This is a genomic window from Actinophytocola xanthii, assembly GCF_001921205.1.
Classification (GTDB): Bacteria; Actinomycetota; Actinomycetes; order Mycobacteriales; family Pseudonocardiaceae; genus Actinophytocola; species Actinophytocola xanthii.
Genome location: NZ_MSIE01000024.1, coordinates 56,846 through 114,516, shown reverse-complemented (window position 1 = coordinate 114,516; position 57,671 = coordinate 56,846). Strand labels below are relative to the sequence as shown.

Here is a 57,671-nt window from a genome sequence, read left to right as displayed (position 1 = left end):
CTGGCGGAGCAGCCCGAGGCCGTTCTCCACGACCGCGAGCACCAGCCCACCGATGACCGCGTGGGCGACCTTGCCCCGCCCACCGAACAGCGACGTGCCGCCGATGACGGCGGCCCCCACCGCGAACAGCAGGGTGTTCAGGCCGCCGGCCTGCGGGTCGACCGAACCCGCCTTGGACGAGTACACGATCGCACCGATCGCCGCCGCGGAGGCGGAGACCACGAAGACACTCGCTCTGATCTTGCTCACATTGATCCCGGCGCGGCGCGCCGCCTCGGCGTTGCCGCCGACCGCGTAGATGTGCCGCCCGTAGCGGGTCCGGTTGAGCACGTAGGTCCCGACGACCAGCAGGGCCAGGATGATCGGCACGACGTAGGGCACGCCCTGGATAGTCACCAGGTTGGGGTTGGGCGAGCGGTTGATCGTGAGCGCCCAGGTGGCCAGGATCGCGATGGCCGCGACGGCACCCACCTTGAACAGCACGATCGGTGTCGGCCGGGTCACCAGGCCCTTGCGCAGCCGGCGGAAGTGCTCGCCGAGCACGACCGCGGCGTAGCCGCCGGCGGCGATGAGGCACAGCAGCCAGCTGCCGAACAGCGACAGGCTGCCGTTGGCGACGTTGAACAGGATCGGCGAGGTGCGGATGCCGAACACGCCGCCCTCGCCGATGAACTGGAGGATCACACCCTGCCAGGTGATGAACAGCGCCAGCGTCACGACGAACGAGGGCATACCGATCTTGGAGACCATGAAGCCGGTGATGCAGCCGATGGCGGCGCCGACGCAGACCGCGAGCAGCATCTCGATCCAGGCGTTGGGCGGCACGCCGAGCATCGCGATGGCCACGGCGATGAGGCTGAGCACCGCACCGGCCCAGATCCGCATCAGGATCGCGAGGCCGGCGGCCACGACCATGCCGAGCACGAAGACGTAGAAGACGGTGCTGCCCATGCCGCCGAGCAGGTTGCCGTCCCGGACGTAGTGCATCGCCATCACGGCCGCGCAGACGCCGGAGAGCGTGCCGGCGGACAGGTCGATCTCGCCCAGCAGCAGGACGTAGACCAGGCCCATCGCGATGATCATCTTGCCGGCGCCCTGGGCGATCAGGTTCGCCGTGTTGTTCAGGGTGAGGAAGTTGTCCGACAGGGCGGTGAACGCGATCACCAGGGCGGCGAGGCCCAGCAGCGCGGGCAGCGAACCCAGCTCGCCGCCGCGCAGCCTGGCGAAGTAGTTCCCGATGGCCTCGCGCGTGGACTGGGAGGTGGTGTCGATGCCGAAGTCGGAGATCGCGCCGCCGACCGGCGGCGGTGGGGTCTCGGTCTTGGCCGGTGAGTCGGTCATGAAGGGGGTCCTCGGGGGTATGGGGCTACAGGGTGACGTGCTCGGGCCGGGCCAGACCGAGCTCGCCCGACCGGCCGGCGGTGATCAGCTCGACGACCTGGCTGTGGGTGGTCTCCTTCGCCGGCAGGTCGGCGACCAGGCGGCCCAGGTAGAGGGTGCAGATGCGATCCGCGACCTCGAACACGTCGGCCATGTTGTGGCTGATCAGGACGACGCCGAGACCCTGCTCAGCGAGCCTGCGGACCAGGTCGAGGACCTGGCGGGTCTGCGCGACGCCGAGCGCGGCGGTCGGCTCGTCGAGCAGCACGACCTTGCTGTCCCACAGCACGGCCTTGGCGATCGCGACGGTCTGCCGCTGCCCACCGGACAGGGCCGAGACCGGCGTCCGGACCGACTTGACCGTGCGCACCGACAGCGAGGCGAGCGTCTCGCGCGCCGCGCGCTCCATGCTGAACTCGTCCATCAGCCACCCGGACCCGCGCTCACGGCCCAGGAACATGTTCTGCACGACGTCGAGGTTGTCGGCCAGCGCGAGGTCCTGGTACACGACCTCGATGCCGAGGTCGGCGGCGTCCTTGGGACTGTGGATGTGGACCGGTTCGCCGCGGAAGCGGACCTCGCCCGAGTCGGTGGGGTGGATCCCCGCCACGCACTTGATCAGCGTGGACTTGCCGGCACCGTTGTCGCCGACCAGCGCGGTGACCTCGCCGGCGCGAACGGTCAGGTTCACGTCGTGCAGCACGTGCACCGGGCCGAAGCTCTTGTTGATCCCGATCAGCTCGAGAAGGGGCTCAGTCATGGTTCCTCCTACTCCGGAAGGGGGCCCGCACCCAGGTCCGAGTGCGGGCCCCCTCGCGGATCGACACTGATCAGGAGATGTCGAGCTCGCTGCAGGCGGCGGTCAGGTCGCCGGTGCACACCTCGGCGGCCTTCACATAGCCCTCGTCGATGACCCGCTTGACGTCGGCGCGGGTGATCATGAACGGCTCCAGCAGCACCGACTTGACGTCCCGGTTGCCCTCGGGGTCGTTGAGGGTGTCGGTGGCGATGTCGTCGGCGGCGTCGGTGTCACCCTTGGCCAGCGCGGCGGCCAGCTTCGCGGTGGCCTCGGCCTCCTGCTTGATCGGCTTGAACACGGTCATGTACTGGTCCCCGGCGAGGATCGCCTTGAGGCCGTCCGCGGTCGCGTCCTGGCCGGTGACCGGGACCTTCCCGTTCAGACCGTTCTTCTTGAGGATGGTGATGATCGCACCGGCCAGGCCGTCGTTCGCCGCGACGACGCCGTCCACCTTGCCGCCGTTCGAGGTGAGGATCTGCTCGAACGTGGTGCCGCCCTTCTGGTTGTCCCAGTTGTCGATCTTCTGGGACTGCACCAGCTTGAGCTTGCCCGACTCGTACAGCGGGTCGAGAACCTTGCGCTGGCCCTGGTGGAACAGGGTGGCGTTGTTGTCGGTCGGGGCGCCCTCGATCTCGATGACCTGCGCGCCTTCCGGCTTGTCCTTCAGCGCGTCGGCCAGGCCCTGGCCCTGCAGCTCGCCGACCTTCACGTTGTCGAAGGACACGTAGTACTCGGAGCTGCCGCCGAGGTTGAGCCGGTCGTAGTCGATGGTCGGGATGCCCTGCGCGTTGGCCTTCTGCGCGACGGTCCCACCAAGCTCGCTGTTGATCGACGCGATGATCAGTACCTTGACGCCGTCGTTGATCATGCCGTCGGCCAGCGTGCTGAACTTCTGCACATCGCCCTGGGCGTTCTGGATGTCGGGGTCGAGACCCTCGGCCTTGAGCGCCGCCTCCAGCATGGGCTTGTCGAAGCCCTCCCAGCGCGCCGAGCTGGCAGTCTCGGGCAGGATGACCCCGACGGGGACACCGCCCGTGGACTCGTTCTCGGTCCCCTGGTCCCCGCCGCCCCCGCCCGGCGATTCCTCGTTGGCCCCACACGCCGAGAGCGCGAGGGTCAGACCCATCCCCGCGGCGAGCAGAGCAAGCCTTGTACTACGCATAAAACGGTCCCTTCACGGTCCTCAGGGCGAAATGTTGCGGTGCACAACATATGCCCGGACGGGCGGTGATGGAAGCCACGGACGAGCTTTTCGTGCCACGCAACCGACACAGTTTGGCAACGAACAGATAATCTCGGGGCAATGTCCGAGGGCTCGCTACCAGGAACGGAGAGTAGCGATCCGCTCCTCGAGCTGCTCGACGGAAGCCATCGCCGTGGGCGGGCCGGCGCATACTCTGCGCAACTCACTGTGGATCTTGGCGTGGGGTTTCCCCGTCCGGTGGTGATACATCGCCACTAACGTGTTCAGCTCCTTGCGGAGCGCGGTCAGCCGTTCGGCCACGGTCTGTGACCGAGCGGGCGGCGGTGGTGCCGTCTCGTCGGCGCCGCGCTCCTTGGCCCGGCGGGAACGCTCCGTGACCTGGTCGGCCTGACGCTGCCGCAACAGGGCGCGCACCTGCTCGGGCTCGAGCAGCCCCGGCAGCCCCAGGTACTCCTGTTCCTCCGCCGAACCGGCGAACGCCGCCGTCCCGAACGACGACCCGTCGTAAATCACCTGATCGAGCTCGGCCGAAGCACCGAGGGAGGTGAAAGCCTTCTCCTCCTCGCCCGGTTCGTCCTTGGTGCGGTTCGCGTCGGCCAGCAGCTCGTCGTCCCAGCCGTCCTTCTCCCGGTGGGGCTTGCCGAGCACGTGGTCGCGCTGCGCCTCGAGCTCGCTCGCGAGCTCCAACAGCACCGGCACGCTGGGCAGGAACACGCTCGCGGTCTCCCCCGGTCGCCGGGCCCGGACGAACCGGCCGACGGCCTGGGCGAAGAACAGCGGGGTCGAGGCACTGGTGGCGTAGACGCCGACGGCCAGCCGGGGCACGTCGACACCCTCGGAGACCATCCGCACGGCGACCAGCCACCGGTCGTCGGACTCGGCGAACTCGGCGATCCGGCCGGAGGCGCGGGGGTCGTCGGAGAGCACGACGACCGGCGGCACACCGGTGGTCCGCTCGAGGATCCTGGCGTAGGCCTTGGCCGACTCGTGGTCGGAGGCGATCACCAGGCCGCCCGCGTCCGGCACGCTCTGGCGAAGCTGCTGCAGGCGCAGGTCGGCGGCGCCGAGCACGGCCGGGATCCACTCGCCGGCCGGGTCGAGCGCCGTACGCCACGCCCGGGCGGTCTGCTCGGCGGTCATCGGCTCGCCCAGCCGGGCGGTGAACTCCTCGCCGGCGCTGGTCCGCCAGCTCGCCTCGCCGGAGTAGGCAAGGAAGATCACCGGGCGGACCACGCCGTCGGCCAGCGCCTCGGCGTAGCCGTAGGTGTGGTCGGCCCTGCTGCGCTGGAACCCGCCCTGGTCCGGCTCGTAGGTGACGAACGGGATCGGCGAGTCATCGCTGCGGAAGGGGGTACCGGTCAGGGCGAGCCGGCGCACGGCCGGGGTGAACGCCTCCCGGATCGCGTCGCCCCAGGACTTGGCGTCGCCGCCGTGGTGGATCTCGTCCAGGATGACCAGCGTCTTGCGGTTCTCGGTGCGGACCCGGTGCAGCATCGGGTGGGCGGCCACCTGGGCGTAGGTGATCGCGACCCCGCGGTAGTCCCGCGAGGTGGCTCCGGTGCCGTTGCGGAAGTTGGGGTCGACGGGGATGCCCGCGGCGGCCGCGGCGGCGGCCCACTGGTGCTTGAGGTGCTCGGTGGGGGTCACGATCGTGACCTGCTCGACGATGCGGTCGGCCAGCAGCTCGGCGGCCACCCGCAGCCCGAACACCGTCTTGCCCGCGCCGGGCGTGGCCACGGCGAGGAAGTCCTTCGGCCCCCCGGCCAGGTACTTGGTGATCGCCCTGCGCTGCCAGGCCCGCAACGGCCTGGCCGACGCTCGTTCTCCGGTCCCCTGCACGATCGGCTCGGCTGTCACCGGCTGGCCGCTCCTTCCCCCCGCACGCGCACCTGGCATGACGTCCTGGCGAACTCCGGACAAACCAAAGCCCTCAAGCGAGGAGATGCGGCTCCGTTGAGGGCGCCCCGACTCTACCCTCGGGCTCGGAGCGCCACCGGGGCGCGCCACGCGACACCTCCGTCACGATCTTCGCCCGCGTCGCGCCGAACTCGTTCCGATGGACCATGCTTGAACCCGAGATGAGCCCGCAACCACAGCATCCGGCCCGCAACGCGGCGCGCAAGACCGGCGCCCTGCTGCGGCGCGGCCCGCTGCGGTTGTTACGGCGCACCTGGGACAAGGCGTGGGAGGGCAACCTCTTCTCCGAGGCCGCGGAGGCGGCGTTCTGGCAGATCCTGTCGCTGCCGCCGCTACTGCTCGGCCTGCTGGGCAGCCTCGGCTACGTGGCCGAGTGGTTCGGCGAGGACGTGATCAAGTCCGTGCAGGACTCGATCATCGAGTGGTCCCGGACGGCGTTCTCGCCCAGTGTGGTCGACCAGATCATCCAGCCCACGGTGGACGACATCCTCAAGCACGGCCGGGGCGAGATCCTCACCGTCGGCTTCCTGATCTCGCTGTGGGCCGGCTCCTCGGCCATGTCCTCGTTCGTCGACGCGATCACGGTCGCGCACGACCAGTACGGCGTGCGCAACGAGGTCTGGCAGCGGATCTTCGCGCTGCTGCTGTACATGGCGTCGCTGGTGCTGCTGGTGATCGGCCTGCCGCTGCTGGCGCTGGGCCCCGAGCTCCTGCCCAACATCTTCCCGACCCCCTGGCGCCAGGAGATCTCGTTCTGGGTCGACACGTTCTACTATCCCGCGCTCGGGGTGCTGATCGTACTGGCGCTCGCGACGCTGTACAAGCTCGCGCTGCCGAGGAAGCTGCCCTGGCACCGCGGGCTGCCGGGCGCGGTGCTCGCGATGGCCGTGTTCCTGCTCTCCAGCATCGGGCTGCGGCTCTACATCGCCTGGATCACCACCACCGGCTACACCTACGGCGCGCTGGCCACCCCGATCGCCTTCCTGCTGTTCGCGTTCTTCATCGGGCTCGCGATCGTGATCGGCGCCTACTTCAACGCCGCCATCCAGGAGATGTGGCCGGCCCGGATGACCCGGCGCCAACGCCGGCGCTGGCGGCGGCTGGAGATGGGCCGCGCCCGCGAGGCCGGCGCCGCCGGCGAGGCCGGCGAGCACGCGCGGAACGACAAACCAGACGACAAACCAGACGACAAACCAGACGACAAACCAGACGACAAACCAGACGACGCGGCCGGCTCCCGCGGGTCCGAGCCGTCCCCCGAGTCCGTCCAGGACTCGGCGGCCCCCCGCCCCGGGCCGGCGGGCCCGCCGTCCAGGACGCCCGAGGCCCCGCGCCGCGACTGACCCGTTCCCTACTCTCCGGGGAGCTGCTCGTAGATCCGCTTGCACTCGGGGCACACCGGCGAGCCGGGCTTGGGCGAGCGCGTGACCGGGAAGACCTCACCGCACAGGGCGACCACCATCGTGCCGGTGACCGCGCTCTCGGCGATCTTGTCCTTGCGCACGTAGTGGAACATCTTCGGGGTGTCGTCACCCGTGGTGTCGGTGCCCTCGGGACGGGTGTCGACCTCGGGCAGCGTTTGCGTACTCACGCCTCCCATGATGCCGGAACCGACGTCGGCACCGCTCACGTGCTGGCAGGATGCGCACATGTTCCAGAAGGTGATGGCCAGCTTCGGCCAGGGCGGCGCCACGGTGGACGCCCGGCTGCTCGACCGGAGCGTGCGGCCCGGGGGCACCCTGCGCGGGGAGGTCCAGCTCGTCGGCGGGCAGGTCGACCAGGAGATCGAGTCGTTGGGGGTGACCCTGCTGGCCAGGGTCGAGCAGGGCGACGGCGAACAGCCGACCCTGGTGGACCTCCCGTTCCAGGAGGTGCGGCTCGCCGGCCGGGAGCTGGTCCGCGCCGGTGCCACGATCACCGTGCCGTTCGAGGTGCGGATGTCCTGGGAGACCCCGGTCACGACCGTGTTCGGCCGGTACCTCACCGGCATGGCGGTGGGCCTGCAGACCAACCTGAACATCTCCCGCACCGTGGTCGACCCCCAGGACGTGGACGCCGTCGCGATCGAACCGCTGCCCGCCCAGCACCGGCTGCTCGACGCGATGACCCGGCTGGGCTTCACGTTCCGCTCGGCCTCCCTGGTGAGGAACCGCCTCGACGGGGTCGACCAGCAGCTGCCGTTCTTCCAGGAGATCGACTTCGCGCCCTCGTCCTCGTTCGCCGGCGTCTTCAACGAGGTCGCCGTCACCTTCCTCGCCCGGCCGGGGGATGTACAGGTCGTACTCGACGTGAACAAGCGGGTCCGGGTGGCGAAGGGTGGCGGTCTGGGTGGACGCGGCCAGGCCATGCTCGGCATGTTCTCCGTGGACTACGCCGAGCTCGGGGGGACGAACTGGGAACAGCGCATCGAGGGCTGGCTGCGCGAGGTCGCCCGACCCCGGGGCATCTTCGACTGAGCCCCGGCCTAGCCTCGGCGGTCCGGCCCCCGCGCGAGGGCGCGGCGGGCGAGGACGGGTCGGAGGTCGGGCCGGTGCGCATCGGGCACGAGGAGGGCGAGCACATGCGGGTTGCCGAGGAGGTGGCGGACGCGCTCGCCGCCGGCGGCGCCGTGGTCGCGCTGGAGAGCACGATCCTCGCCCACGGTCTGCCCACCGGGCGCAACCGGGAGGTAGCCGACGAGGTCGAGCGGACCGTTCGCGCGGCCGGCGCCGTACCGGCCACGATCGCGGTGCTGGACGGCCGGCTCCGGGTCGGGCTGGACGGCTCGGGCCTGGACCGGGTGTGTGACCCCGCCGCGGGGATGGCGAAGCTGTCCGCACGCGACCTCGGGCCGGCGATCGCGCTCGGGCGGGACGGCGCGACCACGATCGCGAGCACGGCCCTGATCGCGCACGCGGCGGGCATCGGGGTGTTCGGCACGGGCGGGCTCGGCGGGGTGCACCTCCCGCCTCCGGGCACGCCGTCGTCCTGGGACGTGTCGGCGGACCTGGACGTGCTGGCCACGACGCCGGTCACGGTCGTCTGCTCGGGGGTGAAGTCGGTCCTCGACATCGCGGCGACGATCGAGGTGCTGGAGACTCGGTCGGTGCCCGTTGTGGGCTACCGCACCGACACGTTCCCGGCCTTCTACCGCCGCGAGTCCCGGTTCGCCGTGCCGTGGCGGGTGGACAGCGCGCGGGCGGCGGCCGCCGTGATCGCCGCGCACCGCGACCGCGGCCCCGGCTCGGGCGTGCTCGTGGTGAACCCGGTTCCGGCGGAGCACGAGCTCGATGCCGACCTGCACGACCGCCTGCTCGCGGAGGGCATGGCGCTGGTCGCCCGCTCGGAGGTGCGCGGCGGCGACGTGACGCCCGTGCTGCTCGAGCACTTCCACACCGCGAGCGCGGGTGCCTCGCTGGACACCAACGAGGCGCTGGTGCTGGACAACGTCCGCGTCGCGGCCGAGATCGCCGTCGCGCTGACCCGTCCGTGACCACTCCGCCCACCCGGGTGGTCGTGGTGGGGGACGTGGCGCTGGACGTGGTGGCCGCGCACTCCGGACCGATCGTGCACGGAGGCGACTCGCGGGCCCGGATCACCGTCACCACCGGCGGCGCCGGCGCGAACACGGCGGCGTGGCTCGCCTGGTGCGGCGTCGACGCGACGCTGGTGGCCCGGGTGGGCGAGGACCTGGCCGGCCGGCGGGCACGCGAGGAGCTGACCGCCGCCGGCGTCCGGTGCGCGTTCACCGTCGACCGCGCGAACCCGACCTGCTGCGTGGTCGTGCTGGTCGACGCCGCCGGCCAGCGCAGCATGCTGCCCGACCGGGGCGCCGGGGCCCGGGCCGTGCTCGCCGACCTCGACCCGGCACTGCTCGCCGAGGCCGACCACCTCCACCTGTCCGGGTACCTGCTGCTCGACGAGGGGACGGCCGACGTCGGCCTGGCCATGCTGGCCGCGGCCCGCTCGGCGGGCCTGACCACCTCGGTCGACCCGCAGTCGGCCGCGCTGATCACCGATCCCGCCCGCTTCGTCGAGCAGCTGCGCGGCACCGACCTGCTGCTGCCGAACCTCGACGAGCTGGCGGCGCTGACCGGGTCGCGCGACCCGGCGAGCGCGGCGGCGCTGCTGGACACGGTCGGCGCGGTCGCGGTGAGCACCGGCGCGGACGGCGCGAGCTGGGTCGGCCGCGGGCGGTGCGCCGCCGTGCCCGCCGCTCCCGGGTGCCTTGTCGACACGACCGGGGCCGGTGACGCCTTCGACGCCGGGGTGCTTGCCGCCTGGCTCGCCGGGGCCGACCCCGAGCAGAGCCTGCGCTCCGGGGTCCGCCTCGGCACGCTGGCCGTGGGCAGGGTGGGCGCCCAACCACCCCGGTCGGACCCGCGCCGGCCGGCGACGGACCCGGCGGGCCGGCCGGGCCTGCCGGTCAGCCCTCGATGACCGAGTGGCCGGGCCCCTCGATGGCGTTGGGGGTGCGCTGGTAGCGGTTGACCTGCTCCGCCTTGCGCGGTGGCCGGTCGTTGGCGATCAGCACCGCGGCCCACGGCAGCGGGATCGACAGCAGCACGAAGCCGAGCGCGAGCCACCAGGTGTCGTGGAACATCGCCGCGAGGACCAGACAGGGGAACCGCAGCAGCATCATGGTGACGTACTTGCGCTTGCGCGCGGCGAACTCTTCCTCGTACGACCGCGCTGCCTCGGTGATCAGAACCGGGGTGTCGTCCCGCTCGGACTTCACGACACCACCTCCCAACCCCCATGCTGCCACCTTCGGGGCGTGATTGGGCCATCCGGGTGGAGATGGATCGCCGCACGGAGGAAAGCCGGTATGAAGGTCCCATGACGTTGAGCGGGTTCGGGACCCGACTGGACCTGTTCCAGCAGCGTCCGCTGGAACGTCTGCGCTACACCGTCACCGAGGCCAACCTCGTACGGCACCTGGGGCCTGCGCCGCGGCAGGTCCTCGACGTCGCCGGGGGCAGTGGTGTGGAGGCGGTCCGGCTCGCCGCGCTCGGTCACGAGGTGACCGTGCTCGACCCGGCGGGCGCGATGCTGAGCACCGCCATCGCCACCGCGGACAGCTACGACGTGTTCGACCGGCTGCACGTGGTGCAGGCGGGTGCGCTGGACGCGCCGGAGGTGCTCGCCGGTCACGAGTTCGACCTCGTCCTGTGCCACAACCTGCTGCACTACGTGGACGAGCCGCGTGAGGTGCTGGCCGCGGTGACCGCGCCGCTGCGGCCCGGCGGGCTGCTGTCCGTGCTCGGCCCCAACCCCGACTTCGAGCCCGTGCACGCGGCGGTGCGCGAGCGGGAGCCCGGCCGGGCCGCGGTGGCCCTGTCCGCCGCCCGTGAGGCGCCGGTGGCCGAGCTGGTGGCCCTGCTCGTCCAGCTGGGCGTCGAGGAGGTCGTCCGCTACGGGGTGCGGTGCGTCGCGGACCTGGTGGACCCGGCCGCGGTCGCCGAGCCGGCGTTCCTGGCCGAGCTGGTGCGCCTGGAGCTGGCGATGGCCGACCGGATGCCCCAGCTGCTCACGGCCCGCTTCTTCCACCTCATCGCCCGCCGCTGAGCCCCGCCTGCCACCATGCACGCGTGCGTGCGGTGGTGGCCAGGGTGACCTCGGCGAGCGTCACGGTCGACGACGAGGTCGTCGGCGCGATCGACGAGCCCGGGCTGCTGGTGCTGCTGGGCGTCGCGAGCGCCGACACCGAGGCCCAGGCCGCCACGATGGCGCGCAAGCTCCACGAGCTCCGCGTCCTGCGTGACGAGGAGTCCTGCGCGACGGCCGGTGCGCCGCTGCTCGTGGTGAGCCAGTTCACCCTCTACGGAGACACGCGCAAGGGGCGGCGTCCGTCCTGGACCGCCGCCGCCCGGCCGGAGCACGCGCAGCCCTTGGTGGACGCGGTCGTGGCCGCGCTGCGCGAGCGCGGCGCCAGGGTGGAGACCGGCCGGTTCGGCGCGACGATGGCGGTCGCATCGGTCAACGACGGCCCGTTCACGGTCCTCGTCGAGGTCTGAGTCGCAGGCCCCGCAGGGCGTCTCTCAGGAAAACCTCAGCTTTGGTGGAGCAACCGGTGTGGCGCGGATGACGTCATCCAGGTTGAGAAGTCGGGAACGAATCCAGCAACACGGGCGTTTTCCACAGTGTCCAGCCATCGACGGCCAGCCGAACGGTCAGCGCCCGACCCGGGAGAACCGGTCGACGGCTCACCGGACGACCAGGTGCCCGTGTGTGACATGGAGCACTGTTACACGAAGCACTGTGACATGGAGCACACCGACCCACGAAGAGGGGGAGGGAGAGCATGACCGTCCCACAACAGCGCGAGCCGGAGCCCAGCGAGATCGACCTCGATGCGCAGAGCCCCGCGGCCGACCTGGTCCGCGTGTACCTCAATGGTATCGGACGTACGGCACTCTTGAGCGCGGCGGAGGAGGTCGAGCTCGCGAAGCGCATCGAGGCGGGTGTGTTCGCCCAGCACATGCTCGAGTCCGACGAGAGCCTCAAGGGCAAGACCCGAGCCGAGCTCGAGGCGCTCGTGCGTGACGGCCACCGGGCGAAGAACCACCTGCTCGAGGCGAACCTGCGGCTGGTCGTGTCGCTGGCCAAGCGCTACACGGGACGGGGGATGCCGCTGCTGGACCTGATCCAGGAGGGCAACCTGGGCCTGATCCGGGCCGTCGAGAAGTTCGACTACACCAAGGGCTTCAAGTTCTCCACCTACGCGACCTGGTGGATCCGCCAGGCCATCACCCGCGGCATGGCCGACCAGGGCCGCACCATCCGCCTGCCCGTCCACCTGGTCGAGCAGGTGAACAAGCTCTCCCGCATCAAGCGCGACCTGCACCAGCAGCTCGGCCGGGAGGCCACCCACGAGGAGCTCGCGCAGGAGGTGGGCCTCACGCCGGAGAAGGTGTCGGACCTGCTCGACCACGCGCGCGACCCGGTGAGCCTGGACATGCCGGTCGGCTCGGAGGAGGACGCCCCCCTCGGCGACTTCATCGAGGACGGCGAGGCGACCGACGCCGAGAGCGCGGTGATCTCGGGCCTGCTGCACGACGACCTCCGCCGGGTGCTGGCCACACTGGACGACCGGGAGCAGTCGGTGATCCGGCTGCGCTACGGCCTCGACGACGGGCAGCCGCACACCCTCGACCAGATCGGTAAGCGGTTCGGCCTGTCCCGCGAGCGGGTCCGGCAGATCGAGCGTGAGGTCATGTCGAAGCTGCGGCAGGGCGAGCGCGCCGAGCGGCTCCGCGCCTACGCGAGCTGAGCGCGGCCTCCGAGCAACCCCCGTCCGCACCGCTACGTCTTGCATACGGAGTCGCCCGAGGCATTGACATGTCTGCTCGGCGGGGGCACCGTCGATGCGACCAGACTACGCGGTGCGAACGATCGAACACCGTTCGTGATCGCGACCGACGGGAGGTCGGGACGGCCGGGGGCCGCCCCGGCCTTCCGGCTTTCTCGGCCCAGTGGTGTTGACCACCACGGGAACCAGTCCCTTCTCGTTGCCCGGTAACGTCACCGACCCCACCACGCGACAAGGGAGTCCTCACGGTGACCGCCTCCTTCGAGTACGTCGACCTGCTGCCGGTCGGGCCGGACAACCACACCGAGTACCGGTTGGTGTCCCCGGACGGCGTGTCGACGGTGACGGCCGCGGGACGGACCTTCCTCGAGATCGAGCCCGCGGCGCTCACCCTGCTCGCCCGGGAGGCGATCCGGGACATCCAGCACCTGCTGCGCCCCTCGCATCTCGCCCAGCTCCGCGCGATCGTCGACGACCCCGAGGCCAGTGGGAACGACCGCTTCGTGGCCATGGACCTGCTGCGCAACGCCTGCATCTCGGCCGGCGGCGTGCTGCCGATGTGCCAGGACACGGGGACGGCGATCGTGATGGGCAAGCGGACCGAGAACGTGCTCACCGGCGGCGGCGACGAGGCGGCGCTGTCGCGGGGGATCTTCGCGGCGTACCAGGAGCTGAACCTGCGGTACTCCCAGCTGGCTCCGGTGAGCTTCTGGGAGGAGCGCAACACCGGAACGAACCTGCCCGCGCAGATCGAGCTGTACCACAAGGACGGCGACAAGCCGGAGTACGAGTTCCTGTTCATGGCGAAGGGGGGCGGCAGTGCCAACAAGACGTTCCTCTACCAGGAGACCAAGGCGCTGCTGAACCCCAAGCGCCTCGCCGCGTTCCTGGACGAGAAGCTGCGTTCGCTGGGTACCGCCGCGTGCCCGCCGTACCACCTCGCGATCGTCGTGGGCGGCACGTCGGCCGAGCACAACCTCAAGGTGGCCAAGCTGGCGTCGGCGCGCTACCTGGACACGCTCCCCCTCGAGGGCTCGCCCGCCGGTCACGCCTTCCGCGACGTCGACCTCGAGCAGCAGGTGCTGGAGATGACCCGCCAGTTCGGCATCGGCGCCCAGTTCGGCGGCAAGTACTTCTGCCACGACGTGCGGGTCATCCGCCTCCCGCGCCACGGGGCGTCCTGCCCCGTCGGCGTGGCCGTCTCCTGCTCCGCCGACCGCCAGGCCAAGGCCAAGATCACCCCAGACGGCGTGTTCATCGAGCAGCTGGAGCGCGACCCCGCCCACTACCTTCCCGACGTCGGCGAGGAGGACCTGACCGACGAGGTCGTGCGGGTGGACCTCAACCAGCCGATGTCCGAGATCCGCGCCCTGCTCACCCAGCTTCCCGTGAAGACGAGGGTCTCCCTGACCGGCCCGCTGGTGGTGGCGAGGGACATAGCCCACGCCAAGATCAAGGAGCGCCTCGACGCCGGCGAACCCATGCCCGCGTACCTCCGCGACCACCCCGTGTACTACGCGGGCCCGGCGAAAACCCCCGAGGGCTACGCCTCAGGCTCCTTCGGCCCTACCACGGCGGGCCGCATGGACTCCTACGTAGCCCAGTTCCAGGCGGCGGGCGGCTCGCTGGTGATGCTCGCCAAGGGCAACCGCTCCCGCCAGGTCACCGACTCCTGCCACACCCACGGCGGCTTCTACCTCGGCTCCATCGGCGGCCCGGCGGCGCGCCTGGCCCAGGACTGCATCAAGCGGGTGGAGGTCCTCGAGTACCCCGAGTTGGGGATGGAGGCGGTCTGGCGCATCGAGGTGGAGAACTTCCCCGCCTTCATCGTCGTGGACGACAAGGGCAACGACTTCTTTGCCGGCACCTCCCAGCCGACCCTGCAGATCGCCTTCCGCCGCTGACGGTCGTCCTCGAGCCGCCGCCAGGGCCCCCTGCCGCACCCCTGCGTCCCGCCCGCGTGGTGCCCGGGCCTACCGCCCACCGGCGAGGAACACCCGCCGCTCCCCCAGCGGCGCGTCCAACGCCACGGTGACCGGTCGAGGCGTGATCACCGTCGTGCACACCGGGTCGTCGGGCGACCCGCCCTGTGGCGCCGGCAGCGCGCGCACAACGATCCGCACGGCCTCCGCCGACTGGTCCACCACCCTGGCCTCCACGCCCCCACAGCCACTGCTGGCCGCGGCGAACATCTGCAACGAGTACCCGCCGTCGTACACCCACACCTCGCCGCGGTGGTCGTAGTACTCAGGCACCGCACTCGCGTCGACCTGCGAGGACGGCACCTGCCGCACCCCCTCCGGCACCACCGGCCCGTCGGGCGACAGGCTCACCGGCGCCGACGGCGTCCCGCCGGGCGGGCGCGGCGGCTCCGTCTCCGTGGCCGACGGTTCCCGTGACGCCTCCTCGGTGACCGTCACCCCCGTGGACACCGTTCCCCCGCCGGGCTGGGACGCCCCCACGTCCTCTCCGCATCCGGCGAGCACCACCACCAGCGCGACCGTCACCGAGCTCAGCAATGCCCTCATACCCCCGGGACGGTAATCGCCACCCACCCGGTTGCACACCGCCGCAACACCGACCACGGCGCGCGCCGGCGGCGAGCACCGCCCGAGGACAGCAGGAGCACGGCGGCCCACCAGCCGCCGTGCTCCTGGGTAAGGGGCGGTGCCGACCGCGCGGGGGCAGGTGGGCGGCCGGCACCGGTGGGGGGGAGGAGGGTCAGCCCTTGCGCTGCTCGTTGCGCAGGACGACGGTGCGCTGGTCGAGCGGTTGCTCGAGCTCGGTCGTGAGCTTGGGGTAGCGCAGGTCCATGGTGCAGGGCCGCCCGTCGTCGGGCACGGTCTCGACCATCGTGATCACGACCTGCTCGGCGTCCTGGGTGGCCTCCAGGCTGGCCCGGCCGCAGCCGCCTTCCTGCGCCACCACCCCGACCGTGCGGCCGTCGTTCTCGGTCCACACCAGGACGGGGTACCGCTCGGGCAGGGCCGCGGTGTCGATCTGGCTGGCCGGGACCTTCTCCGCCCCCGACGGGGGCGTTCTGGCCGGTTGCCGGTCCGGTTCGGTGCTCGTCGGTGTCGACACCGTCGGTGTCGACACCTCGGTCGGGCGGGGGTCGCCCGCCGTGTTCTGGTTCTCCTGCGGGTTGCCGCAGGCGCCGACGAGGACGAGCAGCAGGGCGGCGCCGACAACGGTTCCCAGACGGTTCGTGTGCCGGTTCATGTGCGCAGGACGGGCCGGCCCGGAGGGCGCGTTGCACCGGGGGCGCTAAACCCTACTTTCGTAGGAAATCGACCGCAGCCGCCGCGGTCCGCTGTCCGGGTGCGACGGCGAGGGGCCCACCTTCACCCTCGCCCGCAGCACCGCGGCCCCCTGGGCAGTGGCGAGGATCGGCTCGAGCGCGAGCCAGCGCACCGCGGGCACGTCCTCGGCCAGCACCGCGACCCGGGTCAGCAGGTCGGCCAGGGCGTCGAGGTCGACCGGCTCGTCGCCGCGGTAGCCGGTGAGCAGCGGCGCCGCCTTCGGTGCGCGCACCAGCGCCGCTGCGTCGACGTCGGTCAGCGGCACGGCGCGGTAGGCACGGTCGCCGAGCAGGTCACTGACCACACCGGACAGTCCGAACGAGACAAGGGTGCCGAACGACGGGTCGTCCTGGAGACCGATCGCGCAGCCGGTTCCGCTGGGCGCCATGCGCTGCACGTACACCCGGGCGACGCCGGACAGCTCGGCCAGCTCGGCGAACGCGGCCCGCACCCCCTCGGCCGTCGCGACGTCGAGACGCACCCCGACCAGGTCCGCCCTGCGCCAGAACCGCTCACCGGTCGCCTTGACCGCCACCGGGAAACCCAGCTCCTCGGCCGCGGCCACCGCCTCCTCCGGCCCGGCCGCGACCCGGTAGCCGACCACGTCGATGCCGTAGCAGCGCAGCAGCGCGACGACGTCGTCGTCCCCGAGCTCCACGAGGTCGTGCCCGTCGGACAGCGCCGCGGCGGCGAGCGCCCTGGCCCGCTCGGGGTCGGTGCGCTCGGGGCGGACCAGCTCGCCCTGCGGGGCTGAGCGCCAGCGGGCGTAGCGGGTGGCCCGCGCGAGCGCGAGCACAGCGCGCTCCGGGCTCGGGTAGCTCGGGATCGACCCGCGCCCCGGTGCCCCACCCGGCCCGGGAACGGCGAGCTCGGCGGGGATGCCCTCGGTGGCCAGGAATGTCGACACGATGGGCTTGTGCTCGTCGAGGTCGGCCACGGCGTCGCGCAGCGCACGGGCGTAGGCGGCACCCGGCGTGGTCAGCGGCGGCACGAACACCACGACGAGCGCGTCCACCTCGGGTCGGCGCAGGGTCTCCCGCACGGCGTCGGCGAGCATCTCGGGGCTGGCCGCGGCGCCGACGTCGACCGGCGCGTCGGCGAGCTCGAGGTCACGGGCGAGCGCGGCATCGGCCGCGAGCACCCCGATGGCGGAGGAGTTGCCCACCACGGCCACCCGGCCCCCACGAGGCAGCGGTTGGTGGGCGAGCAGCAGCGCGGCGTCGAACAGCTGCGCGAGCGACTCGACGCGGATCACGCCGGCCTGCTCGAACAGCGCCGCCACGCTCGCCTCGTCGACCCGGACCGAGGTGGCGGCGAGCGCGGGGAGCACGGCGTTGCGTCCCGACTTCACCGCGACGACGGGCTTGACCCGGCCGAGGCGGCGGGCGAGGCGGGCGAACTTGCGCGGGTTGCCGAACGACTCCAGGTAGAGCAGGACGACGTCGGTGGCCGGGTCGGTCTCCCAGTACTGGAGCAGGTCGTTGCCGGAGACGTCGGCCCGGTTGCCGGCCGAGACGAATGTCGACAGTCCCAGGCCGCGGGCGGCGGCGTCGGCGAGGATCGCCGTGCCCAGCGCGCCGGACTGGCAGAAGAAGCCCGCGCGACCCTGGCCGGGCAGCGCGGGGGCGAGGGTCGCGTTGAGCCGGATCGCCGGATCGGTGTTGATCACGCCGAGCGCGTTGGGACCGACGACCCGCATGCCGTGGGCGCGGGCCTCGGTGACCAGGCGCCGCTCGGCACCGCGGCCGTCGGGGCCGGTCTCGCCGAACCCGGAGGAGATGACGACGAGCGCCTTGACTCCCTTGGCGAGGCAGGCGTCCATCACCTCGTCGATCCCGGCGGCCGGGACCGCGACCACGGCGAGGTCGACCGGACCGGGGATGTCGAGCACGCTCGGGTAGGCCCGAACCCCGCGGACCGAGGCGCGGTCGGCGTTGACCGGGTAGACCGGGCCGGTGAAGTCGGCGTGCAGCAGGTTGCCCAGGACGGCGTAGCCGATCTTGTCGGGGTCGGCGGAGGCGCCGATGAGGGCCACCGAGCGGGGGTGGAGCAGGTTGTGCACGCTGCGCGCCTCGGCGGCCTGCTCCCGCGAGCGGGCGACGGCGACCGACTCCTCGGTGGGGTCGATGGCGAACTCGAGGTGGTAGACGCCCTCCTCCATGGCGCGGGAGAGCTGGTAGCCGGCCGCGCGGAACACGCCGAGCATGGCGGAGTTCTCGGCGAGCACCTCGGCGACGAACGTGCGGATGTCGCTCTCCCTGGCCGCGGCGGCGAGGTGCTCGAGCAGGATCGGGCCGAGACCGCGGCTCTGGTGGGCGTCCTCGACGACGAAGGCGACCTCGGCGGAGGGGGCGGAGCCGAGGCGCTCGTAGCGGGCGACCGCCACGATGTCGTCGCCGAGCTTCGCGATGAACGCGACCCGGTCGTGGTGGTCGACGGTGGTGAACCGCTCGAGGTCGCGCGGCGGGATCTGCGGGTAGGCGCCGAAGTAGCGCAGGTAGCGGGTGCGCGCCGACATGCGGCCGTGGAAGGCCAACAGGGCGTCGGCATCACTGGGGACAATTGGTCTCAAGTGGACGGTTCCCCCGTCGGACAGGACGACGTCCGCCTCCCACTGGCGGGGGTAGTCGAACGGGTCCACGGCGTCAGTCCCTGGGGTCGTCGGGGTCGAGGCCGTGCAGGGGGAACACGGCCCGCCGGGCGTCGCGGACGGCGACGTCGACGGGGTGCTCGACGGTGCCGTCCCACGGATCGTGGTCGGTGTCCCTGCCGTCACCCATGGCGGTCGGGAGCTCGGCGTTGGGCGCGATCCGGTCGATGAGGCCGGTCCACTCGTGCGGGAGCGTGACGCCGGGGTCGAGGTCCCGGTCGAGCAGGGTGGCGAGGAGGTGGGTCCAGGACCGGGGGACGACGCGGATCAGTTGGTAGCCCCCGCCGCCGGCGGCGAGCCACCTGCCGCCGGCGAAGCGCTCCGCGAGGTCGCGCACGTTCTGGTAGATGCGCCGGTGACCGTCGACGGACAGCGACAGGGAGGCCAGCGGGTCCTCGTCGTGGGTGTCCACACCGCACTGGCTGACCAGCAGCTGGGGCTGGAAGGCCTCGAGCAGCGAGGGGACGACGGCGTGGAAGGCACGCAGCCACCCGCGGTCGTCGGTGAGGGGCGGCAGCGGGATGTTGACCGAGGTGCCCTGGGCGTTCGGTCCTCCGGTCTCGTCGGCGAAGCCGGTGCCCGGGAAGAGGGTGAGGGGGTTCTGGTGGAGGGAGATCGTGAGGACGCGAGGGTCGTCGTAGAAGGCGGCCTGCACCCCGTCGCCGTGGTGGACGTCGGTGTCGAGGTAGGCGATGCGCTCGAAACCGTTGTCCAGCAACCAGGAGATGGCGACGGCGGTGTCGTTGTAGACGCAGAAACCGGCGGCCCGGTCACGCATCGCGTGGTGCAGGCCGCCCGCGATGCTCACCGCGCGCTTGGTGGCCCCCGACGCGATCTGCCCGGCGGCGACCAGCGAGCTCCCGACGACCATGGCGGACGCCTCGTGCATCTGCTCGAAGATGGGGTTGTCCGGGGTGCCGAGCCCGTGGCCGACGTCCCACCCCGCCATCGGCGCCTCCCGCACGGCGGCGATGTACCCGGCGTCGTGGACGCGCTGGATCTCCTCCTCGGAGGCGGACTCGGGCACGAGCAGCTCGACCCCGTCGAGCACCCCGAGCGCGGCGGCCAACCGGACGGTCAGCTCGAGCCGGATGGGGTTCAGCGGGTGTTCGCCGCCGAGGTCGTAACCGAGCAACGCCGAGTCCCAGACAACCGCCGCTGGCATCACCATGCCGCCACCCTAACCGGGCGGAGGCGCCGGAGCCCGCTGCCGACGAGGCCACGAGCCGTCACCCTGTTCCGCGAGACCGTGAAACTCCCCCGAACACCGGGCGCTCTGTCCGTCCCTACGCCAGACCCTCCCCTCGCCGAGCAGTGGTCTCCAACCGTTCCCGCTCGCCGGGCCGCCACTGAGGGCGTGTCCGTTGTCCGGCCCGGCTCTCAGCCGAACAGTGCACGCAGCGCCAGGTCGGCCACGTGCCGCAGTTCGTCGCGGCCTCGCCCGCTGACCGCCTGGACGGCGATGCCGTCGGTGATGGTGTGGACCAGTCGGGCCAGGGTGTCCGGTTGGTACCCGGGCGGCAGGTCGGTCGCCTGCTCCAGTCGTCTGCGTAGGGCTACCTCTGCTGCCTTCCGGTGCGCGACCGCCTTGTGCCGCACCGGGGTGGAGTCGGGTCCGCAGGCGTGCACGCTGTTCACGGCCAGGCAGCCGTGTGGTGTGTCGTCTCCCGTGGTGAGCTCGACGGCGCCGCGGATCAGGCGCTCGACGACCTCGCGGCCCGTGGACGCCTCGAGTGCCTCGCCGGCGTGGGCGGCTGGCCCGTCGGCGTAGCGGGCCAGGGCCTTGCCGAACAGTTCTTCCTTGTTGCCGAAGGTGGCGTAGAGACTGGGCCTGTTGATCCTCATCGCGGCGGTCAGGTCCGACAGCGAGGTGCCTTCGTAGCCCTGCCGCCAGAACACCTCCAGGGCGCGATCGAGCGCGGCATCCGCGTCGAACGATCGCGGTCGGCCGCCGGGCATGCCGGACTCCCTCCACAGTTTTGTACCTATCGGTAGGTTACCCCTTGCCCTCGGGCTGTCGCCAACCTAGTTTTGTACCGGAAGGTATAAAATCGAGGAGGCGGACATGATCAAAGTCGGAGTCGTGGGAGCGAGCGGGTGGGCGATGTCCTCGCACCTGCCCGCACTCGCCGGGCTGGCCGAGTTCGAGGTGACGGCGGTCGCGACCACCAGCCAGGCGAGCGCGGATCGCGTGGCCGCGGTCCACGGCGTTCCGCACGCCTTCGCCGACGCGGGGACCCTCGTCGCCCATCCCGATGTCGACCTGGTCGTCGTCTCGGTGAAGGCGCCCGAGCACGCCACGGTGATCAGGGCCGCGCTTGGGTCGGGCAAGCACGTCCTGTCCGAGTGGCCCCTCGGTGTGGACGTCGAGGAGGCGCGAGAGCTGACCGAGGCCGCCACCGTCGCGGGGGTGCGCCATGCGGTCGTCCTGCAGGGCCACCACTCCCCCGATGCCCGCTTCGTCGCGGACCTGCTCGCCGAGGGCAGGATCGGCACGGTCGAGTCGGCCGTACTGGTCGCGGCCGGTGATCCGTTGGGCGGCAGCCAGATCCCGCCGGAACTGGCCTGGAGTCTCGACCCCGCCGCGGGAACCTCGGTCCTGACGATCGCGGCAGGTCATTTCCTGGCGACGCTCGACCGGGTCATGGGCCCGTTCTCCGAGGTCTCCGCGAGGTTGCCCCACCCGCACGACCGTGTGCTGGTCGCGGGGAGCGGCCAGGGCGTGGCCAGCGGGGTGCCCAGCCACGTGCTGCTGCACGGCCTGCTGGAGAGCGGCGCCACCGCCTCGGTGACCGTGCACGGCGGCAACCGGCGCAGCCCTGACGGGTTCCTGCTCGGGTTGGCGGGCAGCAAGGGAACGCTGACCGCGACCCCCACCCGGCCCGGGAACTACATGCACTGGACCGACTGGGAGATCAGGCTGGGCGACGAGACCCTGGCCGTCCCCGAGTTCTACCGAACCATCCCCGCCGACATTCCGTCGGGCCCGCCAGCCAACATCGCGGCCCTCTACCTGGAGATCGCCCACGCCATCGCCGAGGGGCGGCAGCCGCAGCCGGACTTCGAGACCGCCCTACGCCACCACCGACTCCTCGCCGCCATCGAGCGGTCCGCGGCCAGCGGCCTCCCGCAGGCGGTCTCCTGAGGCGAGTTCGCCCGTCCACACGAGCAGGTGCCGCCGTGCCGCCTGGACCGGGATCAGCCCCGGTCGGCACCGGTCGCGATGGGACGGTCGGGATCCGAGCTCCACTGCGACCAGGAGCCCACGTACAGCCTCGCCGGGTCCGCTGCGGTCGTGACGCCGGCGACCTCCAACGCCAACACCACCGACGCCGCCGTGACACCCGATCCGCAGTAGGCGCCGACTGGTTTTTCACCGGTGACGCCGAGTCCGGCGAACCGCTCGGCGAGGGACGCGGCCGGCTGCCAGCGACCGGTGTCGGCCACATGCCCGGCGAACGGACCGTTCACGGCTCCGGGAATGTGTCCGGCCCTCGGGTCGATCGGCTCGACGTCGCCGCGGTACCGCTCCGGCGCCCGGGCGTCGACCAGCACCCCCTCGCGGGCGAGTGCGGCCGCTCCGTCGGCGTCCACGACGGGCATGCCGCCCGGCCGAACGGTGATGTCCCCCGGCTCCGGGTCGGGTGTCGCGGTGGTGACCAGGCGTTGCTCGGCGACCCAGGCCGCGAAGCCGCCGTCCAGCACGCCGACCTCGTCGTGTCCTGCCCACCGGAGCAACCACCAGGCCCGTGCCGCGATCGAGCCGTTGTCGGCGTCGTAGACGACGACCGGACGGTCGGCGCGCACCCCGGCCGCGCGCAGGGCCCGCTGCAGCGCCTCGGGTTCGGGCAGCGGGTGTCGGCCACCCGCCCCCGGCGCTCCGGCGAGGTCGGTGTCCAGGTCGAGGTAGACCGCGTTGGGGAGGTGTCCGCGGTCGTAGTCCTCGCGTCCGGGCGGACCGCCGAGCCGCCACCGCACGTCCAGCAGGACGGGCGGCCGCGGACCGGCCAGCGACGCGGCGAGCTCCGTGCAGGACACCAGGGGAGTGGTCACAGGGCTATTCTTCACCCGCCGCCCAGGGTCTCCCCACTCGCGACGCAGCGCCGACAGTCCTCTTTTCACCCTTGTGGACCAGTGATCAAGGCCTTCGTGCTTACTGCCGCCGCGGCTGTTCACCCTGTGCGACCACACCGATGCTCCACCCGGGCGAGCCACTACCATGGAACTCGGACGAAGGGGAATGGCGTGAACGAGCTCATCGACACCACCGAGATGTACCTCAAGACGATCTACGAGCTCGAGGAGGAGGGTGTCGTCCCTCTCCGCGCCCGGATCGCCGAACGGCTCGGGCAGAGCGGCCCGACGGTCAGCCAGACCGTTGGCCGGATGGAGCGCGACGGCCTCGTCGTCGTCGCCGGCGACCGCCACCTCGAGCTCACCGACCACGGTCGTGCGCTGGCGGTGACCGTGATGCGCAAGCACCGCCTGGCCGAGCGTCTCCTCGTCGACGTGATCGGCCTGGAGTGGGAGCACGTGCACGGCGAAGCCTGCCGGTGGGAGCACGTGATGAGCGAGGCGGTGGAGCGCAAGTTGGTCAAGCTGCTCGGCCACCCCACCACGTCGCCCTACGGCAACCCGATCCCCGGGCTCGACAAGCTCGGCGAGGGTGAGCCCGCCCCGCCGGTCGAGGCCGACCTCGTCCGGGTCGACGACGTCGCCCGCCGCGGCGGCGGCAAGGTGGAGATCCGCCGCATCGCCGAGCACGTGCAGCTCGACCCCGACCAGATGGCCGAGCTCAAGGCCGTCGGCGTGGTCCCCGGGCAGACCGTGCACGTGGGTCCGTCCAAGGGCGACCGCAACACGATCGAGGTCACCGGCGAACACACCGCGGCCCAGATCGCACCCAGCGTGCTGCACGCGGTGCTCGCCCTCGCCAAGTGAACCTCGCCCCCCGGCGACGCCCAGCCGGGCGACCCGTGCTCCGGGCTGCCCGGCGACCAGCGCCCCGCGCTGCCCGCCGACCCGTCCCGCCGGCCGAGGAACGGCTCGTCCCCCAGGGTGACCAGAGCCGCGCCGCGCTTCAGTCCAACCAGCAGGCTGCCCATCAGCCGATCCCGCACGCTTCGTGTCGACCAGTCCCGGTCGCTGACAGTCAGCCAGCTCCTCGAGCTACCCGTCGGCACGTGCCGCAGCGGCTCGTCCCACACGCTGCCCGCCGCCCAGTCCCGCGGGGTGGGTGGCACGCCGTCGCGGGGAACGGTCGGCGAAGGGGGCGACGTACCGTGTGGAGCCGCGTGGGACTGTCGGTGCGGTGCGTCGTTGGGCGAGGTGGGCGTTGGTGGTCGGCATGAGCGGGTCGGGTGGGTCCGTGGGGGTCGGTCGCGTGGCGGCCAGGGCCGCGGAGCGGTTCAGCCATCTGTTCGGTGAGGCGCCCGCGGGTGTCTGGTCGGCACCGGGCCGGGTCAACCTGATCGGGGAGCACACGGACTACAACGACGGGTTCGTGCTGCCGTTCGCGCTGCCCTACCGGATCGCCGCAGCCGCGCGGCCCCGCTCGGACGGGATGCTGAACGTGACCACCGTGGGCGACGATGGTCGGCCACAGACGGCGGATCCGGTGGCGGTCGCCGATCTCGAGCCGGGCTCGGTCACCGGGTGGGCCGCGTACCCGTCCGGCGTGAGCTGGGTCCTTCGTCACGAGGGCTTCCTCTCCGGAGCCGACCTGGTGTTCGCCGGTGACGTACCGGCGGGGGCGGGGTTGTCCTCCTCTCATGCCCTGCAGTGCGCCACCGCGCTGGCGCTGCTGGGACTGGCGGGTGTCGAGCTGGACCGGCCGGACGCGCCCAGCCGGACCGAGATCGCGCGATGGGTACAGCGGTCGGAGAACGACTTCGTCGGCGTCCCCACGGGGCTGCTGGACCAGACGGCGTCGCTGTGCTGCGTCGAGTCGCACGTGCTCTTCCTCGACGTGCGCACCGGCGCGATGGAGCAGGTCCCCTTCGACGCCGCCGCGGCCGGGTTCGACGTGCTGGTGATCGACACCCGGGCTCGGCACTCCCATGGCGACTCCGGCTACCGCGAGCGCCGCGCGGGGTGCGAGCGTGCGGCCGAGCTGCTGGGAATCCAGGCCCTGCGCGACGTCGAGCCGAGCGGTCTCGACAGGGCGTTGGCCGCACTTCCCGAGGAGCTGCGCCCCCTGGTCCGTCACATCGTGACCGAGAACGAGCGGGTGGAGCGCACCGTCGAGCTGCTGCGTGCCGGCCGGCTCGGCGAGGCCGGTGAGCTGCTGACCGCGTCACACACGAGCCTGCGCGACGACTACCGGGTGTCCTGTCTGGAACTGGACGTCGCGGTGGAGGCCGCGCTCGCGGCCGGAGCGCTGGGCGCCCGGATGACCGGGGGTGGGTTCGGCGGCTCCGCCATCGCCCTGGTGCCCCGCGCGGAGCGGAACATCATCCAGGACAAGGTGCTCGCGGCGTTCGCCGAGCGGTCACTACCGACGCCCGGCCTGTTCACGGCGGTGCCCTCCCCCGGCGCCGGCCGCGACGCCTGACCCCAGAACCGACCGAACAGATCGAGGCGAACGAGCGGGTGCCCACCCGCGAACCTGAGGAAGCGAGGAACGCGGTGAAGCTGCTCGTCACGGGCGGGGCCGGGTACGTCGGAAGTGTGTGCGCCGCCCGGCTGGTGGAAGCCGGCCACGAGGTCGTGGTGCTCGACGACCTGAGCACCGGACACGCGGACGCCGTGCCGGAGTCCTGCCGGTTCGTGCAGGCCGATCTGGCGGATGCCGCCGGCGACCTGCTCGCCGAGGGCTTCGACGGCGTACTGCACTTCGCGGCGAAGTCGCTGGTCGCCGAGTCGATGCTGGACCCGGCGAAGTACTGGTCGGGCAACGTTCTCACCTCACTGCGCCTGCTGGAGGCGGTCCGGCAGACCGGTACCCCCCGCTTGGTCTTCTCGTCCACCGCCGCCGTGTACGGCCAGCCGGAGCAGGTGCCGATCCCCGAGGAGGCCCCCACCCGGCCCACCAACACCTACGGGGCCTCCAAACTGGCCATCGACCACGCCATCACCTCCTATGCCACCGCGTACGGGCTGTCCGCGGTGAGCCTGCGGTACTTCAACGTCGCCGGCGCGCACGGCGCCTTCGGTGAGCGGCACACCACCGAGACCCACCTCATCCCGCTGGTGCTGCAGGTGGCGCTCGGCCAGCGCGAGGCCATCCACGTCTACGGCGAGGACTACGCCACCCAGGACGGCACCTGCGTGCGCGACTACATCCACGTCAACGACCTCGCCGACGCGCACCTGCTGGCACTGGAGCACGCGACCGCGGGGACGCACCGGATCTACAACCTCGGCAGTGGCACGGGGTTCTCCGTCCGTGAGGTCATCGAGGCGTGCCGGGCGGTGACCGGCCACCCGATCCCCGCCGAGGTGAAGGACCGACGTTCCGGTGACCCGGCGGCGCTGGTGGCCTCGAGCGAGCTCGCCCAAACCGAGCTCGGATGGAAGCCGCAGATCACCGACCTCGAGCAGATCGTGCGGGACGCGTGGGAGTTCGCGCGCTCCCGGGCCGGTCACTGACCCGCCCGGGCTCTCCGGATCAGCCGGGAGCCGACGGCGTCCCGGCGGGCCACGTCCGGGTGGGCCGGTCGCCCTGGACACCGGTCTCACCCTTCCGGCCGGCGCCGCGACTGGGCCTGCTCGACGCTCGCCGCGACCATGCGGCGGACCTCGGCCGGCGGCGTTCCCCTGTCCAGGGCGTCGCGTAGGAGCGACGCCAGGGGATGGCTCGGGTCGGCGTCCAGGGCGACCTCGAGCGACATGCCGGCGAGCACGGCGGACCCGCGGAGGTAGGCACACAGCGCGAGCAGGAACGCGGGTTCGGCGCGTTCCGGTGCGGGCACCGCTCGGGTCAGGACCGTCCACAGCCGCTCGGCGGCGCTGGCCCGGTCGGTGATCGAGAGGGTCAGACAGGTGTCCCGGACCCGCCCGTGGCCGAGCGCGACGGTCAGGCGCACGATCCGCTCGTCGTCCAGCTCGGGTTGGTTGTCCTGCGCCGTGAAGGCGTCGATCGTCGCGAGCATCTCCTGGTGCAGCTCGCCCTCCCGTAGCGGGGCGCCGGTAAGAGCGGACAGCAGCTGCGCGCGGTGCGCGACCCGGTCCTCCTGGTCCGGCGAGAGAAGGTCGACCATCTCGGCCCTGCTGCCGTAGGTGACGGTGCCGTCGAGGGCCGCCACGGCCGCCAGCGCGGAGCTGCGTGGGTCGTGGACCTGGCCGGTGCATTCGCCGTCCTCGTAACACCACCAGGTGGCTCCGTGCTCGATCGTCGGGACCCACGCCGAGTGGACCAGGCGGATGCCCATCGCGGACAGCTCGTGGGTGAGCAGCCGCATGAGGCCGCGGTGCGGGAGCCGCGGCGGGTCGGCGCCGCCCCCACCGACGATCACCGGTGTCGCCGCGACGACCTGGTTCTGCGCGAAGGCACCGCACAGTTGCTCCACGAGGTCCGGTCTGCCGCCGGGTTCGGGAAGGTCGACCCGCACCGTGGGACCGAGCCAGCAACGGTCCGGGGTGGTCGTGAAGGTGACCACGACGAGCGAGTCGACCGGGGGGAAGCCGAGCAGTCCGGGCAGGCCGGCGATCAGCTCTCCCAACTCGTCGAGTCGGACCTCGGCGGACGGGGACGGGGGTGCGGCGGGTGGTGTCATGCGTCCACTGTGCGTCGCGGTGTGGGGGTGTGGGGCCGGGAAACGGGAACTGTGGACAACTGGCGCGGTTGTGGACAACTGGGTCGGAACGCGGTCTGTGGCGCCGGAAGTGTCGGTGGGGAGCGATAGTCTGGGAAGTTCTGGCGCCGCAACGTCATCGGGCCCTGTCGGTGTGGTAGGGCACTATGGCCTGGTGTTCGAGTTCGTCTCCGCGCTCCCCAAGAGCGAGCTGCACGTCCACCTGGTCGGCTCCGCGTCGGCCGACACCGTCCTGGAGCTGGCCAGGCGGCATCCTCAGCTGGGCGTGCCCACGGACCGGGACACGTTGTACGCCTTCTACGAGTTCACCGACTTTGCGCACTTCATCGAGGTCTACATCAAGGTGAACCGCCTGGTGACCACGGGCGCGGACATCACGGCGCTGGTCGACGGCCTGGCCGGGGACCTGGCCCGCAACAACGTGCGCTACGCGGAGGTGACCGTCACGCCGATGGCGCACCTGCTCGTGGGGATCGACCCGGCGGAGCTGGCGGAGGCGCTCACGACCGGTCGGGCACTCGCACGCGGACGGCACGGGGTGGAGCTCGCCTGGGTGTTCGACATCGCCGGCTCCCTGGGCTACGAGCACGGCATCGCGACGGCCGAGTGGGTGCTGGCGCACCGGCCGGAGGGCACCGTGGGGTTCGGGCTCGGCGGCAACGAGGTCGGCGTGCCGCGCGCCCGCTACCGGGACCCGTTCCTGATGGCGCGGGACGCGGGCCTGCACCTGGTTCCGCACGCGGGCGAGACCACCGGCCCGGAGACGATCTGGTCGGCGCTGCGTGACCTGCACGCCGAGCGCATCGGCCACGGCACGAGCGCGGTGCGGGACCCGGAGCTCCTCGCGCACCTGGCGGGGGAAGGCGTCCCGGTGGAGGTCTGCCCGAGCTCCAACATCCGAACCAGAGCCGTTCGCTCGCTGCCAGAGCACCCGCTGCCGAGACTGCTGGACGCGGGCGTGCCGGTCGCCCTGGCCACCGACGACCCTGGGATGTTCCACACCGACCTGAACAGCGAGTTCCTGTTGTGCCACCGCCACTTCGGCCTGGGGCGGTCGGAGCTCGCGGACCTGGCGCGGGCTGGGGTGCGGGCCGCGTTCTGCTCGGCCGAGCTGAAGTCGAGGCTGCTCGCCGAGATCGACGCGGTGGAGCGCGGGGAGGTGAGCCGGCGACTGTCCTAACGAGAGCGAACACGAGGGACACGGAGTCCGATTCCCGCCAGCCTGAGGCGGCGAACGGGGCCAGCATCGGGACATGCTGATCCGACACCGGGACGCGGAGCCACGCGTGGATCCGACGGCGTGGGTGGCGCCGAACGCGACGCTCGTGGGCGACGTGCGGGTGGGGCCCCGTGCTCGGGTGCTGTACGGCGCGGTGCTCGATGCCGAGGGCGCCACTGTCGAGGTCGGCGCGTCCGCCATCGTCTCGGAGCACGCGGTGCTGCGTGCGACGGCGGCAACCGACCCCGCTCGTCCAGTCGCGCTGGGCGACCACGCGTTTGTCGGTCCACATGCGACTGTCCTGGGCGCGCGAGTGGACCGGTGCGCCTACGTCGCCGCGCAGGCGACGGTGCTGCACCTGGCGAAGGTGGGCGAGGGCGCCTGCGTCGCGGTCGGAGCGCTGGTCCACGCGCGAACCCGGGTGCCGGCGGAGTTCTTCGTTCCACCGCATACCACGGCGATCGGTGACCCGGTACGCGTGTTCTCGGCGGATCGCGCGGAGGAGCTCGCCGAGGCCATCCGGCAGGTGGGCTTCGCCGACGCCGCGTTCGGTGTACCTCCCGTGTGGACAGACCGGGTGAGCGGTTACCTGAGGGTGGCGGAAATCCGGTCCGCCGAGTACGCCGCTCACGCCGACGACACGATCATTGGGTGAGATCGGCGTCGATAATGGATATTCAGGCGCGGTGCCACCAGCACGAAGATCGTCACAAGGCGTAAACGGGAGCGTGTCGTCGAGAAAATCGCTACGAGACGCACCGCCGCGGTTTTCCGGAGGCTCACGGCGTTTCGAGAAGAGTCCCCTGAGGCGGGTATCCGCTAATCGATCTTCGGCTCCGAGTGGCGGCCTGTCCACGCAGCCAGACGGGCCGGAGTCGCGGCCACCGGGCCGCCGCGAACCGAACAGATCAGACGAACGACGAGTTTCACTGGCGGAATTTGTCAGTTGCGAAGGGAGACTCGCGAGGACAGGCAGCATGATCTCGTTCCGGAACGCGTCAAGGACGCGATGAAGATCCGTCTACCGGCGGAGATCAGGTTGAACCATACGGAGGGCGATCACGTACCTCCTTTCAGTGGCCGAATTCGCGGCCGCTAGTCTGCCCCCCTCGCCTGTGGGGGAGGTCACGTGAGCGGTGTGCTTGAGGACAAGGACCGCCGCCTGTCCGGCCGCACCTCTCCGGACGGCGACGACCCTGTTCCGCCAGACTTACCGGTGCGACCACCTGTCCCGCCGGTCGTCCGCGGTGCCGTCATCGTCTCGGTCGTCGGGTTCGTGGTGGTGGGCGTCGGATGGCCGCTGGTCGGTGTCGGCGTCTTCGCCCCGACCGACGTCCTCGCACTGTTCTCGCCCTACGGCGACGGGGTGCTCGCCGGCCTCGCCCCACAGAACCGCTTCCTGCAGGACGTCGCCGACGGCGTCATCCCGCAGACCGCACTGTTCGTCGACCTCCTGCGCGAGGGCGCCGGCGGCGCCTGGAACCCCTACACGATCGCCGGTGTCCCGCTCGGCGCACTGCCCAACAACGCCCTGTTCAACCCGGTCTCCCTGCCCTTCTACCTGATGCCGGCCTGGCTGGCGCCAGCCTGGGTCAAGGTTCTCGAGACGGTCGTCGCGGTGGGCGGCACGTTCCTGTTCGCCCGCCGCCTCGGGTTGGGCCGGCCCGCGGCGGTGGTCGGCGGACTGGTGTTCGCCACGAGCGCCTTCATGATCGCCTGGACGGGGTGGCCGCAGAGCCGCACCGCGGCGTTCATCCCGGTGCTGTTATGGGCCGTCGAACGTCTGGTGCAGCGCCGACGCCCCACCGACGCCGTCCTCGTCTGCCTCGCCACGGCCGCGATGCTGCTCGGCGGTTTCCCCGCGGTCACCGGCTACGCCCTCGCCGCGGCCGGGGCCTACCTCGTGCTGCGGCTGGTCGCCGAGTACCGGGGGCAGTGGCGCCGGATCACGGCGCTGGCCGGCGCTGGGGCGGCCGCCGTCGGCGCGGCCGCCGGGCTGGCCGCGTTCCAGCTGCTCCCGTTCGGCTACTTCCTGTCTCGCTCCTACGTCTGGGGCCGTGAGCAGGCACCCACCGACCACATCCCCTTCCAGGCGCTGATCACCGCCGTCGCGCCGTGGGCGCTGGGCACCACGTACCCCGGCGGCGAGCCGCACTGGGCTCGGGGGACCCAGCTGGTGGAGGCCCTCTCCTACGTCGGCGCGGCGGCGCTGCTGCTGGCGCTGGTGGCCCTCGCCGCGGCTCGACCGGCGCGCGCGCTGCTGCCGCGCGGGGTGTGGGCCTACCTCGTCTCGGCGACCGGCGTGGTGGTGCTGCTCGGCTACCTCGGCGGTCCCCCGCTGGCCCTGGCGCAGCGGCTGCCGGTCCTGTTCTCCGACAACTACGTCGGGCGGATCCGGTCGGTGCTCGGGGTCCTGGTCGCGGTGCTCGCCGCGGTCGGCTTCGAGCTCGTGCTCCGACGCCGGGAACGGGCGACGCCGCGGCGGCCGGGCGTGTGGGGGGCCGCGGTGTGGACGGCGGCCGCCGCGGGCCTCGTGCTCGTCTGGCTCACCGCCCGCGGGCTCACCGGCGACGATCCCAGCCGCACGGCGAACTTCGACCGGCAGGTGCTCACCGGGCTGGTCTTCCTCGCGGTCGCCGGGCTCTGCGTCGCGCTCGCCTGGTGGAGCGGACGCGGCCGCACCGCCCGGGTCGCCCGCACGGCCGCACTCGTCGGCATCCCCGTGCTCGTCGCCGCGCAGGCGCTGCTGTTCGTCCGGCCGTACTGGGCCCACGCCGAGCGGGACACCTTCTACCCGCGAACCGACGTACACCGCTACCTGGCCGACCACCTCGGACACGACCGCTACGCCAGCCCACCGAACACGCTGACCTACGGCGAGAGCTCGATCCACCGGCTGCGCAGCCTCAACGGCCACGCCTTCTCCGACCGGCGCCTGGGCGAGCTGCTCGAGGCCATGCCCGGCCAGCAGTACTTCGACCCGCCGTCGCTGCCCAGCACCGCGCCTTCCCCGGAGGTCGTCACCAGCCCTGTCCTGGACCGCCTCGCCGTCCGCTACTTCGTCAGCTCCGCCCGCTCCCCCGTGCTCGGCACCCCGCACGTGCCCGACACCGCCGGCCCGGCCCGCACCCTCCGCCCCGGCGAGCCCGTGACGGCGCCCGTCCAGCAGCGCGGCCCGCTGCGGGCCGTGGTCGCGCGCGTGAGCGGCCCGGTCCGGGAACAGGTCCGGCTCGACGTGAGCGTCCGGGACGCGGCAGGCACCGAGCTCGCCGACGGCACCCGCCTGCTGCCCCCCACCGACGTCCCGTACACGCTGCACATCCCCGTCGCCGGCGAGGACATCCCCGCCGCCACCCCGCTCACCGCGACGCTCACCGTGCACGGCGCTCCGCTACGGCTCGCCGGCGCCCCCGCGCTCACCACGGTCGCGCCCGCCGACGACGGGCTCCGGCTCGTGCTGGCCGACCCCGCGGTCGTCTACCAGCGCACCAACGCCCTGCCCAGGCTGCGGTGGGCCGGCACCGCCGTCGTCGAGCCGAACCCCGACCGGCGCCTGGCCGCCCTCGCCGCGGGTGAGGTCCCCACCGACGCGGTGCTGCTGGACGCACCCACCGGAGAGTCGAGCGGTGCCGGCGCGCGGCTGCGGGTCGTCGAGGACGGTGCGAAGTCCATCGAGGTGGCGGTGGACGCCGCGGGCGCCGGCTATCTCGTCGTCGCCGACGCGCTGCAGAACGGCTGGCGCGCCGAGGTGGACGGCCAGCCGGCCGACCTGCTGCGAGCCGACCACGCGGTGGTCGCCGTCGCCGTCCCACCCGGCCGGCACACGGTCCGGCTCACCTATGCCGCGCCCTACGGCGGCGCCGGGACCTGGCTCAGCGCCGGGACCGCGGTGTCGCTGGGCGCGCTGCTCGCCACCGACCGCTGGCTGCGCCGACGCCGCCATACCTCCCCCACCGACAGAGTCGAGGGCTGACATGCGGATTGCCGTCATCGGACCAACACATCCGTTCAAGGGCGGTATTTCGCAGTACACCACCGAGTTGGCCCACCAGCTGGCCGGCGTCGGACACGACGTGCGGCTGGAGTCCTGGACACGGCAGTACCCGGCTTTCCTCTACCCCGGCCGGCTGACCATCGAGCGCCCCGAGTTACCGCCGTTCCCGCACACCCGCCGGCGGCTGTCCTGGCGCCGCCCCGACTCCTGGTTCGCCTGTGGGCGCAGGCTCCGCGACCATGATCTTGTCGTACTCGTTGTCGCCAGCCCCGTGCAGATGCCGGCATATCGGGGCATCCTCGCAGGTATGGGGAGTAACCGGCGCGCTACTGTCGTCACACAGTGCCACAACGTCCTGCCGCACGAACGGCGCTCGGTCGACGAACGGCTCATGCGGGGGGTCCTGACCAGGGTCGACGGGGTGCTCACCCACTCCGACGACCAGGGCCAGCTGGCCTCGACGCTCACCGACGCGGCGGTGTCGGTCGAGCAGCTGGCGCCGCTCGTCGTCGCACCCGCCACGGCGCACGTCCGCGACCGCGAGCTGCACCGGCGGCTGCTGTTCTTCGGCCTCGTCAGGCCGTACAAGGGCCTCGACGTGCTGCTGCGTGCTCTCGCCGCCGGCCCCGCCGACGTCTCGCTGACCGTCGCCGGCGAGTTCTGGGGGGACATGCCCGACCAGGTCGCGCACCTGGTCACCGAGCTGGACCTGGCCGACCGGGTCGACCTGCGGTGTGGGTACGTCGAGGCCGCCGAGGTTCCGGGGCTGTTCCGGAACGTCGACGCGCTCGCGATGCCGTACCGGTCGGCGACCGCGTCGGTCAACGCCTACCTCGCGTTCGAGCACGGTGTCCCGGTGATCGCGAGCCGGGTCGGCTCGCTGCCCGACGACCTCCGGGAGGGCGTCGACGGCATGCTGGTGGCCCCGGACGACGTGGCCGCGCTCGCCACCGCCCTGACCAACTTCTACAGCGGCGACACCGCGCTGCGCCTGCGGTCGGGCGTGCGCCGGCCGGACGCCGGACCCCAGTGGAGCCGCTACCTCAAGACCCTCACCTCGTTCGCCGAAGCCCACGCGCGATGACCAGCCAGGACATCGTCGTGGATGCCACGACGTCCGGGGCTCTGCGACGCCCGGGAAGGCGCGGCCGCGCCGACTGGCTCCGCGCCGGTTTTCTCGCCGCGGTGGTGGTGTTCGGCGCTGCCTTCGTCAGCGACCGCTCGCGGGAGCTGGGTGAGGCGTTCGGCAGCATGTCCTGGGGACTGGTGACCGCGGCCGCGGTGCCGGCCGCGGTGAACATCCTGCTCGGGCTGCTGGCCTGGCGCGCGATGCTCGCCGACCTCGGCGCCCCGCTGAGCCGGCGCGTGGCCAGCCGGGTGTTCCTGCTCGGACAGCTGGGCAAGTACCTGCCGGGCTCGGTCTGGTCGTTCATCGCCCAGGCCGAGCTGGCCAGGGACTACTCGGTGTCCAGGAAGATCACTTTCGTCGGCAGCATCCTCGGCCTGCTGATCGCGGTCGGCACGGGCGTGGTCACCGCGTGCGTGACGCTGCCGTTCGGCGGCGCCGACGCGCTCGCGCGGTACTGGTGGGTCGTGCTGGTCGTGCCCCTCGGGATGGCCGTCCTGCACCCCCGCGTGGTGGGTCCGCTGCTCGACCGCGTGCTGCGCTTCCTCGGCCGGGGACCGCTGGAGCGGCGGCCGAGCTTCCGCGGCATGCTCACCGCGGGCGGCTGGTACTTCCTCGGCTGGCTCGCCCTCGGCATGCACTGCTGGCTGCTCATGCTCGCCTCCGGCGCGCCGGCCGGCCAGGCCCTGCCCGTGGCCGTGGGCGGGCTCGCGCTCGCGTTCTGCCTCGGCGTGCTGTTCCTGCCCGCCCCGGCCGGCGCCGGCGTCCGCGAGATCGTCCTCGTGCTGGTGTTCGCCTCGGTACTCGCCCCGGCGGAGGCGCTCGCGATCGCCCTGGTGTCCCGCATCATGCTCACCGTGCTCGACTTCGTGCTGGCCGGTGCCGCCTGGCAGCTGAACCGGCCGACCCGGGTTCACGCCACCACGGAAGGGACATGACGATGACAAAGGCCGCTCCCCCGGGCGGGACCGCGATGGCCGTGGCCAAACGAGCCGCGGAGCGCGTGCTGTGGGCGCGGATAGCCATGAGGCGCAAGCTCGAGGCGAGGGCCGGGCTCATCCGCCCGCTGCCCGCCGACATGCCGGACACCGACGTGCTGCGGGACGCCGACGCGTGGCGTGCGGCGGTGGAGGAGTGCAAACGGTTGCGGCTTCCGCTGCACCGGGACGTGCCGAAGAACTGGGACGCGCTGGGTGCGGTGGGCACGGTGCTGCGCACGGTGGGTCGCGAGGCGGCGGTGCTCGACGCCGGGACGGCCCGCTACTCGGCGATCCTGCCGTGGCTGCGCCTCTACGGGCTGTGCGACCTGGTGGGCAACAACCTGGAGTTCGGCGCGGACGTCCGTCGCGACGGCGTGCTCTTCCGCTACGGCGACATCACCGCGACCGACTTCCCCGACCACCGGTTCGACGCGGTGACCTGCATGAGCGTGATCGAGCACGGAGTGCCGATCGAACCGTTCCTCGCCGAGAGCGCCCGGATCATCCGGCCGGGCGGTGTGCTGGTCGTCGCCACCGACTACGACCAGGACCCACCGGACACCTCCGGCCTCACCGCCTACGGCAAGCCGGTGCACATCTTCTCCCCGGACGAGATCCGCGACCTGGTGGCGGCCGCGGCCCGACACGGGTTGCGGCTGCGGGGCGAGCTGGCGCTGGAGCACAGTGAGCGGCCGGTGCACTGGAACCGGACCAGGCTCTCGTACACGTTCATCCGCCTCGCCTTCGACCGGACGTGAGGTGGCAGGCAGACTCGGGGCATGACCGATGACGACCCGTACCTCTGGCTCGAGGAGGTCACCGGGGAGACCGCGCTGGACTGGGTCCGCGCGCGCAACGCCGAGACCGTCGCCGAGCTGACCGGCGCGCCCCGCTTCGCCGGCCTGCGCGACGAGGTCCGCGAGGTGCTCGACGCCGAGGACCGCATCCCGTACGTGCGGCGGCGCGGCGAGCACCTGTACAACTTCTGGCAGGACGCGCAGCACCCGCGCGGGCTGTGGCGGCGCACCACGCTCGAGTCCTACCGGAGCGCCGAGCCCGAGTGGGAGGTCGTGCTCGACGTCGACGCGCTGGCCGCCGCGGAGGGCGAGAGCTGGGTGTGGCAGGGCGCCACCGTGCTGCGACCCGGGTACCACCGGGCGCTGGTCGAGCTGTCCCGCGGCGGCGCGGACGCGGCGGTGGTGCGGGAGTTCGACCTCGTCGCGCTGTCGTTCGTCGAGGACGGCTTCTCGCTGCCGGAGGCCAAGAGCCAGGTCGGCTGGATCGACGAGGACCGCGTCTACGTCGGCACGGACTTCGGGGAGGGCTCGCTGACCACCTCCGGCTACCCCCGGGTTGCCAAGGAGTGGCGGCGCGGTACCCCGCTCGCCGAGGCGACGACGGTGTTCGAGGGCAAGCCCGACGACGTCTCCGCGGGCGCCTTCCACGACCCCACCAAGGGGTTCGAACGCGACTTCGTCTACCGCAGCCTGGACTTCTACCGCCGGGAGAAGTACCTGCGGACCGCCGACGGCCTGGTCCGGGTGGATGTACCCGAGGACGCGGAGACCTCCGTGCACCGGGAGTGGCTGCTGGTCAGCATCCGGTCGGAGTGGACGGTCGGGAAGGTGACCCATCCCGCCGGCTCGCTGCTCGCGGCCCGGTTCGACGACTTCCTGGCCGGTCGGCGCGAGCTCGACGTGCTGTTCTCGCCCGACGAGCACACCTCGCTCGCCTATCACACCTGGACCCGCAACCACCTGGTCGTGGCGACGCTGGTCGACGTCAAGAGCCGCTTCGAGGTGCTCACCCCCGGGCCCTCGGGCTGGACCCGCGCACCACTCGCGGGGGCACCCGAGGTCGGCGCGGCCGACGTGCTGGACACGAGCCCGGACCTCGACGACGAGTACCTGCTCAACGCGAGCGGCTACACCCAACCGGCCACGCTCTACCGCGGCGAGATCGGCGGCGGGGTCGAGGTGCTCAAGCGGGCCCCGGCGTTCTTCGACGCCGAGGGGCTGGAGGTGGCCCAGCACTTCGCGACCTCCGAGGACGGCACGCGGATCCCGTACTTCGTGGTGCGACGCCCGGACGCGGACGGACCGACCATGCTCTACGGCTACGGCGGGTTCGAGGTCTCGCTCACCCCGAGCTACAGCGGCGTGATCGGGCGCGGCTGGCTCGCCCGGGGCGGGACCTACGTCGTCGCCAACATCCGCGGCGGCGGCGAGTACGGGCCGACGTGGCACAGCTCGGTGCTGCGCGAGCAACGGCTGCGGGTCTACGAGGACTTCGCCGCGGTCGCCCGCGACCTGGTCGCCCGCGGAATCACCCGACCGGAGCGCCTCGCGATCCATGGCGGGTCCAACGGCGGGCTGCTGATGGGCGTCATGCTCACCCGCTACCCCGAGCTGTTCGGCGCGATCGTGTGCCAGGTGCCGCTGCTGGACATGCGCCGCTACCACCGCCTGCTCGCCGGGGCCTCCTGGATGGCGGAGTACGGGGACCCCGACGAGCCGGCGGACTGGGAGTTCCTGCGGGAGTACTCGCCCTACCAGAACGTCCGAAGCGGACAGCAGTACCCGCCCACGTTCATCCTGACCTCCACCCGCGACGACCGGGTGCACCCCGGGCACGCCAGGAAGATGGTGGCCCGGCTGCGCGAGCTCGGCTACGACGTGCGCTACTACGAGAACATCGAGGGCGGCCACGGCGGCGCCGCGGACAACGAGCAGTTGGCGTTCAAGTGGGGCCTGGTGTTCGAGTTCCTCTGGGAGCGGTTCAGCTGACGAGCCGGCCGGCGACGAGCTCCACCTGGCTGCCCCGGAACCGGCGGCGCAGCGCGCGGTCGTGCGAGACCACGACCAGAGCGCCCGGGAACTCGTCGACGGCCGTCTCGAGCTCCTCGACCAGTGTGAGCGAGAGGTGGTTGGCCGGTTCGTCGAGCAGCAGCAGGTCTGCCCGGCCGGTCACCAGCCGCGCGAGGCTGAGGCGCCGCCGCTGGCCGGCCGAGAGCACGCCGACCGGCACGGTCAGGTCGGCCCGGCGGAACAGTCCGAGCGAGCACAGCCGCTCCGCGTGCTCCTCCGGGGTGCCCGGCCGGCCGGCGCCGAACGCCGCGAGCAGCGTGCGGCGCGGATGGTCGGGCGAGACCTCCTGGGCGAGGTAGCCGATCCGCCCCCGCCGCACGACGGAGCCCTCGTCCGGCTCGAGCGCGCCGGCGAGGACGCGCAGCAGCGTGGTCTTGCCGGCGCCGTTCGGCCCGTGCACGAGCACCCGCTGCCGACCGCCCACCGCGAACTCGGGAACCCGCAGCCGCTCCCCGACCCGCACGCCGCGCAGCTCGACGCCGGCTCCCGCTGAGCCGCCGGAGAGGTCGGCGGTGAGTCGGAGCGGATCCGGTGGACGCGGGACCGCCGTCGCGTGCAGGCGCCGCAGCCGCTCCTGGGCGTTGCGCACCCGGCTGGAGACCGAGCTCTGCACCCGGGCGCCGTGGCGGGAGTAGGAGACCTTGTTGCGGTCCTTCATCTCCCGACCGGGTGCGACGCGGTGCGCCGTGGTCGCCGCGAACTCGGTCAGCTCCTCGACCTCCGCACACCAGCGCCGGTAGGACTGCTCCCAACGGTGGCGTGCCGCGGCCTTGGCGGACAGGTAGCCGCGGTAGCCCTCGCCGTGCCGGGTCAACGAGGCACGGTCGCCGTCGACCTCGACGATCGCGGTCGCCACACGTTCGAGGAACACGCGGTCGTGGGAGACGGCGACGACGGTGCCCCGGTGGGCGCGCAGGCGGTCCTCGAGCCAGCCGAGCGCCGCGGCGTCGAGGTGGTTGGTCGGCTCGTCGAGCAGCATCACCTCCGGCGCCGCGGCCAGCAGGCAGGCCAGGCCCAACCGCGCCTGTTCGCCGCCGGACAGCGTGCCGAGCCGACGGTCACGGCCGATGGCGGCGAGGCCGAGCGCGTGCCGGGCCCAGTCCACCCGAGCGTCGGCCTGGTAGCCGTCACGCAGCTCGAAGGCGGTCAGCAGGTCGCCGTACTCCGCCAGCTCGGCGGGCGGGCATGCCGGGTCATCGAGCACGGACTCCAGTTCCCGCATCCGCCGTTCCATGGCGCGCAGGTCCGCGAGGGCGTTGTCGATCGCGTCGCCGACCGTCTGATCGGGCGCCAGCTCCGGGGTCTGGCCGAGATAGCCGAGACCGGACGCCACGACGACGACCTCGCCCTCGTCGGGACGTTCCCGCCCGGCGAGCAGGCGCAGCAGCGTGGACTTGCCGGAGCCGTTCTCGCCGACGACGCCGACGCGCTCGCCGGGACGCACCGCGAGCGACACACCGTCGAACAACAACCGCTCACCGAAGGACTTGCGCACGTCGCGCAGGGTCAACTGAGTAGGCACAGCACCTCCAAGACAGCCCGGACCGATTTCGGGGGATGTCTCAGAAGTCCATGTCGGCCAACTCCTTAATGCGACTCAAGTTGCATTAGTATGCTGCCATGTCCTCGCCGGCGACACAACCCGATTTCGGCTCGGCCCGTCCGGGGGGTCGGACCGCACGCACGCGGGCCGCGGTGCGGGACGCGACCCTGGCCGAGCTCGCCGCGCACGGCTACCGCGGCCTGACCGTCGACGGTGTCGCCGAACGCTCCGGCGTGCACCGGACCACGGTGTACCGCAGGTGGGGTGGGGTCGACGGGCTGGTCGTCGACGCGCTGGACCTCGCCGGCGAGGACGGCTGGCAGCCTCCGGACACCGGCGGTTTCGCCGGTGACTGCCGGGCGCTGGCCGCCGAGGTGCACCGCTCCTTCGCCGACCCGGCCCAGGGCGCGGCGTCGGCCGCGGTCGTCGCCGCCTCGTTCCAGTCGCCGCGGGCCGCCGAGGCACTGCGCGGGTTCTACGCCGACCGCAACGCCCGCTCGGAGGTGATCGTGAGCAGGGCGGTCGACCGCGGTGAGCTTCCGGCGGGGACGGACGCGGCAGCGGTGGTGCGGGCGGTGGTGGCGCCGCTGTTCCACCGGCTGTTCATCACCCGCGAGCCGCTCGACGCCGGCGTGGCCGAGCAGGCCGCGGAGGCTGCGGTGGCGGCGGCGCTGGCCGGGGTGTTCCAGCTGCCCTCAGGTGCTTAGCGACGCCCAGACGCGGTCGGGGAGCAGGCGGGCGGCCCTGCTCGGGTGGAGGTCGACGGCGCCGGCGAGCCAGCGGCGGGAGAGCTCGGCGACCGGACCGATCAGGAGCATCTCGAGCAGCGGGTCCGGCAGGTCGACGATCGACCCGGCGGCGACGTGCGGGGCCAGCCAGGCGCGGATCCGCCGCATCCTCGGCGCCTTCACGGCCTCGATCGCCTCGGCGTGGGCCGGGAGGTAGCTGGCGTAGGCCGAGGCGTGGATGAACCGAGCCCGGTCCGGGTGTTCGACGACGAACTCGAGGTAGGCGAGGACGACCGCGCGCACCCCGCCCCGCGCGGTCCGAGCCCGCTCGCAGGCCGCCGCGATCTCGTCCAGCAGCTCACCCATGCACCGGGCGTACAGCGCGCCGGCCAGCCCGTCGACGCTGCCGAAGTGGTGGTACAGGCTCCCCAGGCTCACCCCGCTCGCGGCCAGCACCGCCTGCACGGTGAACCCGTCCCGACCGGACGACTCGTGCACCGCCAAGGCGGCGTCGAGTAGCCGGTCGGCCGTCTCCCGGCCGCGACGCTGCCTAACCGGCATCGCGGGCACCGGTCAGCTCGACGGCCTGGCGCCAGAGCCGTTGGGCCAGGTCCTCGTCGGCGGGCCCCGGCTTCTCCTCGTCCACCTCGAAGTACCGGCCGGTGAGCCCGTCGGGGTCGGCCAGCCGCACCACCGGCCTCGCCCCCGCTTCCGGCGGCTGCCAGGTCCGCTTCACGAGCCTGAGCACCAGCCCCAGCGGACCGCCCGGGTCGCCGAGCCGCGTGCGGATCACGCCCGGGTGGACCGCGTTCACGCTGATGCCGGCGTCCTGCCAGCGCCGCGCGAACAGCGGGAGCAGCAGCAGGTTCGCGAGCTTGGTGTCGCAGTAGGTGCGGATGCGGTGGAAGTCCTTCCCGGTGGGGGTGCGGTCGGGGTCGACCCTGCCCTTGACGTACAGCCCCGCGCTGACCTGGACCACCGTCCGCAGCCGGTCCTCGAGGGCGAGGTTGAGCTGGAACGGAGCGAGGTGGTTGACCGCGAACGCCAGCTCGAGCCCGTCCTCGTTGTGCCGCGGCGACGTGGGCCACAGCCCGGCGTTGTGCACAAGCACGTCGATGGTCGGGCACTCCGTCCGCAGCGCGTCCGCCGCCGCGGCGACCGTCCGCGCACTGGACAGGTCGCCCGGCACCACGTCCACACCGAGCGCGTCGCGGACCCGGTCAGCCGCCGTCGGGTCCCGGACGAGGGCGACCACGCGGAAGCCCTTGTCACGCAGGGACTCCGCCACCGCGTACCCGATTCCCCGGTTGCCGCCGGTCACCACAGCAGTCCGCATGGCCGTGACTCTAACCAGAACCTTCTTCTAGAACAAGATTCTAGTCAGCCATCCCCCTGTCACATCCCCACCCCCTCGCTTCGTCATGGTGGTGACACAGCATCACCACACCCGACGACGACGAAGGTCCAAACGATGCCAACCAGGGGGAACCGAAACGGTGGTGGGGCCGACCAGGGGGCGGCCCCACCACCGGAAGGGTCAGCTGCAGCCGGAGGTGGAGCCGCAACCCTCGCAGACGTAGCACGACCCGGCGGGGCGCATCTTCGTCCCGCAGGTCATGCACAGCGGGGCGTCGGCCGCCTTGCCGAGGTGGAGTTCCAGCAGCTCGGTCGAGCTGTGTGCCTCGGTGAGCTCCGGCTTGCTCTGCGCGGACTCCTCGACCGCGGGGCGGGGCGTGGCGTCCACAGAGGTCCGCAGCCCTTCCAGGTCGACGTCGGGCGCACTGGCGTAGTCGGCGTTGACCTGGGCCGCCCGCTCGTCAGCGGTGAAGACGCCGAGCTGGGCTCGCTTCTCGTAGGGCAGGTAGTCCAGCGCGAGGCGGCGGAACAGGTAGTCCAGCACGCTGGTCGCGATCCGGACGTCCGGGTCGTCGGTCATCCCGGCCGGCTCGAAGCGGAGGTTCTGGAACTTCGAGACGTAGAACTCGAGCGGGATGCCGTACTGCAGACCGACCGAGATGGACATCGAGAACGCGTCCATGACACCGGCCAACGTGGAGCCCTGCTTGCCGAGCTTGACGAAGATCTCGCCGAGGCCGTCATCGGGGTAGGAGCCGGCGTGCAGGTAGCCCTCCGCGCCGCCGACGGTGAACGAGACGGTCTGCGACGGACGCTTCTTCGGCAAGCGCTTGCGGACCGGCCGGTACTCGATGACCTTCTCGGGCTCGGCGTCCTTCTTGGTGCCCTTGCCGGCCGACAGCGGCTGGCCGACCTTGCAGTTGTCGCGATAGATCGCGAGCGCCTTGAGGCCCAGCTTCCAGCCCTCGTAGTAGATCTGCTCGACGTCCTCGATGGTGGCCGACTCCGGCATGTTCACGGTCTTGGAGATCGCGCCGGAGACGAACGGCTGCACCGCGGCCATCATCCGCACGTGCCCCATGGGGGCGATCGAGCGCTCGCCCATCGCGCAGTCGAACACCTCGTAGTGCTCGCGACGCAGGCCGGGCGCGTCCACGACGTGGCCGTGCTCGGCGACGTACTCGACGATCGCCTCGATCTGCTCGTCCTGGTACCCCAACGCCTTGAGCGCACGCGGCACCGTCTGGTTGACGATCTGCATCGACCCGCCGCCGACCAGCTTCTTGAACTTCACCAGCGCCAGGTCGGGCTCGATCCCGGTGGTGTCGCAGTCCATCATCAGGCCGATGGTGCCGGTGGGCGCGATCACCGAGGCCTGGGCGTTGCGCCAGCCGTTGGCCATGCCGATCTGCATGCCACGCTGCCACTCCTGGGTGGCCAGCCGGTGCACGGCCGCGTCGTTGTGGTGGTAGGTGCGGATGAGGTCGTTGGCCGCGGCGTGCTTGCGCATGACCCGCTGGTGCGCCTCGGCGTTGCGGGCGTATCCCTTGTAGGCGCCGACGACGCCGGCGAGCTCGGCGGAGCGCCGGTAGGCGGTGCCGGTCATCAGCGAGCTGATGCCGGCCGCGAGCGCCCGGCCACCCTCGGAGTCGTAGGCGTGGCCGGTCGCCATCAGCAGGGCGCCCAGGTTGGCGTAGCCGATGCCCAGCTGGCGGAACTTGCGGGTGGTCTCGCCGATCGGCTCGGTCGGGAAGTCGGCGAAGCAGATCGAGATGTCCATCGCGGTGATGACGAGCTCGACCGCGCGGGAGAACAGCTCGGCGTCGAAGGTGCCGTCCTCGCGCAGGAACTTCATCAGGTTCAGCGACGCCAGGTTGCAGCTGGAGTTGTCCAGGTGGAGGTACTCGCTGCACGGGTTGGAGGCGGTGATCCGACCCGACTCCGGGCAGGTGTGCCAGTCGTTGATCGTGTCGTCGTACTGCACGCCCGGGTCGGCACACTCCCACGCGGCCTGGGCCATCTTGCGGAAAAGGGACTTGGCGTCGATCCGCTCGATCACCTCGCCGGTGATGCGGGCCCGCAGCCCGAACTCGTTGCCGGCCTCGACGGCGTGCATGAACTCGTCGGAGACCCGGATCGAGTTGTTGGCGTTCTGATACTGCACGGAGGTGATGTCGGCGCCGCCGAGGTCCATGTCGAAGCCGGCGTCGCGCAGGACCCGGATCTTCCGCTCCTCCTTGGCCTTGGTCTCGATGAACTCCTCGACGTCCGGGTGGTCGACGTCGAGCACGACCATCTTCGCGGCACGCCGGGTGGCACCCCCGGACTTGATCGTGCCGGCCGAGGCGTCGGCACCGCGCATGAACGAGACGGGACCGGAGGCGGTGCCGCCGGAGGAGAGCAGCTCCTTCGACGAGCGGATGCGGGAGAGGTTGAGCCCGGCGCCGGAGCCGCCCTTGAAGATCAGGCCTTCCTCGCGGTACCAGTTCAGGATCGAGTCCATCGTGTCGTCGACGGCGAGGATGAAACAGGCCGACACCTGCTGGGGCGAGGAGGTGCCGACGTTGAACCAGACCGGCGAGTTGAAGCTGAAGACCTGGCGCATGAGCATCCAGGTGAGCTCGTGGGAGAAGACCTCGGCGTCCTTCGGCGTCGCGAAGTAGCCGTGCTGGGTGCCGGCGTCCACATAGGTCTTCACAACGCGGTCGATCAGCTGCTTGAGCGAGTGCTCACGCACTGGGGTGCCCACGGCTCCCCGGAAGTACTTGCTGGTGACGATGTTCGTCGCGTTGACCGACCAGAAGCTGGGGAACTCCACACCCCGCTGCTCGAAGTTCACCGAACCGTCGCGCCAGTTCGTCATCACGACGTCGCGCTGTTCCCAGGTCACCTCGTCGTAGGGGTGCACACCCTCGGTGGTGAACACCCGCCGCACGGTGAGCCCTCGGCCTGTCAGCTCACTCTTCGACGTGTCGACGGTTTCCGTCATGACCGGTCCCTCTCCCTCGTTGTTCGCTCGCCCCACACCTGCCACCGGGTGCACCGCCCGATGAGTTCCCGCAACTGCCTTGCCCTGCCCTGGTGCCGCGTGTCCTGGTGTGGACACCCGCACCGCGCGCCGCCTACTCCGACTCATGTCCCCTCGCGCTCCGCCTTCTTCGCCATGGCCGCCCGCAGCCCGGCGATCTCCTTCTCGAAGTCCTCGATGGAGGAGAAGGAGCGGTAGACGCTGGCGAAGCGCAGGTAGGCGACCTCGTCCAACTCCCGAAGCGGCCCGAGGATCGCCAGCCCCACCTCGTGGCTCGGGATCTCGGCGGCCCCGGTGGACCGGATCGCGTCCTCGACCCGCTGCGCCAGCTGCTGCAGGTCGTCCTCGTTGACCGGCCGCCCCTGACAAGCCCGCCGAACCCCCGTGACGACCTTCTCGCGACTGAACGGCTCCGTGACGCCCGACCGCTTCACGACCGCGAGCACCGCCTCCTCGACGGTCGTGAACCGCCGACTACAGCTGGCACACGAGCGCCGCCGCCGAATGACCTGCCCCTCATCCACCTCACGCGAGTCGACGACCCTCGAGTCGGAGTGACGGCAGAACGGACACCGCATACCGCTCACCCCCTCAACCTCACACGCCGCGCGCCAACCCACCATTGGTGATCATCTTGTGGATGCCCAGTGGACAACCCGTGGACAAGGGCCACCCAACCTGTGGACTAACTACAGCGATGTAACTACTAGATGTTGGGGTCGACCGTATGCCCAGACGCCACATGATGCAAGTCGCGCCACCGCGACACGCGGAGCCACCCCGGTCCCCCCGGCGCGTCGCCCAAGAAAAGAGGACGCCCCCACCCTCCAGCAGCCAAGCTCGACCCCACGCCCACCCTCAGTCAGCCCACCCCCACGCCGCGCACCCTCACCGAGCCGCGCCGGCGACCGGCCGAGCTATGCCGGCGGCTGACCGAGCTACGACGACGCTGGCCGGGCCGCGCCCCAGCCAACCCCTCCGCCCCGAGCCAACCAACTCCACCCCGCCGGCCTCACTTCATCGCCCGAACCAGCGGACCCGAAGGTGGCGTGAAGCATGGTTCCGGGTGACGTGCACCACCGACAGCACCAGTGACCGCTACAGCAACGAGCGGAGGCACTCACCGAGACAACCAACAGGACCCGAACACTGGCCGAGCCACTTCAGACCAACCACCCGCCAAACCCCGGCAACCCCCAGCCGAACGCCCTCACCAAAGATCACCCTCCCAGGAGGGGACCCCTGGCATCCCGTCGACCTGGCGAAGCCCGATCGCGCCGTGTCAAGGGGGCACACCACACGCCAACCCTCACGAGCAACGGCACGCCCCCCTTGACGCGGCGTGATAGCCCTCCAGGGAGGTCGACGGGATGCCAGGGCCTCCCTCGAACGAACCGCAACCCGACCTCCACAACCCCCGGCATCCCGGAGACCTGCCCGTCCGGCGAGGACATCCACGAAGAACCAGTAGCGCCGACCCAGTGACGCCGCACCAACCGTTGCGCGCCAGTCAGTCGCCGACGACCCCACCGCTCCCTAACGCGCCCCGTCCCAGCCGCTCACCCCACGCCGTCAACGACCAGACGGAACATGAAGCGGCTGCCCCGGCCGCACCCCGCCCACAAGGTCCCCGTTCAACTCCCGAATCCGCTCCACGACCGCTCCGGGATCACTCCCCGGTGCCACCCGAGCGGCCAGCTCGGCCAAGCTCTCCCCCGGCTGCACCCGCACGACCTCAGTCCGCGCCGGCACCGGCTCCGCCCCGGCACTCGCCAACGTCCCGACCCCCACCACAGCCAGACACATCGCCGCCCCCACCGCGACCAACGTCAGAACCGACACGCGCTGCCGCGGCCCACACTCCCCCCGCGCGACAACCCGCGGCACGCCCACAGCCGCCCGCCGGTTCGGCGGACCGACCCGCCCACCCCCGCTGACCCGCCGCGCGGGCACCCTGACCGGGTCGGCGGCAGCCGTTCGCTGGACCGGCACGCCCCGCTCGGCCCGCCCCGTCCTGTGCGCGGTCACGCTCATGACTGCCTCCCGTACCGCTCTCGCACACCGCCCGACGTCGAACAGTCGTTCGATCGAACCTTCGTGCGAATTTGTAGCACAGGGCACCGACAGAAAACGAGACCCACACGGCGTGTCGTCGAACAGGTGTTTGATCTCGTCGTGGCTGACCGTTAACGTCGAAGTCGCAGTTGAAACGGACAGTCACAGCGGATCGAGACAACGGTCCGAGCGCAGGGAGGCAGGCAGTGCCACGCAAACCCGGAGGAATCCCCAAGGGCGTGCCCAAGCGGAAGCCGCTGCGGGGCAACCTCCGCACTCTTCCCGAAGTCAACGCCGGCGACGATACGGAACTGCCGGTCCGCCAGCGGGAAGTGCTCGAGGTGATCCGCACCTGGGTCGAACGGTTCGGCTACCCGCCGAGCGTCCGGGAGATCGGCGAGGCCGTCGGGCTGACCTCCACCTCCTCGGTCGCCTACCAGCTGCGCGCGCTCGAGCAGAAGGGGTACCTGCGCCGCGACCCGAACCGTCCCCGCGCGATCGGCGTGCTGCCGCCCGACGCGATCCCGGTGCCGGCCGGGCCGGACGTGGCCGCGACGCTGGTGGCGGACAGCGCAGACGATGACACCATCGCCGCGACCGAGACCGACACCGCTCCGCGCGCGGCGTACGTCCCGGTGCTCGGCCGGATCGCGGCCGGCGGTCCGATCCTGGCGGAGGAGGCGGTGGAGGACGTGTTCCCGCTGCCCAAGGAGATCGTCGGCGAGGGGTCGCTGTTCCTGCTGAGGGTGACCGGTGACTCGATGGTCGACGCGGCCATCACCGACCAGGACTGGGTCGTCGTGCGCCAGCAGCCCACCGCGGACAACGGGGAGATCGTCGCCGCCATGATCGACGGCGAGGCGACCGTGAAGACGTTCAAGCGCAAGGACGGCCACGTCTGGCTGATGCCGCACAACGAGGCCTACGAGCCCATCCCGGGTGACGACGCCACGATCCTCGGCAAGGTCGTCGCGGTCCTGCGCCGCCTCTGAGCCCGGTCCGCGCTCCTAACGCCGTGCCGCGCGGCGACGGAAGAACAGGACCGCGCCTCCCACCAGCACGAGGGTGACCACGGCGGCCGGAACGGCGGGCAGCCCGTCCGCTCCCCCCGACCGGCCGCTGGTCGCCCCGCCGGCCCCGACACCCTCCTGCCCGCGCTCGGAGGGTGGGGGCTCCGGAGGCGCGACCAGCTCCGCCGCTCCGGCGACGAGCCGAACCGGCTCGCCGACGTTCTCGGAGGCGGACACGAGCGTTCCGTCAGGTTCGAACGCGATGGCCTCGCCCTGTGCTTCGTTCGGCAGCGGCACCCGGACGGCGTCGCCGTTCAGGGCGCCCATCACGTCGGTGCCCTCGACCCGCCACAGGTAGGCGTCGGTGTACGTCCGCAGCGCGATGACCTGCCCGTCTCGGCTGGTGGCGCCGCCGGTGACGGTGACCGAACCGACGACGCCCGGGACCGGACCGCCCGGCGTCTGGGTCGGGGCGATCCGCACCGAGCCCACCCGTTCGAGTGGCGTCGGACCCGGGCTGGCGAGCTCGGCGGCCGGCCGGTAGACCGTCGCCGTGCCGGTCGGGGCCTTGGTGACCAGGTAGGGCGTGCCTTCGGCGTCGAGGAGCAGCGCCTCGGTGTCCTGGGGGCCGTCGGGGTAGGTGAGCCGGTACAACGTGGACGTGCCGTCCGGTCGCAGCGCGATCAGCGCGGCGGTGTCGCGGTCCTGGTCGTTGTCTCCGGTGTCGGCGAGCCAGAACGTGCCGTCTCCCGCGACCGCGAGGTCCTCGACGTCGTAGGGGTCGACGGTGCCGACGATCTCCCGCTGAACGGCACAGTCTCGACCGAGCACCTGCACGGTCGCCGCCGTCCCGCCGTCGTTGACGGCGTACCACCGTTCGCCGTCGGCGACCAGCCCGGACAGCTCGCTGAGCCGCGGGTCGCCCAGCGTGCAGGCGACCGTGGGCGCCGCGGGCTGGGCGGCGGCCGCCGGGGCCGGCAGAACCAGCCCCGGCAGCGCGAACGCCGCGACAAGAAGACCCCGCACCCCGCCACCTCCATGACCCGATCCGGGGACCACGGTAGCGGGGTGGGTACGCCTCAGGCCGACGTGCCGTTGACCGAGAAGCTCTCCAGCATGCCGGCCAGGTCGGCCTTGACCTTGGCGGCCAGGACCGTGCCCTGCTCGGTGTGACGCTCGGTCAGGACCTCACCCTCCCGGTGCACGCGGGCGACCAGCTCGCCGCGCGCGTAGGGCACGAGGACCTCGACCTCAACGCTCGGCCGGGGCAGCAGCTCGGCGATCCGCTCGCGGAGCTCCCCGATCCCCGCGCCGGAGTGGGCGGAGACGAACACCGCGCCCGGCAGCAGGTGCCGCAGGCGGGTGAGGGCCAGCTCGTTGGTCGCATCGGTCTTGTTGACCACGACCAGCTCGGTCGGCAACCGCTCCTCGCGCCGGTCGGCGATCTCGCCGAGTACCTGGCGCACCGCCTCGACCTGCCACTCGGGGTTCGGGTCGGAACCGTCCACAACGTGCAGGATGAGGTCGGACTCGGCCACCTCGTCCAAGGTGGACCGGAAGGCGTTGACCAGCTGGTGCGGCAGGTGCCGGACGAAGCCGACGGTGTCGGTGAGCGTGTAGGGCAGCCCGTCGGGCGTGGTGGTGCGCCGGGTGGTGGCGTCCAGGGTGGCGAACAACGCGTCCTCCACCAGGACTCCGGCGCCGGTCAGAGCGTTGAGCAGGCTGGACTTGCCGGCGTTGGTGTAGCCGGCGATGGCGACGCTGGGGACCTCGTTGGCCCTGCGCTGACCACGCTTGGTGGCCAGCACGGTGCTCATGGCCGTGATCTCCTTGCGGAGCTTGGAGATCCGGGCTCGGATGCGCCTGCGGTCGGTCTCCAGCTTGGTCTCACCGGGACCGCGCAGACCCACACCGCCGTTGCCGCCGCCGGCGCGACCACCGGCCTGCCGGGACAGCGCCTCACCCCAACCGCGCAGTCGCGGCAGGAAGTACTGGAGCTGGGCCAGCTCGACCTGGGCCTTGCCCTCCTTCGAGCGGGCGTGCTGGGCGAAGATGTCGAGGATCAGCGCCGTCCGGTCGATGACCTTGACCTTGAGCTTCGCCTCCAGCTGACGCAGCTGGGAGGGCGAGAGCTCACCGTCGCAGATGACCGTGTCCGCTCCCGTGGCGGCGACCACCCCGGAGAGCTCTTCGACCTTCCCGGAGCCGATGTAGGTGGCCGGGTCGGGCCGGTCGCGCCGCTGGACGAGGCCGTCGAGCACCTCGGAGCCGGCGGTCTCGGCGAGGCGGGCGAGCTCGGTGAGGGAGGCCTCGGACTGCTCGGCGCTGCCCTCGGTCCACACGCCCACCAGGACGACGCGCTCCAGGCGCAGCTGGCGGTACTCGACCTCGGTGATGTCCGAGAGCTCGGTCGACAGGCCCGAGACCCGCCGCAGAGCGGCGCGTTCGGAGAGCTCGAGTTCACCCGCAGAGAGCTCAGCCAGGTCAGTCAACCCGTCTTCGGTTTGCCGCTGATTGAGATTCTCTGTCACGTGGTGGAGCCCTCCGTTTGGTCCGATGTGCTGAATGCATAGTCGCATGGTTCAGCAATCGAATCGAGCTAGTTATTCCGCGCGTTCGGCGAGAGCGTTCCACCAGGTCAGGTCCACCTCCCCGCGAGCGACGAATGCCGCGGGGCCGGTGAGCGTGGACGTTTTACCGCTGATCGCGACGTGAACACAGCCCCCGGGAACGTGCACGTCGGCGGCGCCACTGGTTTCGCCCCGCGCGTGCAGCACGCCCGCGACCGCCGCGACCGTGCCCGTGCCGCAGGAGCGGGTCTCGCCCACGCCGCGCTCGTGCACGCGCATGCGGATCCGCTCGGGCCCGTCCACCACTACGAACTCGACGTTCACGCCGTCGGGGAACAGTTCGCGGTCATGGGTGGGCGGCACGCTCAGGTCGAGGTCGTCCAACGAGTCAACGATGCAGACCAGGTGCGGGTTCCCGACGTCCACCGCGACGCCGGCGAACCTCCGGCCTCCGGTCGTGACGGAGGAGTCGGCCCCTACCCGCGCCGCCCCCATGTCTATGGCGACCTCACCGTTCCCGTCGACGCGAACGGCCCGAACCCCCGCCCGCGTGCCGACGGGGAACTCGCGCTCGCCGACCAGTCCGCTGTCGAGGAGGTACCGGGCGAAGACGCGCAGCCCGTTCCCACACATCTCGGCGACGGACCCGTCGGCGTTGCGGTAGTCCATGAACCACATGTCGTCGTCCACGTCCCCCGGACGCCCCTCGACGGCCTTGGCCCGAACGACCCGCAACACCCCGTCGGCACCGAGGCCCGCGCGCCGGTCGCACAGGGCACGCACCCGAGCAGGCGTCAGGTCGAGGACGGCGTCGACATCGGGCAACAGGACGAAGTCGTTCTCCGTGCCATGCCCCTTGAGGAACGAAATGTGCACGTCACCAGCCTAGTGCCGCCCGCAGACAAGCCCCAGCCGTCTCTCCCCACCCGCCTGCAGCCGCCCCAGCGAACAACCCGACCCGCCTGGTGCTTGCCGCCGCCGCCAGCAAACAACCCCACACACACCTGTTGCTTGCCGCGGCCCCCAGTGAACAACCCCCACCCGTTCCCGGGGGCGTCCCGCCTTGCCAGCGTATCGCCCCGTGGGGGTGAACGGGGCGCACGGAGCAACCTGTGGATAACTCGCCATCGCGAACGGAAGACTCGGTGGCAGTGGGCGACCGGGGCGGGCACCCGAGGCGCGCGCCGGAGAGGAGCCAGGCGGGCCAACAACAGGAGCGAAGCGAACGGCCAAGTAGGCACCTGGCCACGAGAAAGGCCGGCGCGGAGTCGGAAACGAACCCTGACCGCTGCCGACGGCGGAAAGACTCGGGGAAGGCCAGACGAGGAACTCAGACGAGGGACAACGCCGCGACGACCAGGTCCGGCCGGGTCGCGTCCAGCCAGTGGACGCGCTCGTCCCGGCGGAACCAGGAGCGTTGCCGCCGAACGAACCGGCGGGTCGCTCTCGCCGTGGCTTCGGCGGCGGCGGCGAGGTCGTGCGCACCGTCGAGAGCCTCCAAAACCTGCTGGTAGCCCAGTGCCCGGGACGCCGTCCGGCCCTCCCGCAACCCCCGCCCCTCCAGCTCACGGACCTCCTCGACCAGCCCCGCGGCGAACATCTGGTCCACGCGGCGGTCCACCCGCTCGTCCAGGACGCTCGTCTCCAGGTCCAGGCCGAGTTGCACCGTCCCCCACCGGGCGGGCCCCGGCCTCGGCATCGTCGCGGAGAACGGGCGGCCGGTGAGCTCGATGACCTCGAGCGCCCGCACGATCCGGCGGCCGTTGGCCGGCAGGATCGCGGTGGCGGCGGCCGGGTCCAGCACCGTGAGGCGATCGTGCAGGGCGGGCGCGCCAGCCACGGCCAGCTCCGACTCCAGGCGCGCCCGGATCTCCGGGTCGGTCCCGGGGAACTCCAGGTCGTCCAGGACGGCTCGGACGTACAGGCCCGAGCCGCCGACGATGATGGGGCGGCGGCCCTTGGCCAGGAGGTCCTCGACGATCGACCTGGCGTCGCGTTGGTAGGCGGCGACCGACGCGGTCTCGGTGACGTCCAGGACGTCCAGGAGGTGGTGGGGCACGGCTCGGCGCTCCGCGGCCGGGACCTTGGCGGTGCCGATGTCCATCCCGCGGTAGAGCTGCATCGCGTCGGCGTTGACGACGGCGCCGTCGAGGGCCTCGGCGAGGGCGATACCGAGTTGTGACTTTCCGGTCGCGGTGGGGCCGACGACCGCGATCGGCCTCATCGGACCGGCGTCCAGACCGCGACGTGGTAGGCGACCCCGAAGGGCACCAGCAGCTTCGCCTCGGCCGGCTTCCAGCGGCGGGCGTCCGCCGCCACGGTCGCGGCCAGGACCTGCCAGGGGGCTCGGCCGACGGCGCCCAACTCCTGGGCCAGGGCGGCGTCCACGGCCAGCAGGGCGGCGGGGTCGGCGGCGCTGAGGGCGGCGTGCACGTCGTCGTCGAACGAGGCGGCGCGGGGGTCGGGGCGGCCGACGGCCTGGTCGCCGTGGCGGTGGGAACCGTCGCCGAGGACCAGCAGGCCCACGGGGGCCGGGTCGGCCAGGTCGCTGGCCAGGCGCTCGCCGTAGGCACGACAGTCCTCAGGCGGCAGGTCGGGCGGTACCAGGTGGACGGCGACCTCCTCGGCCCCCACCCGGGTGCGTAACCACGCCGCAACCAGCGCCGGCAGCGGCAGCGCGGGGTCGGGCTCGGCCACCTTGTCGGACAGGCCCACGACGACGTCCACGCCGAACCCGACGAAGGTGCCGGCCCGGTCCGAGGCCACGACGGACGGTCCGGAGGGGTCGGCGCCGACCGCCACCCAGCGGGGCGCGGCCGCCGCCAGCTCGGCGGCGGCGTCCAGGCACGCCTCGCGGACCAGGCGCGCCGTCGGGTCGTCCGCGCCCACGAGCTCGGGCACCAGCAACGGGGGGTGGGGCACGACGGCGACGCGGACGATCACGGTGCCCGAGGCTACCCATCCCCCCTCGAGGTGAACTCTCCGGACTCAACACGTCACCCTGTGCTGTTGGGGTCCACCGTGGAGTACCGGGGCGCGCCGTGACCTGTTTGAATGCGCGCGGGTACCGCGCGTTTTCTACGGCCCTTTGGCGGGCCGGGTACCGACGTTGCCAGGCCCCGCGGGAGCGGGGCGCCCGCACGGTCGCGGGCGACGCAGGCAGGAGGAGCCGGCCATGACGGACAGGGACACGAGCCAGGACACGAGCGCAACCCCGGTCGAGAGTTCGGCCAACGGCGTCGCCGAGCAGCCGGCCGCGGAGACCACGGGCGAGGCGACAACACCCGAGCAGGCCACACCTGAGCCGGCCACATCCGAGCCCGGGACACCCGAGGAGACGGACACGGCCGCCGGTACGACCGAGGAGGCCCCCGCACCAGGGGGCTCCGCACCGGCTCCGACGACCCAGCGCTCGGCCGCCGTGCCCGCCCCGGCGGCAGCGGCCGGCCCTGTCGCCGAGGCCTCGGCCAACCCCGGCCGGTGGGGCCGCGTCGACGCGGACGGCACCGTCTACGTCCGCACCGAGGACGGCGAGCGGGCCGTCGGGTCGTGGCAGGCCGGTGAGCCCGCCGAAGGCCTCGCGCACTACGCGCGCCGCTTCGACGACGTCCGCACCGAGGTGGAGCTGCTCGAGGCCAGGCTGACCGCCGGATCCGGCGACCCGAAGCACACGCTGACCAACGCGAAGCACATCAAGGAGAGCCTGACCGACGCCGCCCTGGTCGGCGACCTCGCGGGGCTCGCCGCGCGGGTCGACCACGTCATCTCACGCGCCCAGCAGGCCGTCGAGCAGGCCAAGCACGCCCGGGACGAGGCGCGCAACCAGGCACTGGCCCGCAAGCAGGACCTGGTCGCCGAGGTCGAGACCATCGCGGAGTCCTCGACGCAGTGGAAGGCCGCCGGGGACCGACTGCGGGCGATCCTGGACGAGTGGAAGACGATCAAGGGCGTCGACCGCAAGACCGACGACCAGCTGTGGAAGCGCTTCTCCAAGGCCCGGGACACGTTCAACCGCCGGCGCGGCTCGCACTTCGCCGACCTCGACCGGCAGCGCGGCGCGGCCAAGGAGCGCAAGCAGGAGCTCGTGCGCCTGGCCGAGGAGATCTCCGAGTCCGACGACTGGGGTGGCACCGCCGCGCGCTACCGCGAGCTGATGACCGAGTGGAAGGCCGCCGGCCGGGCTCCCAAGGAGGCCGACGACGCCCTCTGGCAGCAGTTCCGGGCCGCGCAGGACAAGTTCTTCAGCCGCCGCTCGGCCGTGTTCAGCGAGCGGGACGCCGAGCTCGTGGAGAACGCGAAGCGCAAGGAGGCGCTGCTCGCCGAGGCGGAGAAGATCAAGCCCTCGGGCGACCTCGAGGCCGCGCGGGCGCAGCTGCACCGAATCCAGGAGCGCTGGGACGAGATCGGCAAGGTCCCCCGCGAGCGGATCCGCGAGCTGGAGGGCAAGCTCCGCGCGGTCGAGGAGAAAGTCCGCAACGCCGCCGACGCGCAGTGGCGAAAGACCGACCCCGAGGCCGAGGCCCGGGCCGCGCAGTTCCGGGAGCGGGTCGAGCAGTTCGAGGCGCAGGCCGCCAAGGCCAGGGCCGCCGGGGACACGCGCCGGGCCGAGCAGGCCGAGGCGCAGGCCGCCCAGTGGCGCGAGTGGCTGGCGGCCGCCGAGAACGCGGTGGCGAGCCGGTAGGCATCGGCCGGGCTCGCGCCCGCGGCCGGCACGCCGACCGCGACCCCGCGGGCCGGTGCCGCACCCGCGTGCCCGCCGCCGAGCGCTCGACGACGACACGCTGCCCGCCAGCAGGGACTGACGGACCGGCGTACGACCTCCGCGACACCGCCAGCCGTTCGACGGCGACGCTGTCCGGCTCGCGGCACCTGCCAGGGCGGCCGGGCCGGTGTGGCGCGCCGGTACCGGCGCGGGCGGTGGTCAGTCCTGGTGCGGACGTGACCAGGCCGTGCGGAACCACTGGATGGCGATGACCACCGTGGCGACCTCGGCGACGATCATGCCGATGCCCAGGTCGCCGCCGGAGGACTGGCGCGACCAGATGGCCAGCACCCCGTCCACCGAGGCGAACCAGCCGCCGAACGCGCACACCCACGTCACCGCCCACCGCCGGGTCACCAGGGCCAGCGCCGAGGTCAGGATGCCGAACAGCACCGAGGTCGCGGCGAACAGCCTCGGCACCAGGCTGGCCTTGCCGGTCGCGTCGCCCGACCCCGTGCCGAGCAGCACCTCGAAGCCGTTGGCGCCGCCGAACCAGGGCAGGATCTGCCCCACGATCAGGACGAACACCGCCACCGCGACGACCAGGGCCCGCGCTCCCAGATCCACGGTCCGCGCCGCCCGGCGCTCCACCTGGTCGATCTCCCGAGCCAACGCGTCCTCCGGGTCCGGCGAGTCGGGCCTGCCCGCGGTCATTGAACCGAACATCCGCCCACGGGCTCCGGGGTCTGGGCGGGCGGGCCGAACGAGGGGATGCCGAGGCCGACGCCGGACGTCCTGGGCCGCAGACCGGCCTCGTGGTGGTCACCCGCGCGGGTCCGGCGGTGGGCCACGACCGGCCCGTCGGCGACGAGGTGGTGCGGCGCCCCGTAGGTGACCTTCGTGTGCACCAGGTCCCCCGGCCGGATCGGCGACGCCGCGCCCTCGGGGGTGAAGTGCACCAGGCGGCCGTCCCGGGCGCGCCCGCTCATCCGCCGGGTGTCGGCGTCCTTGCGGCCCTCCCCGGTCGACACCAGCACCTCGACCGTCGTGCCGACCAGGGCCCGGTTCTGCGCCCAGGAGACCTCCTCCTGCACCGCGATCAGCCGCTCGAAGCGCTCCTGGACGACCTCCTTCGGGAGCTGGTCGGGCAGCTCCGCGGCCGGGGTGCCGGGACGCTTGGAGTACTGGAAGGTGAACGCGCTGGAGAAGCGGGCGGCCCGCACCACGTCGAGCGTCTCCTGGAAGTCCTCCTCGGTCTCCCCGGGGAAGCCGACGATGATGTCGGTGGTGATGGCCGCGTCCGGCATCGCCGCCCGGACCTCGTCGATGATCGACAGGTACCGCGCCTGGCGGTAGGAGCGGCGCATGGCCCGCAGCACTCGGTCCGATCCGGACTGCAGCGGCATGTGCAGCTGGTGGCACACGTTCGGCGTCTCGGCCATCGCGGCGATGACGTCGCCGGTGAAGTCCTTCGGGTGCGGCGAGGTGAACCGGACCCGCTCCAGACCGTCGACGCCCCCACAGGCCCGCAGCAGCTTGCCGAACGCGAGCCGGTCGCCGAACTCGACGCCGTAGGAGTTCACGTTCTGCCCCAGCAGCGTGACCTCGAGCACACCTTCCGCGACCAACGCCTCGACCTCGGCCAGCACCTCGCCCGGCCGCCGGTCCCGCTCCCGGCCGCGCAGCGACGGCACGATGCAGAAGGTGCACGTGTTGTTGCATCCGACCGAGATGGACACCCAGCCGGAGTGGGCCGAGTCGCGGCGGGCGGGCAGCGTGGAGGGGAACACCTCGAGCGACTCGAGGATCTCCACCTGCGCCCGCTCGTTGTGCCTCGCCCGCTCCAGCAGCACCGGCAGCGAGCCGATGTTGTGCGTGCCGAACACGACGTCGACCCAGGGCGCCCGCCGCACGATCTCGCCGCGGTCCTTCTGCGCGAGACAGCCGCCGACGGCGATCTGCATGCCGGGGTTCGCGAGCTTGGTCGGCCGCAGGTGGCCCAGGTTGCCGTACAGCTTGTTGTCGGCGTTCTCCCGGACGGCGCAGGTGTTCAGCACCACGACGTCGGGCACGCCGCCATCGACGGCCGGCCGGTACCCCGCGTCCTCCAGCAGGCCGGCCAGCCGCTCGGAGTCGTGCACGTTCATCTGACACCCGAACGTGCGGACCTGGTAAGTGCGCGTGCTCATCTCAGCTGTCGAGCGTACCCGTGTGACCGAGTTGAGACCTTGGGTGTGGCCCAAGCGGCATCAATCCCGACCCGAAGGAGGGTAGGTTTCCCGCCATTACCCGGCCGCTACCCTGCACACCTGGCCTGATAGCGCGTGGAGGATCGATGACCGAAGTGAACACCACACCACCGATGATCCGGATGGTTGAGGTGGACAAGTACTTCGGACAACTGCACGTCCTCAAGAACATCACCCTCGAGGTCCCCCGCGGCCAGGTCGTGGTGGTCCTCGGCCCCTCCGGCTCGGGCAAGTCCACCCTGTGCCGCGCGATCAACCGCCTCGAGCCGATCAACTCCGGCCTGATCGAGATCGACGGGCGGCCGTTACCGGCCGAGGGCAAGGAGCTGGCGAACCTCCGGGCCGACGTCGGGATGGTCTTCCAGTCGTTCAACCTCTTCGCCCACAAGACGATCGTCGACAACGTCATGCTCGCGCCGCTCAAGGTGCGCAAGACCCCCAAGGCCGACGCGCGGCGGACGGCGATGGAGCTGCTCGAGCGGGTGGGGATCGCCAACCAGGCGGAGAAGTACCCCGCCCAGCTGTCCGGCGGCCAGCAGCAGCGCGCGGCGATCGCCAGGGCGCTGGCGATGCGACCGAAGGTGATGCTGTTCGACGAGCCCACCTCGGCCCTGGACCCGGAGATGATCAACGAGGTGCTCGACGTGATGAGCACCCTCGCCGCGGAGGGGATGACCATGCTCGTGGTGACCCACGAGATGGGCTTCGCCCGCAACGCGGCGAACCGCGTGCTGTTCATGTCCGACGGCGACATCGTCGAGGACGCCACGCCGAACGAGTTCTTCACCGCGCCCAAGTCGGCGCGCGCCAAGGACTTCCTCAGCAAGATCCTGACGCACTGACCAGAGGGATTGACACGCCGCCCGAGGTGCGCACGCGTCGCGGGTGGACAGATCGAAAGGGACGAACATGCGGTTCAGTCGAGTTCTGCGGGCCGGCGCTGTG

The 57,671-nt window shown here is 71.9% G+C and carries 49 protein-coding genes (2 of these 49 running past the window's edge); 24 read left to right on the top strand and 25 right to left on the bottom strand.

Annotated features, from left to right (window positions below; all coding sequences use genetic code 11):
* From BU204_RS14535 to BU204_RS14520, 4 genes are all read right to left on the bottom strand, one after another.
* Positions 1–1,341, bottom strand: the 5' portion of a protein-coding gene (locus BU204_RS14535) for a sugar ABC transporter permease (RefSeq protein ID WP_075126182.1). Its footprint begins 99 nt before the window's first position; only the first 1,341 of its 1,440 coding nucleotides appear in the window; it begins with the start codon at positions 1,339–1,341; the stop codon falls past the left edge of the window.
* Between the two features lie 25 nt (positions 1,342–1,366).
* Positions 1,367–2,140, bottom strand: a complete 774-nt coding sequence (locus BU204_RS14530; RefSeq protein WP_075126181.1) for an ATP-binding cassette domain-containing protein — start codon at positions 2,138–2,140, stop codon at positions 1,367–1,369.
* A gap of 70 nt (positions 2,141–2,210) precedes the next feature.
* Positions 2,211–3,341: a sugar ABC transporter substrate-binding protein gene (locus tag BU204_RS14525; RefSeq protein WP_075126180.1), complete on the bottom strand. Its 1,131-nt coding sequence runs from the start codon at positions 3,339–3,341 to the stop codon at positions 2,211–2,213.
* 156 nt (positions 3,342–3,497) lie between these two features.
* Positions 3,498–5,279, bottom strand: a complete 1,782-nt coding sequence (locus BU204_RS14520) for a DEAD/DEAH box helicase (RefSeq protein WP_083661316.1) — start codon at positions 5,277–5,279, stop codon at positions 3,498–3,500.
* A 182-nt stretch (positions 5,280–5,461) separates the two neighbouring features.
* Between BU204_RS14520 and BU204_RS14515 the strand changes: the two genes are divergently transcribed.
* A complete protein-coding gene (locus BU204_RS14515; RefSeq protein WP_083661315.1) occupies positions 5,462–6,643 on the top strand; it encodes a YihY/virulence factor BrkB family protein in 1,182 nt (393 codons plus the stop codon).
* A gap of 8 nt (positions 6,644–6,651) precedes the next feature.
* Here the strand turns inward: BU204_RS14515 and BU204_RS14510 are convergent, their stop codons facing one another.
* Positions 6,652–6,900: a DUF3039 domain-containing protein gene (locus tag BU204_RS14510; RefSeq protein WP_075126218.1), complete on the bottom strand. Its 249-nt coding sequence runs from the start codon at positions 6,898–6,900 to the stop codon at positions 6,652–6,654.
* Between the two features lie 49 nt (positions 6,901–6,949).
* On the opposite strand from BU204_RS14510, the gene BU204_RS14505 reads away from it, so the two are divergent.
* The 3 genes from BU204_RS14505 to BU204_RS14495 all read left to right on the top strand — a co-directional run bounded on the left by BU204_RS14505 (position 6,950) and on the right by BU204_RS14495 (position 9,719).
* On the top strand, positions 6,950–7,756 hold the full coding sequence (locus tag BU204_RS14505; RefSeq protein WP_075126178.1) for a sporulation protein: 807 nt from the start codon (positions 6,950–6,952) through the stop codon (positions 7,754–7,756).
* A gap of 104 nt (positions 7,757–7,860) precedes the next feature.
* Positions 7,861–8,772 (top strand): pseudouridine-5'-phosphate glycosidase, encoded by a 912-nt coding sequence (locus BU204_RS14500; protein WP_075126217.1) that lies wholly within the window; start codon positions 7,861–7,863, stop codon positions 8,770–8,772.
* A complete protein-coding gene (locus BU204_RS14495) occupies positions 8,769–9,719 on the top strand; it encodes a carbohydrate kinase family protein (RefSeq protein ID WP_075126177.1) in 951 nt (316 codons plus the stop codon). The genes BU204_RS14500 and BU204_RS14495 overlap by 4 nt, the downstream gene beginning before the upstream one ends.
* On the opposite strand, the gene BU204_RS14490 is transcribed toward BU204_RS14495, so the two are convergent.
* Complete coding sequence (locus tag BU204_RS14490) at positions 9,706–10,017, bottom strand: DUF3099 domain-containing protein (RefSeq protein ID WP_083661314.1); 312 nt, start codon at positions 10,015–10,017, stop codon at positions 9,706–9,708. The genes BU204_RS14495 and BU204_RS14490 overlap by 14 nt on opposite strands.
* Before the next feature lie 101 nt (positions 10,018–10,118).
* On the opposite strand from BU204_RS14490, the gene BU204_RS14485 reads away from it, so the two are divergent.
* From BU204_RS14485 to BU204_RS14470, 4 genes are all read left to right on the top strand, one after another.
* Positions 10,119–10,847, top strand: coding sequence for a class I SAM-dependent methyltransferase (locus BU204_RS14485; protein WP_075126175.1), 729 nt, complete (start codon positions 10,119–10,121; stop codon positions 10,845–10,847).
* A gap of 23 nt (positions 10,848–10,870) precedes the next feature.
* Entirely contained in the window at positions 10,871–11,296 is a 426-nt protein-coding gene (gene dtd / locus BU204_RS14480) for a D-aminoacyl-tRNA deacylase (protein ID WP_075126174.1), read from the top strand.
* Between the two features lie 287 nt (positions 11,297–11,583).
* Positions 11,584–12,552, top strand: coding sequence for a sigma-70 family RNA polymerase sigma factor (locus tag BU204_RS14475; protein WP_075126173.1), 969 nt, complete (start codon positions 11,584–11,586; stop codon positions 12,550–12,552).
* Positions 12,553–12,839: 287 nt separating this feature from the next.
* Positions 12,840–14,495, top strand: a complete 1,656-nt coding sequence (locus BU204_RS14470) for a fumarate hydratase (protein WP_075126172.1) — start codon at positions 12,840–12,842, stop codon at positions 14,493–14,495.
* A gap of 69 nt (positions 14,496–14,564) precedes the next feature.
* Here the strand turns inward: BU204_RS14470 and BU204_RS14465 are convergent, their stop codons facing one another.
* The 5 genes from BU204_RS14465 to BU204_RS14445 form a co-directional block, all read right to left on the bottom strand.
* The gene (locus BU204_RS14465; protein ID WP_143229509.1) at positions 14,565–15,119 is read right to left on the bottom strand and encodes a hypothetical protein; all 555 of its coding nucleotides are present in this window, start codon (positions 15,117–15,119) and stop codon (positions 14,565–14,567) included.
* Between the two features lie 193 nt (positions 15,120–15,312).
* Positions 15,313–15,813, bottom strand: coding sequence for a hypothetical protein (locus BU204_RS14460; RefSeq protein WP_075126170.1), 501 nt, complete (start codon positions 15,811–15,813; stop codon positions 15,313–15,315).
* A 45-nt stretch (positions 15,814–15,858) separates the two neighbouring features.
* A complete protein-coding gene (locus BU204_RS14455; protein WP_075126169.1) occupies positions 15,859–18,534 on the bottom strand; it encodes a bifunctional acetate--CoA ligase family protein/GNAT family N-acetyltransferase in 2,676 nt (891 codons plus the stop codon).
* Between the two features lie 4 nt (positions 18,535–18,538).
* Entirely contained in the window at positions 18,539–19,708 is a 1,170-nt protein-coding gene (locus BU204_RS14450; protein ID WP_075126216.1) for an acetoin utilization protein AcuC, read from the bottom strand.
* Positions 19,709–19,923: 215 nt separating this feature from the next.
* Positions 19,924–20,502 carry a TetR/AcrR family transcriptional regulator gene (locus tag BU204_RS14445; RefSeq protein ID WP_075126168.1) on the bottom strand — a complete coding sequence of 193 codons (579 nt, stop codon included), beginning with the start codon at positions 20,500–20,502 and terminating at the stop codon, positions 19,924–19,926.
* Between the two features lie 106 nt (positions 20,503–20,608).
* Between BU204_RS14445 and BU204_RS14440 the strand changes: the two genes are divergently transcribed.
* Entirely contained in the window at positions 20,609–21,688 is a 1,080-nt protein-coding gene (locus tag BU204_RS14440; protein ID WP_075126167.1) for a Gfo/Idh/MocA family protein, read from the top strand.
* A gap of 53 nt (positions 21,689–21,741) precedes the next feature.
* On the opposite strand, the gene BU204_RS14435 is transcribed toward BU204_RS14440, so the two are convergent.
* The gene (locus tag BU204_RS14435) at positions 21,742–22,596 is read right to left on the bottom strand and encodes a sulfurtransferase (RefSeq protein ID WP_233160324.1); all 855 of its coding nucleotides are present in this window, start codon (positions 22,594–22,596) and stop codon (positions 21,742–21,744) included.
* A 192-nt stretch (positions 22,597–22,788) separates the two neighbouring features.
* Between BU204_RS14435 and BU204_RS14430 the strand changes: the two genes are divergently transcribed.
* The 3 genes from BU204_RS14430 to galE all read left to right on the top strand — a co-directional run bounded on the left by BU204_RS14430 (position 22,789) and on the right by galE (position 26,133).
* Positions 22,789–23,484: a metal-dependent transcriptional regulator gene (locus BU204_RS14430; protein ID WP_075126166.1), complete on the top strand. Its 696-nt coding sequence runs from the start codon at positions 22,789–22,791 to the stop codon at positions 23,482–23,484.
* Between the two features lie 406 nt (positions 23,485–23,890).
* Entirely contained in the window at positions 23,891–25,096 is a 1,206-nt protein-coding gene (gene galK, locus BU204_RS14425) for a galactokinase (RefSeq protein ID WP_075126214.1), read from the top strand.
* A gap of 74 nt (positions 25,097–25,170) precedes the next feature.
* The gene (galE, locus tag BU204_RS14420) at positions 25,171–26,133 is read left to right on the top strand and encodes a UDP-glucose 4-epimerase GalE (protein ID WP_075126165.1); all 963 of its coding nucleotides are present in this window, start codon (positions 25,171–25,173) and stop codon (positions 26,131–26,133) included.
* Between the two features lie 86 nt (positions 26,134–26,219).
* Here galE and BU204_RS14415 read toward each other — a convergent pair whose 3' ends face one another.
* Entirely contained in the window at positions 26,220–27,260 is a 1,041-nt protein-coding gene (locus BU204_RS14415; RefSeq protein ID WP_075126164.1) for a DUF4192 domain-containing protein, read from the bottom strand.
* A 193-nt stretch (positions 27,261–27,453) separates the two neighbouring features.
* Here BU204_RS14415 and add point away from each other — a divergent pair, with 193 nt between their 5' ends.
* The 7 genes from add to BU204_RS14380 all read left to right on the top strand — a co-directional run bounded on the left by add (position 27,454) and on the right by BU204_RS14380 (position 37,404).
* A complete protein-coding gene (add, locus tag BU204_RS14410) occupies positions 27,454–28,479 on the top strand; it encodes an adenosine deaminase (RefSeq protein ID WP_233160323.1) in 1,026 nt (341 codons plus the stop codon).
* A 73-nt stretch (positions 28,480–28,552) separates the two neighbouring features.
* Entirely contained in the window at positions 28,553–29,173 is a 621-nt protein-coding gene (locus tag BU204_RS14405; protein ID WP_075126162.1) for a gamma carbonic anhydrase family protein, read from the top strand.
* 474 nt (positions 29,174–29,647) lie between these two features.
* Positions 29,648–32,491, top strand: coding sequence for a YfhO family protein (locus BU204_RS41270; RefSeq protein WP_143229508.1), 2,844 nt, complete (start codon positions 29,648–29,650; stop codon positions 32,489–32,491).
* A gap of 1 nt (position 32,492) precedes the next feature.
* Positions 32,493–33,596: a glycosyltransferase family 4 protein gene (locus BU204_RS14395; RefSeq protein WP_075126160.1), complete on the top strand. Its 1,104-nt coding sequence runs from the start codon at positions 32,493–32,495 to the stop codon at positions 33,594–33,596.
* Positions 33,593–34,576 (top strand): lysylphosphatidylglycerol synthase transmembrane domain-containing protein, encoded by a 984-nt coding sequence (locus tag BU204_RS14390; protein ID WP_083661311.1) that lies wholly within the window; start codon positions 33,593–33,595, stop codon positions 34,574–34,576. The genes BU204_RS14395 and BU204_RS14390 overlap by 4 nt, the downstream gene beginning before the upstream one ends.
* Positions 34,573–35,376: a class I SAM-dependent methyltransferase gene (locus BU204_RS14385; protein ID WP_083661310.1), complete on the top strand. Its 804-nt coding sequence runs from the start codon at positions 34,573–34,575 to the stop codon at positions 35,374–35,376. The genes BU204_RS14390 and BU204_RS14385 overlap by 4 nt, the downstream gene beginning before the upstream one ends.
* A gap of 21 nt (positions 35,377–35,397) precedes the next feature.
* Positions 35,398–37,404: a prolyl oligopeptidase family serine peptidase gene (locus tag BU204_RS14380; protein WP_075126158.1), complete on the top strand. Its 2,007-nt coding sequence runs from the start codon at positions 35,398–35,400 to the stop codon at positions 37,402–37,404.
* On the opposite strand, the gene abc-f is transcribed toward BU204_RS14380, so the two are convergent.
* On the bottom strand, positions 37,397–39,007 hold the full coding sequence (gene abc-f / locus BU204_RS14375) for a ribosomal protection-like ABC-F family protein (protein ID WP_075126157.1): 1,611 nt from the start codon (positions 39,005–39,007) through the stop codon (positions 37,397–37,399). The two genes, BU204_RS14380 and abc-f, sit on opposite strands and share 8 nt — an antisense overlap.
* Positions 39,008–39,105: 98 nt before the next feature.
* On the opposite strand from abc-f, the gene BU204_RS14370 reads away from it, so the two are divergent.
* Positions 39,106–39,735 carry a TetR/AcrR family transcriptional regulator gene (locus tag BU204_RS14370; protein WP_075126156.1) on the top strand — a complete coding sequence of 210 codons (630 nt, stop codon included), beginning with the start codon at positions 39,106–39,108 and terminating at the stop codon, positions 39,733–39,735.
* Here BU204_RS14370 and BU204_RS14365 read toward each other — a convergent pair.
* From BU204_RS14365 to nrdR, 4 genes are all read right to left on the bottom strand, one after another.
* A complete protein-coding gene (locus tag BU204_RS14365) occupies positions 39,724–40,317 on the bottom strand; it encodes a TetR/AcrR family transcriptional regulator (protein WP_075126212.1) in 594 nt (197 codons plus the stop codon). The genes BU204_RS14370 and BU204_RS14365 overlap by 12 nt on opposite strands.
* Positions 40,307–41,092 carry an SDR family NAD(P)-dependent oxidoreductase gene (locus BU204_RS14360; RefSeq protein ID WP_075126155.1) on the bottom strand — a complete coding sequence of 262 codons (786 nt, stop codon included), beginning with the start codon at positions 41,090–41,092 and terminating at the stop codon, positions 40,307–40,309. The genes BU204_RS14365 and BU204_RS14360 overlap by 11 nt, the downstream gene beginning before the upstream one ends.
* A 201-nt stretch (positions 41,093–41,293) precedes the next feature.
* Positions 41,294–44,101: a vitamin B12-dependent ribonucleotide reductase gene (locus BU204_RS14355; protein WP_075126154.1), complete on the bottom strand. Its 2,808-nt coding sequence runs from the start codon at positions 44,099–44,101 to the stop codon at positions 41,294–41,296.
* 143 nt (positions 44,102–44,244) lie between these two features.
* Complete coding sequence (nrdR, locus tag BU204_RS14350) at positions 44,245–44,718, bottom strand: transcriptional regulator NrdR (RefSeq protein ID WP_075126211.1); 474 nt, start codon at positions 44,716–44,718, stop codon at positions 44,245–44,247.
* Positions 44,719–46,452: 1,734 nt separating this feature from the next.
* Here nrdR and lexA point away from each other — a divergent pair.
* Entirely contained in the window at positions 46,453–47,187 is a 735-nt protein-coding gene (gene lexA / locus BU204_RS14340; RefSeq protein ID WP_198942876.1) for a transcriptional repressor LexA, read from the top strand.
* A gap of 15 nt (positions 47,188–47,202) precedes the next feature.
* Here the strand turns inward: lexA and BU204_RS14335 are convergent, their stop codons facing one another.
* The 5 genes from BU204_RS14335 to BU204_RS14315 all read right to left on the bottom strand — a co-directional run bounded on the left by BU204_RS14335 (position 47,203) and on the right by BU204_RS14315 (position 52,718).
* Positions 47,203–48,231 carry an esterase-like activity of phytase family protein gene (locus BU204_RS14335; protein WP_075126153.1) on the bottom strand — a complete coding sequence of 343 codons (1,029 nt, stop codon included), beginning with the start codon at positions 48,229–48,231 and terminating at the stop codon, positions 47,203–47,205.
* A gap of 53 nt (positions 48,232–48,284) precedes the next feature.
* Positions 48,285–49,736: a GTPase HflX gene (gene hflX, locus BU204_RS14330; RefSeq protein ID WP_075126152.1), complete on the bottom strand. Its 1,452-nt coding sequence runs from the start codon at positions 49,734–49,736 to the stop codon at positions 48,285–48,287.
* A gap of 72 nt (positions 49,737–49,808) precedes the next feature.
* On the bottom strand, positions 49,809–50,651 hold the full coding sequence (gene dapF, locus BU204_RS14325) for a diaminopimelate epimerase (RefSeq protein WP_075126151.1): 843 nt from the start codon (positions 50,649–50,651) through the stop codon (positions 49,809–49,811).
* A gap of 454 nt (positions 50,652–51,105) precedes the next feature.
* Entirely contained in the window at positions 51,106–51,999 is an 894-nt protein-coding gene (miaA, locus tag BU204_RS14320) for a tRNA (adenosine(37)-N6)-dimethylallyltransferase MiaA (protein WP_075126150.1), read from the bottom strand.
* Positions 51,996–52,718, bottom strand: a complete 723-nt coding sequence (locus tag BU204_RS14315) for a class III extradiol ring-cleavage dioxygenase family protein (protein WP_075126149.1) — start codon at positions 52,716–52,718, stop codon at positions 51,996–51,998. The genes miaA and BU204_RS14315 overlap by 4 nt, the downstream gene beginning before the upstream one ends.
* A 232-nt stretch (positions 52,719–52,950) precedes the next feature.
* On the opposite strand from BU204_RS14315, the gene BU204_RS14310 reads away from it, so the two are divergent.
* A complete protein-coding gene (locus BU204_RS14310; RefSeq protein WP_083661306.1) occupies positions 52,951–54,456 on the top strand; it encodes a DUF349 domain-containing protein in 1,506 nt (501 codons plus the stop codon).
* A 240-nt stretch (positions 54,457–54,696) separates the two neighbouring features.
* Here BU204_RS14310 and BU204_RS14305 read toward each other — a convergent pair whose 3' ends face one another.
* On the bottom strand, positions 54,697–55,191 hold the full coding sequence (locus BU204_RS14305; protein ID WP_075126148.1) for an Rv2732c family membrane protein: 495 nt from the start codon (positions 55,189–55,191) through the stop codon (positions 54,697–54,699).
* Positions 55,188–56,666: a tRNA (N6-isopentenyl adenosine(37)-C2)-methylthiotransferase MiaB gene (miaB, locus tag BU204_RS14300; protein WP_075126147.1), complete on the bottom strand. Its 1,479-nt coding sequence runs from the start codon at positions 56,664–56,666 to the stop codon at positions 55,188–55,190. Before miaB ends, BU204_RS14305 begins: the two co-directional genes overlap by 4 nt.
* 173 nt (positions 56,667–56,839) lie before the next feature.
* Here miaB and BU204_RS14295 point away from each other — a divergent pair, with 173 nt between their 5' ends.
* Together BU204_RS14295 and BU204_RS14290 are read left to right on the top strand one after the other, a co-directional pair.
* Positions 56,840–57,568: an amino acid ABC transporter ATP-binding protein gene (locus tag BU204_RS14295; protein ID WP_143229512.1), complete on the top strand. Its 729-nt coding sequence runs from the start codon at positions 56,840–56,842 to the stop codon at positions 57,566–57,568.
* Positions 57,569–57,635: 67 nt separating this feature from the next.
* Positions 57,636–57,671, top strand: the 5' end (the start) of a protein-coding gene (locus BU204_RS14290; protein ID WP_075126145.1) for a glutamate ABC transporter substrate-binding protein. It continues 813 nt past the right edge of the window; 36 of the gene's 849 nt are visible here — the first part of the coding sequence; it begins with the start codon at positions 57,636–57,638; the stop codon falls past the right edge of the window.

Bases quoted from the DNA above. Each gene is read 5' to 3' on its own strand.
- BU204_RS14530 (WP_075126181.1), bottom strand. From the start codon at position 2,140: ATGACTGAGCCCCTTCTCGAGCTGATCGGGATCAACAAGAGCTTCGGC.
- BU204_RS14525 (WP_075126180.1), bottom strand. From the start codon at position 3,341: ATGCGTAGTACAAGGCTTGCTCTGCTCGCCGCGGGGATGGGTCTGACC.
- BU204_RS14520 (WP_083661316.1), bottom strand. From the start codon at position 5,279: ATGCCAGGTGCGCGTGCGGGGGGAAGGAGCGGCCAGCCGGTGACAGCC.
- BU204_RS14515 (WP_083661315.1), top strand. From the start codon at position 5,462: ATGAGCCCGCAACCACAGCATCCGGCCCGCAACGCGGCGCGCAAGACC.
- BU204_RS14510 (WP_075126218.1), bottom strand. From the start codon at position 6,900: ATGGGAGGCGTGAGTACGCAAACGCTGCCCGAGGTCGACACCCGTCCC.
- BU204_RS14505 (WP_075126178.1), top strand. From the start codon at position 6,950: ATGTTCCAGAAGGTGATGGCCAGCTTCGGCCAGGGCGGCGCCACGGTG.
- BU204_RS14500 (WP_075126217.1), top strand. From the start codon at position 7,861: ATGCGGGTTGCCGAGGAGGTGGCGGACGCGCTCGCCGCCGGCGGCGCC.
- BU204_RS14485 (WP_075126175.1), top strand. From the start codon at position 10,119: ATGACGTTGAGCGGGTTCGGGACCCGACTGGACCTGTTCCAGCAGCGT.
- BU204_RS14475 (WP_075126173.1), top strand. From the start codon at position 11,584: ATGACCGTCCCACAACAGCGCGAGCCGGAGCCCAGCGAGATCGACCTC.
- BU204_RS14465 (WP_143229509.1), bottom strand. From the start codon at position 15,119: ATGAGGGCATTGCTGAGCTCGGTGACGGTCGCGCTGGTGGTGGTGCTC.
- BU204_RS14460 (WP_075126170.1), bottom strand. From the start codon at position 15,813: ATGAACCGGCACACGAACCGTCTGGGAACCGTTGTCGGCGCCGCCCTG.
- BU204_RS14450 (WP_075126216.1), bottom strand. From the start codon at position 19,708: ATGCCAGCGGCGGTTGTCTGGGACTCGGCGTTGCTCGGTTACGACCTC.
- BU204_RS14445 (WP_075126168.1), bottom strand. From the start codon at position 20,502: ATGCCCGGCGGCCGACCGCGATCGTTCGACGCGGATGCCGCGCTCGAT.
- BU204_RS14440 (WP_075126167.1), top strand. From the start codon at position 20,609: ATGATCAAAGTCGGAGTCGTGGGAGCGAGCGGGTGGGCGATGTCCTCG.
- galK (WP_075126214.1), top strand. From the start codon at position 23,891: ATGAGCGGGTCGGGTGGGTCCGTGGGGGTCGGTCGCGTGGCGGCCAGG.
- BU204_RS14415 (WP_075126164.1), bottom strand. From the start codon at position 27,260: ATGACACCACCCGCCGCACCCCCGTCCCCGTCCGCCGAGGTCCGACTC.
- BU204_RS14405 (WP_075126162.1), top strand. From the start codon at position 28,553: ATGCTGATCCGACACCGGGACGCGGAGCCACGCGTGGATCCGACGGCG.
- BU204_RS14395 (WP_075126160.1), top strand. From the start codon at position 32,493: ATGCGGATTGCCGTCATCGGACCAACACATCCGTTCAAGGGCGGTATT.
- BU204_RS14390 (WP_083661311.1), top strand. From the start codon at position 33,593: ATGACCAGCCAGGACATCGTCGTGGATGCCACGACGTCCGGGGCTCTG.
- BU204_RS14385 (WP_083661310.1), top strand. From the start codon at position 34,573: ATGACGATGACAAAGGCCGCTCCCCCGGGCGGGACCGCGATGGCCGTG.
- BU204_RS14380 (WP_075126158.1), top strand. From the start codon at position 35,398: ATGACCGATGACGACCCGTACCTCTGGCTCGAGGAGGTCACCGGGGAG.
- BU204_RS14370 (WP_075126156.1), top strand. From the start codon at position 39,106: ATGTCCTCGCCGGCGACACAACCCGATTTCGGCTCGGCCCGTCCGGGG.
- BU204_RS14365 (WP_075126212.1), bottom strand. From the start codon at position 40,317: ATGCCGGTTAGGCAGCGTCGCGGCCGGGAGACGGCCGACCGGCTACTC.
- BU204_RS14360 (WP_075126155.1), bottom strand. From the start codon at position 41,092: ATGCGGACTGCTGTGGTGACCGGCGGCAACCGGGGAATCGGGTACGCG.
- BU204_RS14355 (WP_075126154.1), bottom strand. From the start codon at position 44,101: ATGACGGAAACCGTCGACACGTCGAAGAGTGAGCTGACAGGCCGAGGG.
- nrdR (WP_075126211.1), bottom strand. From the start codon at position 44,718: ATGCGGTGTCCGTTCTGCCGTCACTCCGACTCGAGGGTCGTCGACTCG.
- miaA (WP_075126150.1), bottom strand. From the start codon at position 51,999: ATGAGGCCGATCGCGGTCGTCGGCCCCACCGCGACCGGAAAGTCACAA.
- BU204_RS14310 (WP_083661306.1), top strand. From the start codon at position 52,951: ATGACGGACAGGGACACGAGCCAGGACACGAGCGCAACCCCGGTCGAG.
- BU204_RS14305 (WP_075126148.1), bottom strand. From the start codon at position 55,191: ATGACCGCGGGCAGGCCCGACTCGCCGGACCCGGAGGACGCGTTGGCT.
- miaB (WP_075126147.1), bottom strand. From the start codon at position 56,666: ATGAGCACGCGCACTTACCAGGTCCGCACGTTCGGGTGTCAGATGAAC.
- BU204_RS14295 (WP_143229512.1), top strand. From the start codon at position 56,840: ATGATCCGGATGGTTGAGGTGGACAAGTACTTCGGACAACTGCACGTC.